Raw genomic sequence first — 50,528 nt, 5'->3', positions numbered from 1 at the left:
TCCGCGGTTTCGGGTTGGCGTGCCGGTGATGGGTGGCCCTGGATCGGCCCACCAGCGCACAAGCCATCACGATACCCACCAGTGCAGCCAGCAGATCCACGGTGTGGGCTTGCCAGGTGCGCCACTGGGCCCGGGTCACGGGGTCTGTTTCTTGGAGAGTGCTTCCAAAAACGACACACCTTTTCCCAAAACCTCTAGAGCGGCTTCACGGTCAGCGATGACCTGATCCTTCCGCGTGGATTCTGACTCTAACTTGGCAACTTGCTTCTCCAAGGCAGCGATCCGTTGCTGCTCAGCAGAGCGCTGCCGCGAACCAGATTTCTTTTTCATAGTTCCCAGTGTGCCCGCTTCAATCGCGGCACGCCACTCATTCACATGAGAATCATACAGCCGCTCCCGACGCAACACCGCTCCTTTGGTGCCCTTCGGGGCCGCATCATACTCTTCGACCACCGCGCGTTTAAACTCATTGGTAAAAGTCCTGCGGGCCGCCCGACCAGCACGAGGCGGAGTATCCTGTTCCACGCTCACAGGCAGCGAAGCAATCGGCGGTTGCTGGGCCGTATCGGATCGATCATTGGTCGTCGTTGTCAAGGTCATACTGGGTGCTCCTTTAGTCAGTGCCCCAGCCATCTAACCATCAGTCCGGGTGTCTCACCTCAGTCTGGCAGATAGGGCAGGGCCAAAATTTCCATTTGGGGCTGCAATGCCTAACTCATACTGCAAGGCAACCATAAGGGACTGTTGAACGGATCGGGAGTATATACCATCGCATGGCCCAATATCGAAAGCGGGGCGAGACCAGTAACCACCATTCAGCCAGCGCTGAATAGACCGGATTTTATCAGTGCCCCCGGATATGACTGTATAGGCGTCCATGTTCAATAAGCATTTGAACACTTCGGGAGGTAAAAGAATTGCATTAGGTCCAGAAATGCCATCTGGGAGCCCCATGTTGGTTCTTAAAGCCACAAGGCTTGATGTCGTCCCAGTGTCCCAGGTGCCATAAGTATTACCGCCCCAGTATCCTTTGCAGAATAAGGCGAACTGAATGATGCGGACTATATCTCCATTAGCATCCCACCCTGGATTGATCGCTCCAAGTGATCTAACGCGATCCTCTGTAGAAGGACCAAATGTGGGGACGATATTCGTTATACCAAGCTCTATCTGCAACCCGAGGATCAACGATCTCATAACGGGCCAACCGGTGCGTCCATTCTCAGGTGTCGGCTCATAGCCAGCAAAAGCTCCATAGGTTTGATTGACCCACACCTGGGCGTCAAGCACCTTTTGGTCACCAGAATTGACAACGGTCATGAAATCACCATAATTTCGGGGATAGCCTGCGTTCTCCTCATCATAAACTACCAATGAAATCTACCCGTAACCACCCTAAACAGGCTAACGATTGAAAAAATTTCATAAATATATCTGCGTACCGATTCATATATTCTGAACTACACTAAAACTGGCGTCCCCAAGTCCGTGGAAGCTATCACAATTACATCGCTCCTTGAAATATCGCAACCTAGACAACAGTGACCGGAACGCTGAAAGACGCTGTTTCTCCAAGGAGCGTCTGTTGAAGGTCCACCGTATTGTGATTACTGTGATGGGCGTAATCGCGGCGTTGTCAGTTGCAGGATGCACTGATGAAACATCACCCGACGAAGCCATCAGCATGGTACCCGTACAGGATATTCTTTGCCTTCACCCAGATACTGTTGAGGCAGCCATAAACACACTGGGGCTCGAAGACATCCCCGACCTCTAGGCCGCCTCTTTTGATCCTGAAAACCCGATATCTTCGCCACCATCCCATCGGCAGGTGAATAAATAGAAAAGCAGGAGGTGTTCGCATCTGCTCCACTTCTACCGGCGATGGATCGGGATAGATCGGTTAACGCCCTGCACCGTTTTCCTGAGCCTGATCGGGTCGAAGCGGGAGCGGAGAGAACAAGCAGGTGGCTTGGAGTTATCTCAATAAGAGCAGATCGAAACCACTGTGACACAGGGCGACCTCCTTGTGTTCTTATCCGATAGAGGTAAATATCTGACCGTGCGACTGCACTGATCACATCAGCTTCGGAATGCGTCTTGATGAGGCACTTACCATCGTTGTTGCAATTATTCTTCTAGGCTTGCTGAGAGGAGACCATTGGTCTCGTCGTGCCGAGATAGTGTCAGGTGCCACCATTCTTAGGGGATACCAATGGTAGCTTAGCTGTCTGCCGGACACGGTGAACCCATGGCTAACAATTCGCAGCAGATTTCCATCACCGATCTCCGGGCCAACCTCGGCACCGTCATGCGCCATGCACAGCAGACCGGCCAACGTACCGTGGTCACGCGAAACGGCCAGCCAGTCGCCGCGTTGATCAGGGTTGACGGTCTGACCTATGTTGAGATGCTTCCGCGAGGCCGTGTTGTGTCGGCTCATGTTGACATCGACGGCCCCGACCTCGACCGAATACGTGCTTCGATCCGACAATTCGCGTAGCATATGGACTCGAAACGGCACCAAGAATTTTAGTCTTTTCTCCGTTGTTTCAGCATGTGCTCAACCGCATAGGCATTCATGCGAAATGACCGGCCTCGGGTTGCCAGCGCTTCTTGATGTTGCTGGATGTTGTGATCGACATATTCCACAGCACTTCGCATACTTGCACCCTTGATCATTTCTCGTGGCTTCACGGTGCCGTTTTCTAGACCGCGACGATATCCCTGGTATTCCTCTAGCCGGTGCTCCAGTAATTCTTTGCCGTATCCGTTGACATGATTCAGATAGCCTTCGTCATCCCATAGTTGCGAGTCCCAGATTTCTTCAAACTTTGCCTCGGCAACAGGGTCGATGGGAACATCCTGCTGATACGCTCGTCCCCAGGAGTTCAGTCGAGCCGCATCCTGGGCTGTGCGCTGCCGCCTCGCGCTGGCCTTGGGGTCCTGGTCCACCATCTCATCGAGCCGCGCGCTGTAGGTTGCCATGTTGCCTTTTGTGCGTCGTTTCTCCCCCATGACCTCTCGCCAATTTGATGCGTAGAACGGAAGTTCGCGGTGAGCATCATCGTAACTGAGCCGAATGTCATCATCGGTCGGGGTGTCTCGAAGCTGGTCAAAGGTGGGCTTTTGGGCAGCTGATAGGCCGAGGCTTACATCGGCTTCGGAGTGGTTTTTGGTGGTGTACTTGCCATCGTTGGTGCGGTTGGACTGTTGAGCTTGCTGGGCTGAAGTCAGTGGTGTCGTCATGCACCGGTAGTGTCCGGTGGCCAGTATCCCAGGGGACACCAGTACAGCAGAATGCCCCCGAACCGATGACCGATCCGAGGGCGTGCATAGTGACGATTATTCTGCTGCCTCCTGGGCAATTCGCTGATCCCGTCGAGCTGCAAAGTCCTCAAACACTTGCGGGTGGATATGTATGACCCCGTCGTCTTCGATTTCCAGCCGACCGTGAGTGGTGTCTAGCTTGGGCATCTCTGCAACGAATGATCGTTCCAGCCGCCGGCCAATCACTCGGGTGTTCAGATTGCTGGTGGTGGACTCCAGGTCTTCGGCGTGACCCGCCGCTGCCAAATACGCCTCGGATGCCGGGTCGCGCTGTGAATGGTTGCTCCACGCCTCTAGGTCACCGGCATTATCTGCATAGACACTGTGCAACGCTGCACGAAGTTTCATTTCGTCATCGACGGCCAGATGCACTTTTTCATCGTGAGCACCTTCGTCGTCATAGGTCATCTGTGCGTCGTCGTACAAGGCCCGAATCGCATGGTCGGCAAACTGCTGTTGCTTCTGCTCATCAACCGTTTCGGGATTCGGTAGCTTCTTCAGGTCATGGGCTTGCAGCGCCTGGGCAATGTGATTATTCAAATCGTCGTCGGCGTGGTCGTTGTGTGGCTCGAACTCCTGGTCGATGATCTCGTATGCCTCGTCATCGGTGATTGGTTCATCGAGTGCTTTGACGATCTCGTATGTGACACTGGAACCTACTGCATCGAGCTGCTTAGCCTCGCCACCGTAATACTGGCCCATTGCCTCTTCAATGACATCCTGGCGGTCGCCAAGGTACTGCTGTATGTCTACGGGATCATGGCGGTAGAGTGCCGCATAGTCGGACGGGACGGTTGCCAGCATGTCGCGGCGAAAGGCGACTGATAGTTCGGGCTGCTCACCGTGGCCGTCCAAGTGCGCCGACCTCACACGGTCACCGTACTGTCTTACGTCGAGCCGCCTATTCAGACGCCTATTGTCGGTGGGACTCAGGGCTACCCCAGAGGCTTCCGAGTGATGTTGATGGCCGAACTTGCCGTCAATCTGTCGTGCGTTTTCCAGGCGTTGTGCCGCTGCTGAACTCATCTGCTGTGTCATGCACAGCAAGTGTCCGGGCAGATGGTGTGCGGCTACGCCGATCCGACGACATGTGGCACCAATACCAATGCCAGTGCTGCACCGATGATGGCCGCCATGATGATCGCCAAAACGATCAGCAGTCCTTTGACTCCAGGGGTCATCGAGGTGCCGTAGCTTGTTTCATCAGGTCGAGTGGCAGCAGAGATGGTTAGCGTCACGATCACCGACATGATCAGCGATCCGGCGAGGGCGATGAGAAACGTCATGCTGGACGACATAGTGTGCTCCTGGGGTTCTAGGTGCTGTCCTACCCACCGTGTCCGGCACACCTGTTCTCCAGAACATCCAGGGGACACCAGTTTCGCCCACGATACTTTTGGACAGCAAAACGCCCGATGACCATAATGGCCACCGGGCGGTGAATGCAGTTCGGACTATGCCGTGCGCTGCGTGTTCTCTTCTTCGTCACCGAGCAGTTGGTGGTATGCCTGGGATACGACCATGCCGGAAACCATCTGCAATTTCTCATCTGTACTGCGGTGCGAGTTATCAATCCGGAAGAATGTTTGGGAAGCCTCTGGGCTGACAATGCGTTCACGACGGCTCTTGGTGAGTTCATCAATAGCCATCGCAAGACGCTGTTCAACGGTCAATGTGTGATCGTGCTGAGCCAGGGAGTCCAGCATGTCATCAATCCAGTTCTCCTCGGTGAGTTCATCGGCGACTGCCCGTAGCTCAGTAATAGTGGCCGGTTCTTCGAGGCCGGTGAGTTCTACAACAGTGTCAGTGAGTTCTAACAGCTCCATGATCGTCTGAACTCTGGAGGCTCTGTAGCCGTAGTCGTCGTCGCCTTTGACCTTCACTGCCTCTTGCAAGTCCTCAACTTTTCGTGAGTACATGCCAAAACGCTCTAGCTCGCTGAGCATCACAATCTTTCGTGCGTACTTTTCTGGCAGCGTGGAGGTGGCTGTTTCGTTGAACTCACCGATCACGCTGTCCACATCGACCTCTGGTAGCCCGATACGCTTGACCGCAAGTTCTTTAGATGACTGTGGACTCATCTCGACAACAGCAATGCGCTGCTGTCCAAAGTGGTTTTGCAACAGTTCGCAGTTTTGCTCAAAGGTCAGGAACCGTGAAGTTGGCAGGTGCCGACCGTAGGCCACAACGTACATCGCATCGTAGTGTTCTGCGATGTCTGCTGGGCTGAGTTTCTGATCTCGCGTGTGATATGACCGCCGTTCATACAGGTTGTATGCCACATAGCGAACCGCGGTACTCTTGGCTGGTGGGATGTAGTTTTTTGGCTTGTATTTGCGGAGTTCTTCATCCTGCATCGTGGCAAAGCCGACAGCTTCGATTTTATCAAACAGGTCTTCGTCGGCAACCGTGATCACCATGTAATTGTGTGGCTTTTGATCCATGATCCATGTGCGAACTTTCGGGCTGCGGTGAATGTTTCCCTCTGGGGAGTACACAAACAGCATATGATCTGCGCCGATTTGCTCAGCTTGGATACCGCGGGTGATCGTCTCGCGAGAGATTCCGTAGTAACTTCTTCCGCGCGGTTGTTCACGCTGTTCGCCCGACCATGTGCTGCGGCCACCGTAGCTGTAGGTGACACCGACCAGGCCGTAGGTTTCCTTCACGTCGTCTAGGATTTCCTCAACAAGATCGATGTGTTCACGGATTTCTTTGGTGATGTAATCCACCGATAGCCCACCTTCGTCACCGATGCGCACGTTGCGGTAGGTCTGCCATGGGCTGGTGGACAAGTGCTGTGCGTTGATTGGCTCAGCGTAGTTTTCGGTGATGATTTCGCGTAGACGCTGTGCGTTGGCCGAGGTGTCTTTGATGTCCTCACGGCTCGGGGTGAATGTCAACGATTTGTTTGGTACCTCGATGACCATATTGCCAAGGCTGGCACGTGCCGGAAGAATAACATCGGAGACGACCGACAGTACGGTCTCTGGGACACGGAAGTTTGCACCAGCCATGACCACTCGGCTGGATTTCATCAGACTAGTTTCGTCATAACCCATCCGGTGCATCACGGCAGGATTGTCGCCTCGTGGGTCTACAACGACTTCACCATTGACTCTGACGCGAGAACCCATATATAGCAGTGCGCGTTGTGCTGCGGTCTCCCAGTCACGCTGTGGGTCTACCGGGATGGTGACGGTCGTGCCGTTCGGCTTTCCGGTCTCTTCGACATTCTCGCCGACAACTTGTGGGCCAACCCCTTCAAACCAGGTGTAGTTGAACGAGGTGGTGATACCGTTCTGGGTTGTTTCCAGCAGAATCATGGTGGAGGCAGCGAACCCAGATTTTGCACCAGCGCCGATGGCACCGATAAAGTCAGGGTCGTCATTTTTTGAGGAATTTCCATACGATGCCCAGCGCACTTTGGCCTGTTCAGGGCTCATGCCGGTACCGAAATCTTGGATGATTAGGTTGTGCTCAAAAGCGTCTGGCAGCGTGACCTCTACATGCGCATCGGAGCCAGACTGTTTGGTCGCATCAACGCCGTTGGCTGCATATTCGCGGATTACTGCTTCGTCGATGTGGCGGTAGAGGCCTGATAAGACTTCTGCGGTAACTGCGTGCAGTCCGTCAGCTACTGGCGGGGCTTCTGCTTGCAAAGTGGTCGTGTTGATGGTCTGATCTGCGATGCTCATAATGTTTTCCTTTTCGATCTTCACTCTGTGGGGTCTATCTTCACTGTGTCCGGCACCCATCGGGGATCGAATTTTTATGGCAAAAACGCCTATGGCACCGACGATGGGATCACCACCACCGATGCCATAGGTGCATTATGTGAGCGTTGGGTTATTCGGTTGTCTCGATGACTTTGAACGGTGCCACTGCCGTCCAACTAGCCCCTGCTAACGCTGTGATGCTGCCGGTAAACAGGCTAATCACATCAGCATGAGCACCTTGAAATGAGGCCACGATGCCGACGATTCCCATGAACAGCATCAGCAGCCCGACCATCGCCACCACGCCGATCAGCGCCTTATCCATCAGGTTCATCTTGGCTTTCGCAGCACCGCGCTTGGCACGCCGGGACGTAGCGAGACGTGTACCCGCGGCTGGCTCAACAGCGTTCTGAGATCGTGTGGCTGGCTGCGGTGATGGCTCTACACCGGGTGACTGTGCCCGACGTGACGTGGGCGGTGACAGTGGCTGTGCACGTTTTCCGCTACGACGTTGCGGTACTACATCGAGTTCGCCGGTTCGCACTGCTTTGACGTACTCAGCGTTGCGCTTTTCACGACGGGTGGTCAATGGCGGGAGCTTCGGCTGCACTGGGCGCTCGGTCGGGTTCATGATGCTCATCCGTACCACTGGCGAAATTCGCCATCCACGTTGTCGTAGTCATCTTCGTCAAAGAAATCGTCATCATCTTCGTCGTAAAAATAGTCTTCGTCATCATCAAGATCGAACGCGGTGTGAGCTTGCAGTGTGTGCTCTTTTTCCGCTTTGGCTGGCTCGATGTCGGTGATGTAATACTGGTGCACGCGCATCTTCTGGCCGTCACAGTCTTTTGGCACCATGACAACTGCCGATGGGTCTACCAGCACAGTGAGTAGGCGGCTAAGGTAGTTTTCAGCATAGGCTTTGGTACCAACGTGCAGACCAACGGAGCACCCGTTATTTGGGTCTGGGTCAATTTCAGCACGTGGGAACTCCACCCATGTACCTGGGGCGTTGGGTAGTCGGTCGTGCTCGATGAACTGGGTGTCGATCAGACCATCAGCGCCTTGGGAGTGAATAATACCCTTCCCGCTGTGCCCAGAAGTGCCCTCAACGGTAACGCCCTTGTAGCCAACGATCAGGCCATCCTGGGTGAGTGTGAGATGTCGGTCTGAAATCCAGCGGTACAGTGCACGACGGGAATCAGCAGACGGGTTGTTTGCCAGTTTGAGCATGAAGTGTGCAAGGGATCGCCAGTCGTTATCTCCGGATTTCAGACGATCCAACATCAGACGGGTGATAGTTTTGTCTACCACGTCGCCGTCAAAGCGCAGCCTGCCATTGAAGTAGGCAAACCGCGGGGAGACTTCGCGTAATGCGGTGTTAATGATTTTGGCTGGTGAGTGGACTTCATCGATGATGCCGATAGCTTCGTCTGCATCTGTCTCGCCGTTGACCCAATGCTTGATCGCATCGAGGGCTTGGGCTTGACCGGGATGGGCTGGTCCAAAAATAAGGTGCTGTCGTTTTGCGGTGACGACAAGGGTTTTCTGTCCTGCTGAGTTCTCAGTCTGGTTGTACTCGATCACTGACATGTGTGCTGTCCTATCGTTGTTTCAAGTTGATGGGTCTGCGTTGAAATGCAAGGTCGCGTTGCCCTGTATCTTCACTGTGTCCGGCATTGTTTTTGCCGAAATACGCCGGCAGAACCGCTCAAAAGGTTGCCTATACAGTCAGTGTCCGGCAGAGGGTATTCGAGGGGACACCAGTGTTTTGTGCAAGTAAATGCCCCGCTCAGCGTCGTCCCGGTTATGTGTTTGGGGTGAATAGTAAGCTGAGCGGGGTATGGGGTGGTGCACAGGTTTGCTGGCTTGCAGGTAACTCTCCACTGAGCGCTCGAAACTTATCAAAACAAGCGTTCAGCTTCATGGAGCCCTTACCGGGAGAATATACCGGCTTGACTCACCAGCTCACCGGCGTGCACCGATCCTCACCGAGTCGCGGAAACACAGGCTTCTCGGCAAGAAAACTATATGGAATTACAATGCGACCGCGCCGATGTCTCGGGCGATCTTTTCTTGTTGCTTTTCGACTTCGGATCGATAGTCTTCACGGATTTCGTCGGGCTGATCCTGCTGCCGGTTTTGTTTTTTCAGCAGCCGTTCAACGGGGCCTTGCAGGACACCTTCGGCTGCATCGAGGCGGTTCACGTCGATGACGGCTTGGACGGTGACGACCATGTATTCGGCTTGTTCGGCGTCATCGGTGGGGTCAAGCGTCGCGTCGTCGGTTGTGGCATACGAGTTGACCGTGACCGTGCGATAAGAGGGGTTGTCGTGAGCATACGGGCTGAAGGAGCCGTTGGATGCCAGGTCTAAGATCGCTCGGACTTCGTGATAGTCAACGTCGTGGACTGCGCCCTGATGGTGTGCCGGCAGAACGGTTGTGCTGGCACCTTTGATGCCGCGGCGCGACATTTCCATTTGAGCATCAAGTCGTGCCGACTGGGTGGCGCTGTGATCGCGGTAGTCGTGTGCTGCCATGAAGTCCTTCACTGTTGCGGCTTGTTCACATCATGTTGGCCGATGCGGTGGCAGGGTGCTCTCGGCGTGCACAAAGGCAATAGGTTGAAACCCTTGGCCGCGTCATGGAGTCCTTTCCGATTGAGAAACGGTTGACCACCGCATCAGCCTGACCCTGGCACCAGACGGTAACTGCACTATCTGGCGCCTGTACCGAACAGCGGGTGTGCCATCTACTGCTCGGACAATGTTGAACTTGTGTTCTGCTTAGACAGTGTCCGGCACGCTCACTCTTCCAATCCGAGGTCTTCGTCTAAAGCGTCGAGTTCGGCTTGGAGCTTGGCGCGACGGTCCAGTTTGGTCTGGCGCTGGCGTTCGGCATCTCGTTGGTCGGCCTTGGTGCCTATGATTTGGTAGACATCCTTGAAGATTTGCTCATGTTTTGCGCCAAGCATGTCTAAGTTGATAACCGCGGAGGCGGTGACCACCATGTAGTGGGCATTGTCTGGGTTTTCGGTGCCGTTGAGCACACCTTTGCGTTCACCGTAGAGGTTGACGGTGGTGGTGCGAATTGCGGGGCTTGGACTGGTTGTGTAATGGTCGTAGCTGATGTCGCCGAGCAACTGCATAACGGTCGTGTTGGCGATGTCCTTGACCTGACCGCTGCTATCGGGCTGCACCATGATTGGGGTGGAGTCATCATAGCCGTGGTACGCCTGTTCGATGATCTTGCCGATACCGTCAAAGCTGGTCCTGTATGGGGGATAAAATTCTTCTGCTTGCATCTGTTTGAACTCTCTATGCGGAGGTCGTTTTATGGTCTACTCAGGCTGTGTCCGGCACGACATAAACTTTGCTTATGAATCCGGTGTCCCAGGTTGGCGACGTTCTGGGCAGTGCTCACCGCGCTGGTGGGTTGGCATACCTCCGCTGCGCCAGTGACGGTATCGGCAATGTTCGGCAAAACACCAGGTGCCATCGTTGATCTCAGGGGTCCTCTTGGCCACATTCGTGCTCGATGATATGTCTGATGGTGGCAGCCATATCTCGCACATCTGCAGAATAGGCTGAGTTATCACCACTGTTGCGCTCCATATCGGCGACACTGGCTTTGATAGCTTGCAGTGCACTTGCCGCCCGATCACCATTAGTTATCGGCATCTTCTTAAACCTCCCAGAAATAGTGCTCACACGGTTCCCGGTCACCTTCCAGGCCGGGGGCGTCTTGTCCGTAGTGGGGGTGTCGGACGGTCTGGAGACGTTGATTGTCGCGGCCCCAGGTGGTTTCGACTCGTGGGTCGCCGTACACTCCGTATGCGTCGGTCAAAGTGGTTTCGATACACCATTGGGTGTGACCGCCAAGCAGTTCGTCGGCCTCGGGGCAGGGTATTTTTCTCATGCCTTCAATGTGTCCGGCATTGAGGCGTCTAGTGATTGGCGCCCCCTGGTTGATAGGGGTCTTCGATACCTGGATAGAGGAATCGTGGGTCGGTGGTAGGTTGCAGCCCCGTTGCTTCTGCGATGGCTGACCATGCCCAGTATTCTGCTCTGGCCGCAGATGCCACCTGCTCTACCTGTCGCTTTGCCTCGTTTTCGATAGCCTTTGCGATGCGTGTCGCGATCAAGGATTCTGGCACTTCGGTGGCAACTGTCATCGACAAGCCAGGCTGACCTGCTGCCAGTTCATTGGCGTGCTGCTTGATCAGTCGTGTGAGGTCGCCGATAAGTAGCCGTGCAATGTCTTCTACCTGCTGTTGCGCTGCTTCGTCGTGCAGCCATGATCGCAAAGCTTTGGGGTTGCGCCGTGCACGAAGTCGAGGTTCGGTTGTTGGTATCTCATAATCCATTTGTTGGAACTCTCTATGCGGGGGTCGTTGTGTGCTCTACCCAGACTGTGTCCGGCACGACCTATGGCTGGCGTTCCAAGTCTTCGTACAGGGCATCCATCTGCTGTTGGAGTTCGGCCATTTCGTTAAAAATCTCCTGGCGGCGGTAGTTTCTTTTGCCACGCCAGCGGTCGTATTGAACAACGATAAAGATGACCCCTAGGCGATAATCATCCTGCTTGGCGAAGTCTTCACTGACCTGTTGCTTAATTTGATCTATCGCCTGCGCCATGCTGAGAGTGGCTGGCTCTGACACGTTCCTGTGATCAAGGTGCACGAGAACATTCAGCGGCCATGCCTCGCCACGTTTTGGTGGGCGCCAGGGGGCAATGAATTCCAAAGAGTCCACTTTAACGTTTTCTGCATTTTCTGTGGCATCGACTTCGATGAACGAATCGTCAAGACCTGCGTAGACGACCATGAAGCCAAGCTCATCCCGAATCTCTCTACGAGTCAGTCCAGCGGTCACGCTGTAGTCCAGGGGCAGGGTGTCAGAGCCCCTTGCTACGATATTTTCGCCAATACGCATGGCCGCTTGGACGGAGAAGTGTGGTGATCCCATGTTGGCTCCCCTGTGGGTGGTGAGTTTTTGCGTTCTACTATCAGCGTGTCCGGCAGGGCTATGAGTTGTGTGCTTCCATGTTCAGCTCCCGCTGCTGTTCGATTTCCTCATCGAGTGCAGCACGTTGTTCTTCAAGCTTTTTTAGTCGAGGAAACGAAAGAATCTGGTCGATCAGGTCTTGGACTTCATCGGTGTGGTCGTCATTGTCGAGATCGACGACCAACTGCTGCGTGATGACCACATATCTGGCCTCATCGATGTCTTCTACGACGTCTTTTAGCGGTTCAAGCCCTTTGCGCCCCTCTGCGTAGAGGTGTGCTGTAGCGACTTGGTTGACGGTCTCCATAGCCATGTTGCTGGCGTCGATTTCATCGTGCAGTCGCATCACCGCAGGTTTTGGAACACCATCCATCTGACCACGGTCATCGACATGGAACAGTGGCACTTTGCCGATGCCCTCTGATCCCTTATCAGTTGCCTGATGCAAGAGGTCCTGGGCATCACGATCTTCAATGTGCATAATGAGCGATGGCATGAAACACTCCTAAAACGTGTTGACGATGTTCTGTTGCTACTGTGTCCGGCAGGGCTATGTACGTTGCGATTTACTTTCATTCCATGCGGCTACAATCTCTGCTCGGGTGGGGGCTCGGCCAATCTTCACGGCAAGTTCGCGTCGAATATCATCGAGTGCACTGCCTCGGGCGACTGGTGGGGGTGGTGTGTTGGCGGTGACGCTATGGGACTGGTTCGTATTTGAGCACTCCAACCGCACCTGTTCTAAAACTGCATGTTCAAATGAGCCGATGTATTCCGCTTTTTCAGGGTGATTCTGGCAATCTGTAACGATTTTGATGATCATTTTCCGGGTGATGTGATCAATCGTTTTGGCATCAACACTGCCGGGCTGCTCACTGATGGCTAAGCGTGCCTTGCGGCAGACGGCATTGATCCATGGTGAGAAGACTTCAAACCAGGTATCGGTAGCCTCGGGACGCAGTGCTGAGCGCAGGGCGATGATGTCACGGAGGCCGGCAAGTGGGTCAAAGTGATTGAACGTTGTGTTCTGCGATGTGCTGTCTGAATGTGTCATAGCCATGCAGTGTCCGGCAGACGTGTAGGCTCTGGACATGTATAAAAACTTGTGCATTTTTTACACGTTCAACTGATGTGTCAAAACAATATACATGTGCATGATGGCATCGGCCTGTTGAGGCTATTTTCGCATGATCGATACAAGTGGCATGAAAATAGCAGCTGAAACAATTGCAATGACAAATAGCGTGTTCCTTGCGGTCTCGTCGCCATAAGATTCCTGAATGCCACCGATGAGATGAGCCATGGCGCCAATCATCCCAACACAAAACAGCACAAGGCCAAAGATTATGAGCAGCCGACGATATAGAATCCTCCCCTGAGCTCTTCGGTCTGCATCTTCCCCATATTTTTCAATATCCTCTTCTGATACGCCGACTGGCTTTGCGACGTTGAGAAAAGTGATGCTAATACTGAGCACCAGCCCTAACCCAGCGATGATCAGAAACTTCGTTGTTGTCATGGCATGGATGTCCATGAATTCTGCAATATCCACCCTGAATGACTCCGTTTTCATGCAGTCCTGTGAGGGGCTTTAGCTCCACCCCACCCCAACTGATGTGCACTGTATATCACTACAGTGTCCGGCAGTGCAACACCTGGAGACTGGTGTCCCCAGGTGTTGCACTCTAGAAACAACAAAGCCACAGAGGACATCATGTGGCTGGATGTGTTTGGTGCTAATCCTAAATGCCCCGACCTTGAAAGACTTTGCTCAGACGCCCTCGCACCGCTGATTTGAAACGCATAGCCTTATCCCATGCCGATGGTTGATCTACCTGGTGCGGTGCCAACTGCTGGGGTTCCGCACTGCTCAAACTCAACCCCGTCGACTTCAGCGTCAGTCTTAGCGTGTTGCAGTGCGGCAATCAGCACCTCAATATCTTCGATATCAAATGGCATCGCCCCGTAGCCCGGGATGGTGAGCGTGACGGTGTTCGCACTATGGCTGACATGCAGCGTGTCGCCCTCACGGTCCTCGACAGCCCAGGGAATAGGTGGGTCCAGACGTTTGATGTCACCAACGACGTTTTCCGGGTAGACCTTGGTTCGGTTCGCAAGGATCAAATGGGTCTCGTGCACCTGATCAACCAGGCGGTTCTTCCAGTATCGACCTTTGACACCAGGTTGCTTGTGGAAATACCCGATGGTGTCACCGGGGCGGACTTGTTCAAATGCAATGATGGTCATAGCCGGTCAGTGTCCGGCATACACAAGCGCCAGGCAGATCATCGGTGCCTGCCTGGCGCTTGTGTCGTGCTTACCCTCGAAAACGGAGACCGCTATCCGCGTAGCTCCGCCACTAGATTAGCCGGCCTGTGGTGCTAATGCACCGTTGATGCCTTGGCGAATGTGTTTGGCCACGGCGATAGAGCGTCGCAAGTCAGAGACTGCACGGTGGTCAGAGGGCATGGTGTCATCTGGATTCAGACTTTCCAAGCTGGTGGATCGGGTGACGAACTGATCCAGGCTGGTGACGTCGATGCTGCGATAGTGCAGTGCTGCTAGCAGGGCTGGGGTGTGATGAGCCGTCCACACTCGGTCAAAAGTGATGGAGTTACCGGCCAGCATGGGTTTGAATTCGGTGCCGCAGTGACAGTGAATGTAGTTCACCGCATCGAATTCAACTTGGACCAGTGGAGCGCCTTCACCGTCATCAATGGCTGCAATAAGGCCATTGACAGTGTGCATATCGGTCACAAAATCGTTCATAACAGTCTTCCACTGGGCGGTGGCTGGTCGAACGATTTGGGAGAACGGTTCTGCGATTTCGTTGAGCTCGTTATCCGTGATGATGATAGCAATCTCTAGCAAGTGTCCGTTTGTTTCATCAAGGCCGGTGGTTTCGGTGTCAAGCCAGGCAATACGATCTGGGTGAGCTGACATAAGCGGATTCTCCTGACAGAAGTTAGTCGAGCACAGTGATGCGTGCGGATTTTGCTGGGTCGAATATGACGTTTTCAGCATGGGCGATTAACTGCGCGTAATTGTAAGCTTCTTGGGTTTGTGAGGCTTCAAAAACGGCAGCTGTGCCGGTGTAGTGCTGGGTTGTCCAGACCTCCACTGCAACTTCGTCATCAAATGAAGTGACGACATAATGCGGTGGACAGCCCACGTCGACAAGCTTGTGGGCATCTTCGTTTTTGGGCTTGACCAAGCGACCGCCATCACGGTAAATGTCGGTGGTCTCACCGAGTTCGGGTTCAATAATCCTGTATTTTGGCTTCATGGTCTTGGTCATACTCTGTCAGTGTCCGGCACCAGGCTAGCCGAAAGGGACACCAGAATCCTCGACGCCACGCAGCGATCAGTGCCGAGCCAGTGACGTTGGATCAGGGCTTTTCCCTTCATCATGTACCGGCTGTACTAGCTTCAGTTGGTCTTGCGCAAGGTCACCTCCACCTCTTGACTTCCTCCCCACGGATAAATCCGGGGGATTTCTCGGGGGTCTACCGGGTAATTGGGCGTCCTTTTTCTGCTGACGCTTCGACTTTGCTAGCACTTGTTCAGCGCGCTGCCGGAAGCGTTGCTCATCACCGCTTTGGTCGAGAATGGCTTGTCGCTCAGCAAAGGCTTGATCAACAGTCATCAAGCGGACGGATACTGGGGCTTGGTTTGTATAGGCCATGTATCAGCAGTGCCCGGCGCTACTTTGGCGGTCAGGTGACGCACGAATTCGTTGGCGAATGCCATCAGCGGGACTGCAAAGATGGCGCCCACAAAGCCACCCACAGCCACACCGGCGGCCACGGCGAGGAATACTGCCAGCGGATGCAGATTGACCGCCCTGCCCATCACCAGAGGCTGCATGACGTTGGATTCCACCTGTTGGACGACCAGGACGACTGCAAGCATAGCCAAGGCGATACCCCATCCGTTGGCCACCAAAGCCAGCAGCACGGCTATCGCCCCAGTGAGTACCGCGCCAACAATCGGGATGAATGACCCGAGAAAAACCAGTACACCTAATGGTAGTGCTAAAGGAACATCCAGAAGCCAGGCCCCCAGTCCGATGCCAACAGCATCGATGAACGCCACCAGGATTTGCACTCTGGTATACGCGCCGAGTGATCTCCACCCGGCGTGCCCCGCTCCGTACACAGGGCGACGATATCCCGATGGTACAAACCGCAAGAGGAATTGCCATATCTTTGGGCCGTCTTTCAAAAAGAAGATGGTGGCAAACAGTGTGGTGGCTACCCCGGCAATGATGTTGGCAGCTCCTGAACCAAAGCCGATAGCCCCTGTGACGATGGTTCCAGAGTGAGTCTGCATTGCAGCACCCAGACTTTGCATCAACTCTTCATGGGTGGCAGCTCCGGCTGGCATCCCCCACTCCACAAGCAAGCCCAGAAGGCGGTCCACGCCAGCCTCTATAGATGATCTCATGGAGGAAAAGCCAGAGGCCAACTGTTGGCCAGTCAGCACTGCCAGCCCGATGACACCGGCCACTAACGTCACAGTGACCAACAGCGCCGAGAGGATGGACGGTATTCTGAACTTGCTGTGTAGAAACTGGTGTCCCGGCGATAGCAGTGTAGACATCATGGCGGCGATGAACAAGGGGACCACCAGAATCCAGATGTAGGACAGCAGCCAGACCAACACCGCGGCGCAGCCTATGATAATCAGCAAACGCCACGACCACCCGGCAGCGGTCATGACACCCTGAGGAATGGCTGCTGTCCTGTTGTGCTCTGAGCGGTCATCGGGCCGTAGTAGCAGCGGCGTAGCGCCATCTGGAAGCGGGGCTGCGGTCACTGGTAAAACACCGAATTCCCCTCGGCGTCGTTTGAACGGTCAGTCATGAGTTCTTCTACGTGGTCCCGGAGACGGCGCGCTTGTTCAGGGTCAAAACCATCTGAGTTAAAAATATCTTCTTCATGAAAGTCACCCTCTGCATCTCGGATGCTGACCGAGTGCTGCACGTGAACTGATGCGCCATCACCGTGCTCGGTTTCTTCGACAACTTGTTCTACATAGATGTGATCGCTGTACTCATCGTTGCCGCCCTCAGTGAATTCAGCACAGCGGATGGTCTTTTCCACCGCATTACCGTGTTCGTCTTCGGTCAGCAGGGTGTTTTGATCAGTGGTAGTCAGATGTGCTGGCCAGTGCAGTTGGTCTTGCATGTCGCTGAAAAAGGCCGCGGACTGCTGCTGATCTGATGGGCGACCTAGGAATTGTTGTAGGTGGCTGCGTGCTTCGTGAAAGCTCAGCGGTGACGCATCGTTGCGCTTTGATACCAGGTTTGGTGTGCTATTGCGCTGATGCAGGATAACTCCCTGGCTGAACGCCGACATACTGTGCTCTGCTGCAAGGTCTTTGGCTAGCGTGAACTGGCGCACTACTGCCATGCCATCATCAGGGTCGTCACTGAGACGAAATTCTACAGAGCGAATCGCTGTCTCTGATGGTAATCCAGCATCCACGAGAAACGATGGGTCAGCTTGACGTTCGTGGGTGCGGATACGTTCTTGTGGCCACTGGAGGCGAGAGGGCAGGTCATCAAGGAATTGTTTGCCAGCCAGCTCGTGAGGCTCAAAATAGGGACGGCTCAAGTCAAGTCCGACGTCTGCTTCGGAATGGGTCTTAGTGGCATACTTGCCATCGTTGGTGCGGTTGTTCTGCTGTGCTTGCTGAGCTGAAGATAGTGGTTGAGTCATACAGAGCTAGTATCCGGAGCAAGACTCACAGGCCGCAACACTGTAGGCAAAGTGTCAGTTGCCAAGCGCCTCGATAAGTTGTTTTCCGGCGGATTTATGAGATTCTGGGCTCCGAAATTCAGCGCTATGGACATCAGCGTTTTTTGTCTAGAAAGACGCTCCTGTCGAATATCAAGCAGCTGATGCTGGGACCATGGAGTGGAACAGCTTATTCGTGAAAGAGCTGTATTTGGTGAGTATATTCGGGAATGGTTCGCCAAGGCCATGATCAGCGATCTAGTCTATGTTGGTGACCGTGAGCAATATTCAAGCCTATAGCTTCGGTATCAGAGGGAAGCTCAGGGGTGTGCTTTAATGCCGATAAGAGTCAGAACTGTTTCAACAGTTTGTTGAGCAAGTTTGTCGTTCAAAGGAGCACCAACTGGGATGAATGCCCTAGCAAGGACCGGACCGAGCAATAAATCACAAATGAAGTCAATATCAACGGCATCTGCATCGATCTCATTTCGCTCATCCGCTGCATTCATTATTCTTGCTATATTTTCTCTCCGAGGCCTGATGAACTGAGTCTCATAAAGCGAGCCGAGGCATGGGTCATTACGTATCGCTTCGAGTAGGCCAGGGAAGTTCTTACCCAGGATAGGGTCTGAAAACATTGCGATCTCCTCACGTTGCAAGGTAAGAAGATCTTGATAAAGTGAACCGGTATCTACTGGTGTCCCGATCCCAAATTTTTTTTTGATTATTTCTAACGCGAGGTGCGCCACGCTGGTGAAGCGGCGATAAAATGTAGGACGTGTAGTACCAACTTCGGTCACGAGACCATCTACTTTTAGTGCAGAGAATCCTTCATCCGCCATGATCCGTTCGCCAGCATGAATGATTGCTTCTGTAATGCCACCGCTTAATGGCCTTCCACTTCTGTTACTTACCACTCTGTAATTTTACCACAATCGGTTACTTTTCATACGAAAAGAAGTAGGCTGATATACCCGATAGTCTGTAATGTAATGCTGGGGAGGCTACTGTGGATGACTGTGACCAAATGACAGACAAACCACTTCAAATAAAAGAATTTCTCGGGCCAGCTGAAGACCGATATTTCGCGCAAGGTTACCAGTCTGTTCTCTACTCCCTGCATTCTGTTATAAAAGCGCACTCAGGTTTGGCAGAAGCAGTTTGCGAAGTTGTTTATCCACCTAGGTGGTCGGCTAGACATAGAGACGAAGAGTGCTCAGTGCCACACTTGAGTTCTGTTGATGCTGTGATTTTGTCCCTAAAGTTGTTAGAAAACATTTCATCAGTCGAAGAACTGAATGCACTCAGCCTTTATCGAGTGAGCTGTATCGACTTGACAGCTGGTTCGAGACCTTGGTTAAGATTAGAAGCTGTGCCGATTAGGCTGTCTTTCAAGTATGACAAGGGTTCATTAGTTTCTAAGGCCCAGGTAGGTAATATTCGTGTTGGGATTACTTTAGTAAAAGATAATTCAGGGTCGAGATTATGCAGCCTACCTAGAGGTCCTGAAACAGTTTACAGTCATCTTTTCCAGACCACCGAGGGTAACTCTCTTGTACAAAGTCTCAATTCAGAGCACGGCATACTTAGAAGCGAACATGACCTAAGAGCGAATAATGCTACGTTTTCCGCTCCCGGAATTGAGGCATTGCGATGGCCTTCTGTGACGGTTATCGACTACCTTGTAACGATGGGCCAGCTCACACAAGTTTTGGTTTACTCATATGCTGGTACGTCCCGCTCTGAGGCGGGTGCTCTCTGGATGCGTACGATGAAAATCCGTATAGACAAGCCCTCCGCTCCACTCCCCGTAAATTTTAAAGCTGAAACGAAAATTTTACGTGATCAAGTTTGGAAAATTGACGGCAAACGAATTCACGATGTCAAGGTTGAGTCTTCAGCTTCATCAGGAGCTTCAGCGCAAGCTACACTTGCTTATGAAGAGGCTTCAACGCGATGGTGAAAAGAAAACAAAGTATCAAACCCGACAACACTACTGTCGTGGCCAGCATTTCAAAGTATGCTCCTAAGTCAATTGACTGCGATTCTGATTTTACAGTCTTGCTGCGGGTCGCAGCCGCTCGGCTCGCCAAGGTACCCTACTCTTCGGTTAAGATTGCCGATGTCGCAAAAGATGCCAAGGTACCTGAGGAACTTATTTATAGACAGTTCCGTGACATGCACGAAATTGGTTCGTCGATACTGGAACACGAACGCTCAAGCATGAGCAATGTACAACAGCGAGTTTTAGGGATGAGGCTAAGTCCACTAGAGCAACTAGCTGAAGCCTTTCGAATGGTTGGTGAAAACCTTTCAAAAGACATCGTTGTTAGGGCCGGGGTGCGTATCGCATCCGAGTCCCGCAATTATTTTCCAGACCGTCGAATGGACCCTTTTCGAACATGGGAAGGGTTCGTTAGCTCACAGCTCAGCCGTGCACAAGATCTAGGCATGATTCGAGTCGACTTGGATCTCAATTCTATTACATGGGTTATAGTTGCTGCAGGAATCGGTATGAAGGATATTCTCTCAGTGTCCAACTCCTGGGACACTGCACCTGAACGATTTGAGAAGATTCTCCAAAGTATTAATGTACTCATCAGCTCTTGTAAGGCTGGAACCTCCGGAGTCACAGGGGAAGCTAAATGAGCATATCAAATAGACGAATTGCAGTAATCACAGGTGCTTCAGGAGGAATCGGCCGTGCTACAGCCATCAAACTCTGTGATGAAGGGTACGACATCATCGCTCACTATCACAGTGACCTACTTCGGTCTCAAGAACTCCAAGAGCAAATAGAACAAAAAGGCAGACTTTGCTGGCTCGTCACAGCTGACCTCGCAACAGAGGAGGGTATTAACTCACTCTTATGCGGTGTAGCCGACGTTCTTGACGTACTACCCAATTCATCACTAACGGCGCTGGTCAACAACGCAGCTCTTCTATTGGGTCCGTCGTTCGAAGAGGCTACGGTAAGCGAGTTCGACCGATACTTTGCTGTTAATTCAAGAGCACCATTATTCATTTCTCAAGGCATAGCTAAATTGATGGCGCCAGGGGGCAGTATAGTCAACATTTCGTCCGCGGCAGCACACTTTTCAAGCCCCGGAGATATAGTTTATGCGATGACTAAAGCTACTATTGAATCTTTTACGAAAAACGCGGCACAAGCTCTGGCAGGGAAAGGTATCCGAATCAACGCTGTTATGCCTGGGTTCACGGACAATGGTCATCAGGCATTCAAAAGTCCTACTATCCGAACCCATATGTCCAACTACTCGGTTCTAGGAGGGGTTTCATCACCGGAGACTGTCGCGGAGGCGATTTCATTTTTGCTGTCCGATCAAGCCGATAGAACTACAGGGGCTGTCCTAGACGTAAGTGGTGGAAGTGCACTTGGTGCTCGACAACGTGAAAAGAATTCGTTCTCACTACGAGACCTTAGGGATGAGCCCGACCAAGGATGAAAGCCTCTTATGAGACTCGTATTTGACCTCTGCTGTGAATAATCGTACAACCATGTTCAGATAGTCAACAATTTAGAAACTTGATATTTTACACTTACCACTCGAATTTTTTGGCGAATCATGAGACTCATTTATCGAACTCAGACCTGCATTAACCGAATCGGGCTTTTCTTCACTGACTTGGCACAACTATGAGGGTGCAATGTGGCTTGATGGTTCTGACATCATAAGAGCCTAATCTTTTTTAAATAATTGACGAGCAATACGTTGTACATTCCGTGCCGCGCGATCTCCAGAAGTACCCAGCGGGTTTTCTGGCACCATATAGGTCCAGGTAGCTGAAGGCCGACGAAGACCGAGTTGTTCGACAATGCCTGTAGGATCATCAACATCGTAACTTGCCACCATCTCGCAAACAACTTTATGCACACTCTCAAAAAAAACATCAAACTCACGCAGCGCAATAAGATGAAACTCTTGCACAGGGTCTTGCCCAGCGAGGACCCTCAAATTTATGCCTTCTCTCACGTCGTTGAGGAATGCAAGATGAGTGGTCCATGCCTCGTCTATGGCATGAAGTCCAACGGTTCGGACAAGCGCGTTGTACCCTCGCCACCCTAGCTTCGAGATCAAGTTCTCTGCCTGTCCAGGAATAGTTTGCAGCACCTGTTGGGCCATCTCTTCAGCGCCAAAAAGTATGTCTTTACGAGTGCCAATAACCGCTTGGCGTTGAATAGATATTGCTCTGGTGTACTGCCATGTTGAGCGATGCCTTTCCAAGCGAAGTGCTTCGGCAATCTTCTGGGAAGACACCACCATCTCGCTTAACTCCCGCCCAGAGACTTTTCTTCCTCGGTACTGGAGCTTCCTCTTCATGAAACCAGGAATATGAGCTTTTATTAGCTCATCTTCCAGGGAAATGAAGCGTATTGTAGTACCAGGGTCACCTTGTCGACCTGATCGTCCAAGTAATTGAGCATCTAGTCTGCGAGATGGATACATCGAGGTGGAAATTACTACAAGCCCACCTAGCTCTACTATCCGATTTCTATCACTTTCATCGGGTCCGCCAAGTTTAATATCAGTACCTCTGCCAGACATTTGCGTTGAAATGGTCACTGTACTGTATTGGCCAGCAAATGATATTATCTCTGCTTCTTCCGCGGAGTTGCGCGCGTTCAATACTTTGGCAGACACCCCTTCAGCATCTAACATGCTGGCTAAATGTTCCGACTCAGCGACGCTCTGGGTGCCAACCAGAACCGGTTGACCCTGTGAGTGTCTTTTTGTGATCTCTTGTAGGATGCCGGCTTCTTTTTTGGCATGAGTAGAGAACACTCTTATGGGTTCATCAATACGAATTTTGTTTTTATGTGGCTCAATACGTCCACTTTCAGCACTGTAGAACTCTTGAAGTTCGTCAGCTACCGCAAGCACAGTCCCGCTCATACCGGCCAGCAAACTGTATCGCAACAGAAGGTCTTGAATCGTTATAGAGTCCAACACTACACCTGGTTTCGTGACCTCTAATCGCTCCTTAGCCTCGATCGCCGCATGCAGTCCATCAGGCCATCGATGCATATGCGCTATCCGACCCCGGGAAGTGTTAATCAGTCGAATGGAGCCATGCTCTACCAGATAGTCGATATCGCGGTGGACAAGTGTGCGTGCATACAGTGCGAGATTGATTCGGGTGAGCATATCGATATTTTCAGTAACATATAGGTTGACACCACCCAACTGATCCTCAAGCAAATCAACGCCGGCTTCCGTGAGGGAAACCGCGCTGAGATCAGCATCCACCGTGTAATGCTCCTCTGGTGACAGTAGTTCTACAAGCGAAGTAGCGTTATAGAAATCATCACCTATGTGGTCCCCCTCGCCTGCAAGTACTAATGGAGAGACGGCTTCATCTATCATCACTGCGTCGGCTTCGTCGACAATGCCTACGTCGAAAGTAGGCCCAACCTGTTCAGATAAATCGTGCGCGAAGCCGTCTCTGAGCACATCATAACCAACCTCGCTTACCGGCGCGTAGACGACATCTGCCGTGTAAGCCTGCTTCCGGCCGTCCACAGACGTACGCTGTCCAACCCAAGCTACTTTGATTCCCAATAGTTCATAAATTGGACCCATCCAAGCGGCATCGCGTTCTGCTAGGTAATCATTTACTGACAAAACATGCACACGGCGCCCAGAAGCACCAAGAGCAGCAGCAGCTAATGCGCCGACAATTGTTTTGCCCTCACCTGTATCCATTTCAACAACATAGCCGTGAATCAAAGCACAAGCCCCAAGGACCTGCTCATCGTAGGGCTCTACCCCTAACCCACGTATACACGCCTCACGTGCAACCGCTAAAATTTTGGCTAAATTCTGTCGGCTAGCAATCGCACTGTTCTGACCCAATACGTTGGTCGCGAACCCATCAAGCTCATTGTCGGGGATGCCTGAGACCTCTGATTGTAGTGCTCGCGCAAGTTCAAGGATATCGTTGAATTGGCTTAAATGTGCTGTGCCAGGTGTGCCAAGAAAACGGTGGAGCCAACGGGGGAAGTGCTTCCTTATCACCAAAATCCTCCAAAAATTATCTTTTGTATATAGCAAGTCGACTGAGTATCTGCGTTAATTAGGTAACTCAACAGTATGAGGCTTTTTTAAAATTAGATGCTGAATCCCCACATTTACAATCAGACAACCAGTAGGAACAGAAGTTAAACGATTCACCAAATAGAGCTAAGCTTCTAATCTGTGCATTTCTCATATACTGATATATGCGATCTAGCAGTAACATCGACTTCCCCACCTTCCCAGTCTTTCATTCGAGCTACCAATTTAAAACCTGCTTGAGCAGCCAGGCCGTCAACATCTTGTGGTAAAGAGAATCGCGACACTTCGACAAAAGTAGACACATTTCCATGTCCGACAATTGAACGGAGTGCGACGAGGCGCTGCTCGATTGGATCAACCTCGATTTGGTCCAGAAGAACCAGGTCCCCTTTCCCTAAGGGTGTTGTTGTGAAGAGTGTGTTGTCGGCACGTAAGTAATGGTGAGCCGCGTAGTTCTCAATGATCAAATATCCTCCAGACTTCAGAAAACTCGAAGCAGAGTGTAATGTCTGTCCGCGCTCTTCCTCCTTCATGACCATAAAGAATGTGTTATTCATAATCATGCAGAGATCGAAACTCTCGTCACCGGTTGCTTCAACGAAACTTTTAACTTCGGTACGTACGCTTGACTCTGGGTCTTTGTCATGAAGAGTATCGATCATGCGCTGAGAAATATCGATACCAAGGACGTCGTTGCCGACGAGAGCTAAGGGGATCGCTGTACGACCGGTACCCACCCCAAAATCAACAATTTTACAGCCATTTGGGTGTATTTGTTGAACGTACTCAACAACTTGAGGCACGTCTATAGGCGGATAAAGCAGATCATAGAAACTAGATACGACATCTCCATACATTGGGATTTCATTCACTTGAACCTCCTTGCAAAACATCGTGCATTGCTGACGTAAACTTAGGGACAGCACCAGCTTGGTTGATCCCTAACCCACTACTTTCCAAAATCATAAACTGAATTTTTTCTGTATCAGAAGGAAGGGGCACTAGAGCGAGTACCACACTGAGAAGTGCAATATAGGAAGGAGACGCTATAATCATGCTGGTTGGAATATCGTTACGCAACATTGAATGTATATGAGCCGAACAGTCAAAAACAGTTTTTTCGAGTCGCCTGTTCCGATGCATTAAAAAGTGGAGGGGTCTCCTTGGTTCAAAAATTTGCAAATGCTTCCAGGGAGTCACATCACCGTTTTTATCGAAAGTGCGTGTCACAATTTCAGCATCTGTTGTTCCCGGGTATGGCCCGAAAAAGGTCCAAATTGGTATGAAATGCATGAAGGGGTCGATCCGGGCTGTCAATTTCTGACAAGCTGAGATCTGGTGTAATCCTGTCAGACCTAGCCATGTGCCCAACAGAAAACTCATAGCTATTTCTCTACTTCGGATTGTATTTCGTGCCATTTGGAGACCGTCCACTCAATTGCATTGTTGACCAGCTGAGAATGCTGTTCATTGAAAAGTATCGATTCGTGTGTTGCTTCTCGGTTTTCGAAAGAAGCACTTGATGCTGAGTTGGCTAGTATTTCCTGCACAAACCGGGACTGAATAGAGTTTGAAAACCCTAGAACATCAGTCGAGACCACAGATGTTATAAGTTTGGTTTGTTGTGGAGAGAGGCCAGATTCGACCCATAGTTTGGCCGCGGATTTTGATTCTCGATATGCGTCAATCCAAAACTTAGACTTTCTCATCTCTAAGGACATTGTATTACTGGATTCAGGCGGTAGCTGTTGTACTCCATCCAATTCTTCAGGCGGTAGCTTACCGCCAAAGAATGTTCGCACAATCCGCCGGAGAAGCGCTTGGTTTAGTCGTAAGTAGCTAAAATTCGTATCAGCACCAGGTGTGAATTGCGCCGGTGGTGAGGGGTCAACAAGAACGAGCCCTGCGACACGGGAACCAAAATAGTGTGCGTGTGCCCGTACTAGCAATGCACCAACCGAATGTCCGACCAGGATAACTGGTTCAGCCCTATCCTCGAATCCTATATTTGCTAATTGTCGTTCAAGAACCGCTGTATAGTTCTGTTTTCTGAAGCAGGCATCAAATGCTGATTCAGCAGCTCTTTGGACGAGGATTACCTCATATTTGGAAGGCTCCAACCTAGACGCCACCCAAGCCCAAGAAGAAGGTCCGGACATAAGTCCGTTTTCAAATATGATGATGAAACGCTGCTTCTTCATTTGAGTCTCCGGAATTTTGCCCAGGACTCTAGCATCGGTAGCGTAGACGGCTTATACAAAAATTGCCGGACAGTTTCATCTAATATGGGATGAAAAGAGGCAAAGGCCCACATGAACCTGTTTAAACCCATTACTATAGCTATAGATATGTGCATAGTAACCATTGAAATCTGCCATATTCTACGGATCGGTGTCGGCAAAAATACCATCACTGGTGCTGATACTTCTCCGATGATCACTGACCAAGCAATTGCCTTCCTAATTGCTGGGTAGCGGACCATCAAATTATTGAACTCAACACCGCCATAAGAGACAGTGCGGGTAATCCCAATCATTGCATCGCCCGACCGCCATACGGGAGAGATAAGTTTGACATATCCCGAAGTAAAGTAGGAGAGGATACATTGTCCGCTAATAAAAAGAGAAGCACTACGCTCCATCTTGCTCCCGGGTTTTGAAAACGATGCGACTAATTGTCCTGCTTGTTGCACTACCAAACCCTGGTCCGCCCCGTCTTGTCCAAGTCCTGCCGCCCTAGTATTTTGGTATATTTGTGTGGTTGCTTGCACAACTCTGGCGATTTTTGCCAAACGCTGTCGCGGCTTAGAGACGAGCAGAGTTATAGAAGCACCAAGTTTGACACCAGCAGTAATACGGTTAGCGGTGTGAGAAAATAGCGGCTGCACAAAACTGGAACGCATAAATCGCGGATATTGAATGCGTACAACACGCCAGGGCAAGTATTCAGAACGCTTGGCTTTATTGGAATCTAGAAGGTCCTCAATTGATTCAGCCACAAAACCAAATTGCGCAAAAATATCTGCTCGTCTAAAAGCGTTCAACACACTGCTGTGTGGTATTGTATCTCCGTGTTTATTTTGTTTTCTTGTTAGCATGAATTACCTGTTTCGAACGGTACTGAGTATTTAGCGGATTCTGGCTTCAGAGCGATTTCCGTCAGGCGCCTTTCGATGGCTGACACTAATGCGCCCGTTTTGCCTGAGAAATTTAAAGCATATGCGGCGTAAATCTTTGGGCCATCAAAACCACTCATTACCAGAGCGCCTGCGCGAAACCCTGGTATTTCACCTCTCTTGCCGCGGATTTTTGTTTTCTTATGTTTGTGCAGTACTGGCAAGAACAGCTCTGAGCGGAGATTATCGACTTTTAGCTCTGTCTCATCAAGCAGTCGAAGTGTTTTCGCAAGGTTTTTCGTGGTGTTCCGATACCAGGCGGAATCACCTGCGGTAAAGCTGAGTACTATTTGTTCGTCTATGAGCGGGGGCAGGGAGATAACCCCATGAAGTGGGGAGCCGACAAGGTGATTTCTAATTTCATTAGCTAGCACATCTGCTGCGGCGTTGGAGCTGTACCGCATCATATATACGATTGCTCGCGATAATCGTACTTTTTTACTTATTGAATTCAGGTCTAATCCATCAGCAAGCAGGCTTCTTTCATGAGCTCCGGCATCGGTGCCTGGCCGATAAAACTGGTTTAGCAATTTGATTTCAATCTCAGTATTCAAGATTTTGCTGTCGATGGCAGCTAAACGCATCAAACCATATAATGTAAAGATTTTTTGCGCGGAGGCCAGGACCATAGGGGCCCTAACCCCCGCGCTCCAAAACCGCTGGTCTTGCATACCAAAGAGACTAAACCGATCCATGTTTGCCTTTATCCAGTTATCTGCGCGCACACGGTTTGAATTTATATCCACGGTTTATTTCTCCAAATAGGCAAGGCCTTGTTTTACGATTCGTAGAGTCGAATGAGATCATGTATAGATGGAGTATCATCGCCTGTCTGTTGATCTAGAGATATTTCATTATCGATCGCTCCTCCAACAGCAGTTGTCCACTGAGTAATCGTGGCTGCCGTCAGCAAAGCCGTTGTTGTCAGAAACCCAGGCGTGCCCATTACTAGACCATGGTCTTCACCTAGCACCTGAAAACCATCACTCTTGAGGGCCACAGAGTTTGCAGCATTCTCCACGCTTCCACTGATATCTAGTGGTGCTTTTCCGGTTGTAATCATTTTATTTCACCCCTCTCTTTACGACAATATGGCCATTCCAGCGCCATGTGACATACTTTACAGTATGGTCTGTTACGTTTGAAGACCTCATTCAACAAACTTTTTCTGGAGCAGTCATAAAATCTTTCACTCGTAGCTTCGCAGAATGAGAGCAGTAGATAAACCTACTTAGAAGTCCCGCAAGAGTTTTAAGCAAATACAGGGCCGTTCCCTACCGCCATGGTCATGGATTTCTTATGATGACTTGATTACTTGATTTTTTAGCATGTACCTATTAGACCTCCGACCTCTAATGCTGAGTGGATGTTCATCTTGGGGTGCGTTGCCACTGCAACTTCGGTTTCACCGAATGCCACACTGTAGTGATCTTCATGGACAGCCACACCGTAATCGTCTTGTGGGCCTACGATGTGGAAGATGTGGGCTGCTTTGTACCGCGGTTGGCGCAATAGCAGTCCGATGACTACATCAAGTTGAGCCTGTTGTCCCCCTGCATCTTCGATACGTTCTGGGGTTCCTTCAAGGAAATAGCTCACTCCAGGGTGATGCACTTCTAGAGACTTGGCTAGTTCGATCAGCTGAGGGATGCCAGGGTCATCATGTTTTTGCATAACGGCATACAGCTGGTTGTAGAGGTCAATGATGGAGGGCATCGTCCCTTTGAGCGCTTTCAGTGCAGCCTCAAGACGGTCTTTGACTGGCAGATTCAGGATGATGGTGTTGCCCAATTCGGAAGCGTGATGTCCTGCATAGCTGTCGTAGATCAGTGACCACCGGTTCGCTATCAAGCGCATTTGATGAATATTTTCTGCGTTCTTGAATTCTTCTAAGAGACGTTTTGCCTCAGTTCTCAGTGAACCGGTCTCATGTAGGGCGTATTCTTCCAACATTTCATGAAACTGATCAGTGGTCAGCTCCAAAACATCTGGTTCGATGTGACGTGTCATGACTACGCCACCTGCCCGGTGTTCGGCGCGATCCACACACCGTCACTCCAGCGTGATTCGCCGTAAGCACTCTTCCGGTGATCCATGATCTTGTTCGTGATCAGCTCATCACCAAGCGTGGTGAAGTCCCATGATTGGTTGGCAAATTCGTAGAGTTCATCTGCGGCGTCCAGGTCGAATTCACCCATGATGGGGTCAATGAATTCGCGCAGTAAATTTTTTGCATCGGTTTTCTTGTGAGTATGAGGTGGCGCAATACGGCTGGCACTGTGCCGCTTGGCCAAAGGTGTTGTCATGACAGATCGGCTCCTAGGTCGGTGGATTACTTGTATCTCACCTGAACAGTGTCCGGCAGTGCAGTTCAGCACAGAACGGTTTCAGTTTTTGAGAAAATGCGAAACAAAAACAGCCGGCCAAGCACCATAAAAGGTACTCGGCCGGCTGCTATATAGACAGTAGATTTAGACTGCTACTGGTTCGCGCTGCTCTGTTTCTGCCGCGCCGGTGTCTGCTGCTGTTTGCTTTTGTCCAATAGTGGCCATGGCACCCAACACAAAGGCCCGGTGATCAGTGTCGGCCTCATAGCGTCCAGCCCCCACCAGACCGCCGTATTTCCCTGAGAACACAGCTTCAACCCCCACGGAGAGTACTTCGTGGGCGTTTTTTCGACCATATTCTTTGCCAATGTAAGACGTCACGAAGTTGTCTGGCCGCGCCACCTCTCGAACACCGTTGCCCGGGTAAAGGTCAATCAAATCTTCCCGTTGACCGTTTTCATGCGTGGTGCGGCGCTTTAAGAAGGCTTCTTCCATATCTCCGATGCCTGGTACGACCTTTTCAAACCGGTGTGACATCTCGTGTGCCGTGGTGGAGAACGCTACGCCATGTGAGCTATCGCCGCGCTGGGCTGGGTCGTTGCCAGAGTGGGTTGCTGGGTTGGTGGTGATTTCTGGTGCAACCTCAGCTTCCACGGTCTCCATGCGGTTTTGTGGACGGCGCCAGACGAGGTCACCGCGGCCATTGTCGGTGTAGTACATCTCCCAGTGATTGCCTTTTGGCCGGTTGCTGTGGCTGACATCGCCGCCGTGGCGCATCCGTTGGACCTGCCAGTGTTCTTCGACCATCACCGTCTGGAATGGTGCAGCACCGGCACCTTCGAGCTCTTCTTCGGTAGCTTCACGCCAAGTTCTCGTGCCGTCGTCGTAGCCACCCTTGCCAAATGAGCTGTTCTCAAAGTCTTCTTCGGAGTCAAACAATTTGACCTTCTGTGATCGGACTCGCTTCTTCTTTTCCAACAGCCTGCGGTCGGCATAGTGGGCGCGACGTTTCGAGATTCGAGCGTAGACATCTGGGCCGGCATTATGCTGATAAATCCACTCAGATGGGTAGATTTCTGCAACCTGTTGGAATGCAGCTGCCGACTTCTTCGTGGTGCGGTCACTCCAAGTGGTGTCCCCGCCCAGGTCACGCAGCTCAGATAGGGTTTCGACGTAGGCGTCGGAAAGCTTGGTCAGAGACTCTGATTGGTCTTCTTCGTAGAATCCTCGTGCAAGATCACGACGCAGTTCGCCCTGTTTTGATCGCAATTGGTTGGAACGAGTGTTGAGCGCAAGCATTTCATCGCTGTATTTAGCATCCGTCAGCTCCTTGCGCGCCTGATCTACCTGCTTTTGGGCCTGCTGAGCGTCGTAGGAATTCGCACCGTAGGTTTTCATCATGTGCTCACGGTTTTTGACCGCTCTGTTGAACACATCGTGAGCCGAGGCCTCCAGACCTCGCTGCTGCTCTACGATGTCTTCGAGTTCAGCCCCGAGTTCATCGAGTGCTTCGTTGGTTTGGATGCGGAAGAGCTCACCCTGGGCTGGCAGTCGGCCAACGGAGACCCCGGCACGTTGCTCCGCTTCGGTGGCCACTGTGTAGCCGACTTGGATGACCGCTGCTTCGGCGGCTTCGGTGACCGTGTCTTTGCCCATCTGATCTTTGAGACGTAATGCGGCATCGACGGCTGCTTTGCCATACATTTCTTCGTAGCGTTCACGGTTTTCTTCGGTCACATGGTTCAGCAGCTGGGCGTAGCTCTGGTTGTGATGACGGTGATCGGTCAGTAGCGAGATGTCTTGGGCTACCGCGTTGAGTTGGGCTGGCTCCCACACGTGATCTGCTGGGATTTCAAAGGTGCCACCCTCACCAATGACCGATGCACGAGCATCGTTGGCGGCACGTCGAGCTTTACGGTAGGCGGCGCGGTATGCGGGGTCTGATGAGGGGCAACGACGGCCACCATCGGCGATGGACCGGCACATTAGCTGCTCACCTCGCTGTCAGCGGTGATGTCTTCGAGTTCTTCATTGATGACATCTTCGCCTTCTTCGGTATTGACGTAGCCAAGATGAGGTTCGATCTGGATGGCTTCAGCAACCTCATCTGGAGCCTCGGTGACGATGCAGCGTCCCGGCCAGTACCCGGCCATAGCAGCCAATGCGCCCAACGGGTCTTCATAGGATGCTGTGATGACCTGGTTGAAGACATTGAGTTCGATTTCACCGGCGGCCATGTGCTCGGCAAATGTGACGATTTCTTCATCGCCTATGAAATGTCCGTCGTTCCATGCTGCGGTTTTATCGGCCACAGCGACCGCGATAGTTGGACCGGTTTCGTACCGGATACCTGTGCTGGTCATAATGACTCCTTGATAGTTGCGGGTGCATGATGGGAGTGTCCGGGGACACCTGTGCGCCGCCGTATAGGAATCAGAGCATGGCCACGCTCCAAGACTTGTAGAGCTCAGAACGGTCTTGCATCATCAGTGCCATGCAGATGGCAAAGCCTACGAATGCAACAAAGGTGGGTGCTGCATACCAGCTGTTGGTCTTCTTGTTGACCAGCGTGGTGGTCGTGAAGATCAGCGTTGAGACGGTGGCGATACTGAAAACCGCCATGAGGATATTGTTGACGACCCTGTGGTGATAGGCATCATTGATGAACTTCACCCAGTCGGGGTTCGTGTTGATGTACTCGATGAGAGCATCGATCACCCTACATCACCCCGGTGGCGTAGAAGACGGTGATCAAAGCGAATAGTGCCGCGGCTGAAGTCATGGTGAGCGAGAGCAGTCGGGCCTGGTGATCTGGCTCCGCATCGTTTTGCGAGTCTCGATATCGGCGGTGAAACACAATGACGCCAATGCTGAGCGTGGCGACAGCGCAGACCAAGGTGACAACGGTAAAAATGCTCACAGCTACCACCCGAGTACGGTGTGGGTAAACGCCCAGGCGCACGCTGCGATGATCGCAATGTAGCCGATGATCTGGATGTCGAGATGTTGTTCCATGGGGTCGTCAGAAGTTGTACCGGCAGCACGTAGCTTCACAGCTTTGACGAGGTAGTAGACGCAGACAGCAATAACCAATGGCATCACTATCCCTACCGCGGTCGGTGAGATGGGGTCTGCTGCATACAGGCTAGATAATTCGTTCATGCACCGACAGTGTCCGGCAGATCAGATTTCCCACTTAATGAAGCGCACCGCGGTGTCGTACTGGAGGCAGTTTACTTTTCGGCCACCAGGCAGGCGTTGGATCAGTTTGACGGCATTGGGTTGGGTCCACAGGGCTTGTGCAAGGTATTTCTCGCCCTTTTTCAGGCCATGCTCGGGATCATCACGTCGCATTAGGGCGACAAATCGTGAACCCTTACGCAGACGGGAGCGGAATGCTTTAGACCGAGCTGAGTGCGGCTGGGTGGTCTGGCCGCCAGATGGTCTGCTGGTGCATCTGGCCCCAGGTTTTGCCCCGCATGTTGGGCATGGAACGCTGTTGACCGTTGGGAGTCCTGACATGTTAAAAATCTCCTAATGCTGTTGAGTCGAAGTAATCCCGCGGGATGTAATGTCTCGGCCCCATGCCGTCATGAGCGAGACGGGTTGCGGGAATGCCATGAGTCGAATGCTCCATATCTACCAGGCGCATTCGGCCTTCATGCAGTGTCACGCCGTAGGCCCGGTGTGCGCCGGTGTGCGCTTTGACGAAGACTTCTGCCGGCGGCCCTGAAGGATCAGTGGCTCGCTGGACCCACATGTTCTTCAACTCGCGCTGGCTTGCTCCATGGCTGCCATCCGCGGGTACGACGTGTTGCATAGTTCGAAAGTCGTACCACTGACCTTCTGTTCCGTAGACAGACGCTCTATAATGATTCTGACGCATAAACCGCATGATTCTGCGGATCTTTGATAGTCTCAATGCAGCTAGCGACAGCTATCGGCAGGCTACAATGGCAGACGTAGAAGGGTAGGGCATGGCAGCGAAGAGATCACCGCACCGAGATAAAGGCTCAGGCGGCCTCCACAAGCGAAAATCAGACGGCATGTGGGTAGCGACTTTAGAACTACCACCAGGTCCAGATGGTAAGCGACGACGAAAACAAGCGGTCCGCAAGAGCAGGGGTGATGCACAAAAACGACTCCGCGAGATGCGATCCGAGCTAGACGACACCGGCGACATGTCCACCAAGTCCACTAGGCTCTGCGACTGGCTCGACACCTACATGCAAGACATCGCGCCGCTCAGGCTGACACCGCAAGTACTTTACGACCGAGAGTCAGTCATTAGACTTTTCATCAAGCCGTTGCTGGGCAAAAAATTTATTGATCGGATTACGACCGATGATGTCCGGCGTCTACATAATGCTGTCCTTTCTACACCGCGAGACCCCAAGATGCGTGGCAAAGATATTAAGGACATTCCGGCTGGCACACCAATGCTCTCTGCGTCGTATGCCAGAAATGCGCACAATGCCCTGTCTGCAGCCCTAAAGGCAGCACAGCGGGAGCAGAAGCTGCGCATCAACGTGTGTGACCTTGTAGATCGACCAGTGGCAGGCACAGCACTAGACAATGCTCTTACTCAAGATCAGTTCAAGCGACTCACGAAAATTCTTAGAGACCGATGACCACCGCGTCATGTGGGCAACATTCCTACTCACCGGGGCAAGACGTGGCGAAGTCGCAGGACTGGAAATAGACCGCATCCAAGACGGCCTATTTGACTTTTCATGGCAACTCAAATCAATCAGCAACATCGACCTGTCAAAAAATAATGACTACGAATACCGTCACATCGTCGGTAAGCGCTACCTAGTGCGCCCCAAAACAACGGGATCGATCAGAGTTACGCCAATACCGGCATCGCTTGATGATCTGCTCCAAGAGTACGTTGGGGACCGGGAAGGTTTTGTATTCGTCAATTCCAAGGGCGATCCCTACGATCCATCAACAATTGGCAGAATGTGGAAAAACTTATGGAAGCGGCAGGGCTGCCAAATCACATTACACTGCACGGCGCACGCCATACCTTTGTTGACATGATGTACAACTCCAAGCGCAAAGTACGGGAGGACGTAATCACCCAGCTTGTGGGACACTCTACTAGGGCCATGTCCCGGTCATACCGAGTAAATGCAGAGCTAGACCACGCTCGGGTCGCTGTCAATGAACTAGAGCAGCTAGCATCCGCTGGTGTTGGTGACGCAGAGATCATCGCGTGATTGCTTATAGGCGTGCTGGTATAAGCGGTTTTGGGTGTGAATCTTTCCCCGGTGTTGACATTCCTATGCACAGCGTGTATACTGGTGTTAACAGCAACGGAGAAAGAAGGAAAACAAAATGATGTACACCACCCAGACCCAAGCAGTCCAGCAGATCGAAGCCACTCTGAAAAACGCAGGCCTCGACCACAGCAACTACGATGTCCTCACCATCGCCGATGAATACCACCAAGAAAACAACAACTACGACAATATCGACCAGAACACCGAAATGGTCCTGACGATTGCAGAAGATCATGTCCTCTAATCAACAATTCATCGACAATGTGGTAGCCGCCTCCGAAGCCATAGAGCAGGCCCAGGAGGCGGTCACCGCAGCCATAGCAGACCGGGCAGACGCCATACGTGCAGCACTCGACGCAGGTGTCGGCGCGACCCCTATTGCCCATGCACTCGAGGTGTCGCGGCACCGGGTCTACCACATGCGCGACCAGGGCAAACAGTGAGCCTATCAATTGGTGACCAGGATGGGTATGGCCGGTACGGGATCCTGGACGCAGACAGTGATGGCGCGTTGTTGTGTCATAAGTGTGGCGAGTATTTCCAGCATCTAGCCACCCACGCCAGGATGACGCACGGACTATACGCGGCCGAGTACCGGTCCCAGCATGGGCTAGGCCGATCTGCCCGGCTGGTGGGCGAGCAGGCCAGACAGGCGATGCGGCAAGGCTACGAGCGGCGCAAAGACGAGGCCCTAGCCGATCTTGCAAAGCATCGAGACCCAGACAAAGCCCGGGCCAAAAGCGTGGGGGCGATTCGTGGTGAAGGGTGGCGGCCAGCCGTGGTAGCCAAACGCACCCAGATGAATCAGGCCCGTGCCGGACGCGACCTGACCACCGATGAGGTCTCCCATTTGGGTGATCCGGTGCACGTGCGCGCTTGGACTGGTGCCGCTATCTGGCTGATAGATGAGCGTGGTGTGACGATCCGGGCCATTGCTGAGGCGTCAGACATGCGTCCCGGTACAGCAGAGCAAAGGATACGACGCGGCCGAAAAGAAGACTGGGAGAAGCGAGGCATGTAGACAAAAATTGACCGCCCCGCGTAGGACATTGCACGGGACGGTCTCACTCACGCCCTTGATAGGCAATAACGAGTGTATTGCAGCTTGCTATGCCTGGGTAGGGGTGATGGGTCATTTTCGACATTTTGCCTAAGGCGGATTAAATCATGATGCTGGTATCATAAGGTTATACACAGTATTCTCCACAAGTTATCCACAGCCAGTATTTGACATTGAGGAAGGGGTGTTGATTGTGACGATTCCAGAAAGACTCCGAAACAAAACAGTAGGCCAATTACGTGAGCTAGCTCGCGCCGATGCCAGAGAATTTTTGACTCAGCAAGAGCGTTACGACTACCCATTTGATATGGTCCACCTGGCTCGCGATGCAGGCGCTGAGGTCATGATCTCCCAGTTGGGCGATGATGTTTTCGGCATGATCGAAGGCCATGCGGATGGTGCGACTATTTATGTCGATTCAGACCAACCTCTGAACAGACGCCGTTTCACTCTTGCACATGAGTTGGGGCATATGGTCTCGTATAAAGATGAAGCTGGGACACCAAACTACGTTGATGCCCGAAGCGATGCAGGCTCTGGCACAGCTTCCGAGATCTACGCTAATGAATTCGCTGGTGCAGTTCTTATGCCAGAAACCCTCATGAAACAGTTCATAGATGATGGCATGAATAACTGGGACATTGCTCGTGAACTCAAAGTTTCAACTGCCGCAGTTTCTTACCGGCGTCAGCTTTTAGGGATCTAGCCATTGGCACTGGATCCTGCACATCTGCCTGACGACGCCGTACCCGAAGAAGAAACTCCTAAACAGCGCCGTCGCCCCGCAACAGAAGACGCTAAAGAAGTCCAAGACGAGGCAGAGTTACTCAATCGACAGGTTAACGGGAATGGCATAGCAGGTGATGAGCCGACAGTAAAAATTGTAAATCTCTTTCGGTTCCACCCGTTCGTCAGCTTGTTCGTGCACATAGCAAATATTCGTTATGCTCGGCGAAAGTCGCAACGAAGCAGAGTAGACCAGCTAGTTACTGAATCACAGCGTTTCTATAAGTTTTGCATTGTCTCGGATTTCATTCTGACAGTTATCCTTACTCTTTTACTCGTCGCGGCGGTCGTGCTTGGAATTTACAAGACATTGTTCTCTCCAATAACATGGCCCCCTGCCTAGACGCAAAAAGTCCCGGCCCCACAAGTCGCAATGACTCATGGGGCCGGGGTGTTGATGTCTAGCCCTGGGCACTAAATGCGGTAATAGACGTGCTACAAGCTATTCTACCTCAGCAGAATGTGCGCCGGGACCGCGAGGATGCTCAGAAGCAGAGCGACAATGGCTACTGTTCGACCATCGAATCTGAGGTATGCATTGATCATGTCTACAAGGTGACGGGTCCCTGAGTTCATGATGAGCTCGCCCATCGGATAAATTCGACACAGTGAAAATACTGGTTGCATTCCGGCTCCCAGCCATCTAGGACGCGGCGTAACAGGGACACTTTTGCACCTGGGTCTAGCCAGTAGCGGATGGCCGCGTACTCTTCGCCAGCTTTCACACCGATGTGGTCATCATCGTGCAGCATCTTGACGATGAACTCGGTGCCATTGGACATTGCGGCACTGAGCTCGATGAATCGACGGCTGTGCGGTTGCGGTGCGATATCGCCTGAAGGTATGCGGGTGCAACGATTTCCTCGTTCGGCGTTGCACCAGCGGCATGAAACGTCGAGGACTGTAGGAAGTGCGGACATGGGGTAACCCCTTTCGATGAGATAACAGTTCTGCACTTACCGTGTCCGGCAGAGATTTCCAGAAACACAAAAGCCGCCCCGTAACGTGATACGAGGCGGCCTTTGTGCAGTGGGCTAAGTGGCGTTAGGCTTCTTCGACGTGGTTTCCACGACGCTTCTTGCCTAGGACTAGCCATGCGAACAACGTGATGATACCCGAGGCCAGCGCAATGGTGATACCGGTGATCCAGCCGGATGAGGCATTGACCTGCTCCGGTCCCCGATCTTGTGCTTCGCGGTCATCAGAGTCGTCCGATTCAGTGGTTGGGTCGTCCGTTGTGCTGAACACATCGAGTTCCGAGTCGTCGGTGTCGTCTTCGTCTTCATCGTCTGACTGGGACAGTCGCGACAGCAAGGAGTCCGATGATGCGGAGTCCAGCATGTCGGAGTCGGATGCATCGGTTGCTAGAGGCAATTCATCAGACTGACTTTCCAGCTGGCCAGATGAGCCCATGGCGGTCTGGAGGTCACCGAATGCATCGGTCTCAGTTCCTTCTGATGGGGATGGTTCTTCGTCAGCTTCTTCTTCGTCACCGGCGCTGGTTTCGCCGTCATCGCTGCCATTGCCGGTCGGGTCGGTGTCACCCACTAGGTTGCCGGTTTCCCCATCTTCGAGATCGGAGCCATCCCCTAGACCGTGGTCGTTGCCGTTTCCATCTTCACCGCCACCGGTCTGGTCTTCCCCGCCTTCTTGACCGCCGTCACCTGGGTCTTCAGTTTCTTCACCGTCGCCGGGTGTCTCTCCCCCACCGGTGCCTGGGCCAGTTTCTCCGTCTTCACCGTCGCCGGGTACTTCTGGTTCCGTTGGACTTGGGTCTTCACCGTCACCGGGTCCTGGTTCAGAGGGGTCGGGGTTTTCTGGGTCAACAGGTGGGTCGGTCGGGTCTACTGGGTCTTCGTCCTCACCGTCACCTGGTTCTTCTGGTTCCTCGGTGTCTTCTCCATCATTACCTCCACCTGTTTCTGGCGGCGTGTATCCGACGTTGACACTCTGCGAGCCATCACTGTTGTGAAGGCCGAGATTGTTTGTCAGACTGTAGTCGCCGGCGAAAGGTGCATCAGGGTTGAAGCCGGGAAGTTCGCTGAGATTGATTTCAGCAGTGCCACCCGCGCCACCGATGATCTCAATTGGCCTCCCATCCACCATCAGCTGGTATGTGATGCCTTCTGCGAGGTTGCTAAACGAGACCTTTTTGTTGTCGGGATCGACCTCAGCAACAGCCTCGCCCTTGATAACTTGGGCAGGGATTTCGCCATTGACACTGCCAACGATCATAGTTTGGTGACCGTCACTGGAATCTAATTCGATAAGGTAGGCACGATCTTCGTTGAAGTCACTTGCCGCTAAACGGTACGAGCCATCATCTTGCTCGACCAAGCTCCCGGTGACTTCATCGCCATTAGAGTCGCGGATAGTGATCTCAGACTCTGCGCCCCAGTCGGTTTCGCCGGAGATTTCCAGGTACCACTGGTCACCGTTTTCGGAATCTTCAGGCTGGGAGAAGCTGTTGCCGACAGTAACCTTTTCGCCGCCAGGCAAGGTGACCTCGGTGTTGGTCGGCTCGGGGTCTTCTTCAGGTTCTTCGTCGTCCTCGCCTCCAGTGTCTCCTTCATCCTCTACCGAGTCATCGTTCTCGCCGGGTCCTTTTCCGGGATTGTTTTCGTCGCCGTTGTCGTTACTCTCCTCAGTGGTGTCCCCTTCCGACTTGACCTCTGATGACTGAACAGACATCGTCATCGGCGTTGCAGCCGGTGCAGGCGCTTCTTCCACTGATTCTTCAGCTGGCTCTGAGGCCTCTTCGGCAGGCGCTTCTTCCACGACTGTTTCAGGCATCTCCTCGACTACTGGTACAGGATCAGGTGCTGGTGGCTCGACCGGCTCAGGCGCAGGAGCGTCAACTACTGGCTCAGGTGCAACCGGTGTCTGTTCTTCAACGACAGGCTCTTCGACCACCGGGGCAGGCTGTTCAACAGGCTGCTCGGCCACTGGTTCCGGTGCAGGCTCAGGCTCGGGCGGTGGCAGCGGCTCGGTGTCCTCTGCTGGCGCGACGAACTGCTCTTCGACCGGCTCCACGGCAGTCTCTTCGACGGCGGGTTCGGCGGGGACTTGGGTGCTGGTGCGTTCAGACTCCAGCGACGCAATGTCCTCGGATTGTGCGATCTCGGGGTGTTGGGCGGCTGCGGTCAGTGGGACATTGAAACCGGCGAGCACTGCTGCTGCAAGTACCCGCTTTTTAATGTTTGTGACAGGCATCTAAGCGAGTCCCCCTCCATGGGTTGTTGTAGTTTGGTCTGGCGACCCGGCGTGCGGATAGACGGATATGGACGAGTCGCCGTTCTCTATGACGACCACGGATTCTGTTACACCACGAAGCCGATTCGACTGACGTAGCGCCTGACCATCAACGATGATGACTCGGTTGCCCGACTCTTCAACAAATGGCACAGTATTGACGGCACCCGACAGTTCACGGTCTGCCTCGACTATGAAGTGTCCGGTGGAGATTTCTATTGCGTAGCGACCCATGGTTGCAAGGTCAACACCACGGCCAATGGACCACCCTTCAGCGACATCCACGGGCACCGTAGAGATGGGTTGACCATCCTCTAATGAGTGCGTGGTAGCCAGCCTCACATCTTCCAGGTCCCACAATGCAAGCGAGAGTCCGTGGCCAACCGACAGGTGCCGGATGAACGTCATCTGCTCTAGTGGCGGAGCAAGCTCTATGACTTCGCGTTCTTCGCCATCAAAGTCCACTAGTTCCACCCGAGGGGTGTTGGAAATGGGTTGCAGCAGATGATCCTGATCGGCGCCGGAGAGCATGAGGTTTTCGTCATAAGTGGCATCGACCAGCTTCTCTTCGCCGGGTACCACCGCTTTAGCCGTATAGGACTGGGCATCGACTAACAGCCCGATGTCACCGGATGCCACCAAAGTGAGTTCTTCATCAACATCCCAGGATTCAACGCCGGCACCAGAGATGACAGTGATCTGCGTACCGGTGCGGTAGCCGACTGCTGGATTGCCTTCGGCATCAACCGTTTCGTAGGTCGTCTCGATAGCCTCGTCGATCTCGGTTTCCTCGATAATGTCACCGGTATTGGTGTTTCGCAGCTTCACGGTGTCATCGTGGATTTGCAAGATGCCGGCACGATAGACGCTCATCAGTCTTGCTTCATCGGTATCAAGCTCCCAGACGGGCGCTCCGCTGGCCGAGAATTCGCCAGTTATCTCATTGGTGTCCACCTGTTGGGGTTCTGCAATGAAGCTGGTATCAATGTCATCGGAGACATCAGCAATGCCACGCTCGGCGTTGAATGTGATCAGCCAGTTGACACCAAAAGCGACACCAAAAGCCAAGGCAACCGCGGTCACAGCGCCAATGATTCGATTCTTACGCTTGCTAGACTGCTCGGCATCTTCGATGGTGCCTTCAATATCAATGGAGCCGACATCAAATTCTGTGTCATCGGCGAATTGGCCTTCAAAGGGTTGATCAAATCCTGGCAGGCCAGGGAACTGATCGTCATCCATTGAGTTGAACGGCTCGTCGTCAAAGGGCTGGCCGAACCCCGGCAGGTCATCAGGTTGACTGTGTTGCGCTGAGTCGAACGGAGGGTCCTCAAAAGCATTGTCAGCAGATTGACCGAATGATGGCAGTGCCGGATCATGTTCATCTACCGTGTCATCAAAGGTCTCATCGTCCTCTGTGCCAAAGAAGTCATCCAGCGATGAGTCAACACTAGGCTTGGCGACTGACTTCTCTAATGACACTAGGGCTGCGGTGTCATCGCTAACCGTATAGTCCTCAGTGTTCGGGTCCAACTTGGGCTTTTTACCGAAACGCTTCTTCCTGAGACCTGCATCTTCAAGGATGCTTTCATCGCGACGGAACTCGTCTTGCCAGTCGTCATCCTCTTCTTCGTAGCCAATTCTTTCAGGCTCGGAGGTATCAATGGTGTCCGAGGGGATGGCAAGCTTGGAGAACAGGTCGTCTCCTAGAGTTTCTTCCCGCGGATCATATGCCATCTGAGATTATCCTTACTGATCGGAGGCAGAAAGCTCTTGTGGCTCATCGGTCATTTCGTTGACAAGGTATTCAACGGATGGCTGGTTTGCGTCTTCGACGTAGGCGTAGAACTCACGCAGCACCATGGCAACACTGACGGCTGAGATACCTTCTTGGTCCAGCATGGGGCGCAGTACATGCATCACATCTTTAGCGTCCTGGTCTTCATACACCAGGCCGTCAAAGAGCACCGCGGACAATTTCAGCTGTGCTGCGATGGTTTTCTGGAGCTTGATTTCATCAGCGGTGTTCTCGTATTCGGTCACCGACTCATCGAGCATCTTGGTCAACCCGGTGGCGTTGACGTACCAGCTGGCGCGCAGCATATCTTCGATCTCTTCGATGGCGATGTCCGCGATCCAGTCTTCATCCTGATCATCTGGGCGGTTCAGGTAACCGGTGATGTCAAAAGAATCAAAGATTGGGTCCGAGGCCCCGGCTGACCACTGGTAGAGACGTTGCTGAGTCTCTGGATCGTCAACATCGAGACCCATCAGCTGCAAGACATCAGTGAAGCCATCCACCGGGTCATACATGTTGGCCATGGACAGCTCCCAGGTGATGCGCAGCGACATCGTATCGTTGCAGTAACCTTCTTCGTTGATGCGCCACTCTTGGGGCAGCCAGAACAACGGGTTAGCCCAGGAGGTGGCGTTCATGTGTGAGATTTCGCGGCGGTCTGTAAACCGTGGGATAGGAACCGTGGACAGTCGGGTGGACGACAGTTGATGTGGCTCAAGACCGGTGGCTTCGCAAAAGTCGTAGAAAATCTGTGTGTAGACGGTTACGTCGTCGCTTGGCAGCATCAAGTTATCGCCAGGCATAGTGCCGAGGTGCCGGCGGGGTGTGGCGCTGACCAGGTTGTCTGGTCCAGACTGCACGTTTGGTTCCATGGTTTGGGTGGACCTTTCGCATCATGTTCTTCGTAAGCTTCACCAAGTAACATGCAGGTCTTTTGATTTACAGTCTTCCCGTCCAGAACCAGCCCTAGATGCGGTTCAGATTCTTCGGCCAGGAACTTGGCGGTAACGGCCTTCCGGCGCGACGCCGGGTCAGCAGCATAGCTTCTTCGTGAATCTTGGTGGCATCAACACGACCAGCTGTGGTGAATTTGACTCGGGCAGCAGCGCGGTAGGCCGTTTTGATGAATTCCGGGGTGTACCCGTCGATCCGGTGTACAGCCAGCAGATGGTCAGCGATCTCATTTGTGGCATCGGAGGCTTTGACGGTGGCGGCATCAAAGTGCAGCAGCTTCTCCGATGTCGGCGTCAAGATCATGCCATCGTCGGTTTTGGAGAATTTGACCCGCCGGGTGACCGCCTTTCCGGGGCCGTCGTTGGCCACAATCGTGTGGATTGGCACAATATCGTCGGGCACGATAGCAATCTCGCCCCCGAACAGGATGATCTTGGAGTCACCATAGGGGTATTCACGCTGCGGGATGGGTTCTTTGCCAGCTACGCCGTAGACAGCCTTTTGCAATGCATCAGACCGGGCGAAGAATGGCTTTCCTTTGACCTCCAGCCAGATTTGGAGTTCTGGCAAGTAAAAGTCTGGTAGATACCAAATCTTCGGACTCAGCTGATAGTGGCATGGCTCGTAATCCCAGTTGATGCCCAGCAAGTCCAAGAGGATGGCCCATCGTGCCTCCAATCCAGAGGCAAAGACGCGCCCGGAATAGGAGACTTGCTTTCCTGTTGGTCGAGGTGCACCACGTCCACGCTTGACGCCCTCAGATCGCTTCGGGATGACGGTCACGATGCAGCCTGCAAAACACTGGTGTCCCTGGTGGTTCGTGCCTGTCTGAGGGCTTGGACGAAGACCTCGGGTGGAAAGCACCAGATGTCAGCTGATGAGGCGTGGGATAGGGTGCCGATGCGTTGGTGACGAGGGTGGACTTGGAAGCCTTTTGGCCCGGTGTCGTCGCGGAGCCAGGTCAGCAGATCGGTGACTCGTGCCCAGGAGACTACTGGCTCACCAACGTATGCCGGTAGCGTGTCGGGTAGGCAGCACATGATCCATTCGATGGTTCCCTTCCGGGCGCGCGGGACAGGTACCATACCGATGGCGTAGGGCTTGTCAGCGTAGTCGGCTTGCTCGATGACGGTGGTGGCAGCAGAGCGGATGGCTGCACCGAGGTCTGCCCATGCTTTGACTTGCACGGTGGTATCGGAGAGTAGGTTGAGGTCTCCCCCATCCTCGCGGCGTCCTTCGCCCAGGAGTCGTGCCGGGTTTTTGACATCAACGAGGTCAGCGAAGTGTTCGACGAAGAACTCTACTGCTGCACGTTCATTGCGCGCGCCTTTATTTTTCTGTGGGTTGGCCATTGTCACCCCAAAACAACGGAGTGCGACGTACCCAGACCAGTGTGATCCAAATGGTGCCAAACAAGATGACGACGAGGATGTAGAGCGGGAAGACGATGAGCACCAGGGCGGCAACGGTGAGTGGCTGGTAGAGGTGTATCAGTAGCTTTGGTTGTTTGGTGGTGAAGGCGGCAATAGCCAGAGGTACTGCGGTCAGAAGTATCAGTATCGTCGGCATGAGGGTCGCCATATTTTCAGCGGTATAGAGTCCGCTGAGCCAGCTGAAGACCAGCATGGTGACGAGCATTCCCCAGACGATCGATGCCATGACTGCAATAAGGCGGCGCGTGCCAAGGCTCATGGGTTTGCGTGGCTTTTTGACCTTTGGTGCCTTGGTCTGTTCGGCAGTTTCGTTCATGATGCGACCTCCTGGGGTGCATTATCTGTTGTGGTGAAGACATGGAATTCGTCTGACACCTGGTATTCGTGGATCATGGGTTCAGCCAGTGTGAACATCGTGCGATAAACCTGCATCGGGGTGGCGCCCAGACGGGTCTTTAGCGAGGCGGTGGCTTGGTTCAGTTCATGGAAGTGCTTGCGATACCGCTGCTGGTGTTCAGTGCGCTGAGCTAATGTTTTCTTATGCGCTGCCCCGGTGAGTTGATGTAGCGAAAATTCGGTCTCAATGAAGCCAGTGAGAGACTGACGGATGATGTCACGCTGCTGTTTACTGGTTTTGCCGGCGGCTTGCATCACTCGACCGGTGAAGGCTTTGATTTCCTTTTGTGAGGGGCGTAAGAAGTCAGCGCATCCTGGGATGGCGATCTGCGATGGGGCCAACATCTGAGTTGAGATCAGTCGATGGAGTTGGTCGGGCGTGTAGTCATCCCAAAGAGCCATCATGTCGTGGTCTAGGCGGTCTTTGGGCACAGGGCGACCTAGGACGATGTACAGCTGGTATCGGGCTGCCTGGTACGCGCTGATGGGGTCGTTGTTGAGCTTGGTGACGATGCGTTGACGGGTCCGCGGGTCGGGTCGGATGACATCTGGCAGGCCGTAAATGACGCGCAATGCAACAGCTGACCGTGCAGGGTTCAGTTTCTTGCGGGTGCTGGTGGCTTCTTCAAGCCAGGCATAGACCTCTCGGTGGATGGCTGATGAGGTAAGCGTCGTGGAGTCTGAACCGTAGATGTCTGTAGTGGACATGAAGTGTGGGTCGGTGGCATCTTCTCTGACCGTTCGGGTGGCGTTTGAGAAAATCCAGTTGGCTCCTGATTTCAGGAATCGTTCTGCCCACCCTGTCGCCGATGCGCTGGTGAATGTCAGTAGATCAACCCCGGTGCCGTCATCTGTTAGTACCTTGGATTTGAGTCGCCTTTCGCACTCTGATCGCACTGCGTCCAGCATGACTTCACCAGATGCAGGCATCCGTCGCCGACACAGATCAACCATGGCAGTGATGGCTTGCGACCCCATCAGGCACGAGAGGATTTGAGATCGACCATGGGACTCTGACTGTTCACCTATCAGGACGTTTCGCGCGACCTGGGACACAATGTCGTCCACAGTGGATGGAGTGGTGGGTTTTTGTCGGACAGAATTCTTGGAGATGACTGTCATAGGACACCACCTTTGTCAGCGCAGTAAGTTCTCATGCACTGACAGTGTCCGGCAGGCTTCTGCGCCGGCTCAGATAGTCACCGGTTTGGGTGATCTTTGGCGGAAGCATCCGACGGGTTGATGGCATACTGGTGGGCTGATAAGCCGACGATTGCGGCCAAGGCAAGCAACGCTGTGCCAACCGATGGAAGGTTGTTCATTGACTTCCTCTCCCGTCTGAAGACTGGGAGATTCCTGTTCCATTACGCAGTTTGGGGTGCGTGCTGGGAGGGGGTTACTGCTTCGTAGGGGCTGCCGTCACCGGGGTGCGGTCTTATGCATCCTCCACAGTCGTTTGCGATCTCCGACAGTCCAGCGGCGATCATAATGTTCTTAGCGGCGTTGATATCTCGGTCATGGACGGTGCCACATGCTGAGCAGGCCCAGGAGCGGATATGCAATGGCTTTTTGCCATCCTTATGCCCACAGGTGCTACAGAGCTGGGTGGATGGGTAAAACCGGTCGATGACATGCACCTGCCGTCCAGCTTCATTAGCTTTTTCACGGATCAGACGCTGCAACATGCCCCATCCGACATCGCTGATGGCTTTGGCCAACCGACGGTTTGTGATCAGTCCTGCAACATGGAGGTCTTCGACAGCTAGTGCTTGGGTTTCGTCTACCAGCTGGCGTGCGACCTTGTGATGATAATCCTTCCTGGCATGAGCAACCTTGCGGTGCTGTTTGGCGACTTTGACTCGTGCTTTGTTCCGGTTGGCTGAGCCCTTGGCACGACGCGACAGTGATCGTTGGAGTCTGCCGAGTTTGCGCTGGGCACGTTTCAACATACGCGGATTAGCGACTTTACGAGCATCTCCGGTATCGGTGGTGATGATGGCCAGGTCAGTAATGCCCAAATCGACCCCGGCAGCCTGATATGTCGGTGCCAGTGCAGGCTTGGGTGCAACCTCTACAACGAAGCTTGCCTCATAGGTGCCATCCGCCCACTGGGTGATCGTTACCGACGACGGTTCCGAGGGCAGCACTCTAGTCATCCGGGTTTTGATAGGTGGCATTTTGGGCAGCTTCAGCCACCCCCACTTCTGACCCGGCACATGCTCCAGCCGGAAATTCGCATTGCGAGTGAACCGGATTTTGTGGGTGGTCTGGCGTTTGGACTTCAACCGCGGTGGGCGCATCTTTGGACCTTTGCGCTTGCCCGATACCGAGGCAAAGAAATTGGCGAATCCCTGCTGGGCATCACGCACCGATTGTTGCAGCATCACCGCCGATACTTCGGCCAGATAGGTGCGATCCCCACCGGGCTGCTTTGCATCCACCAGCACTTTGCGAGCCGTGACATCCGAATCCTCTGCCAGGTTTTCACCGGCCTCAAACAGTGCATTGCGACGAGCCACATAATCGTTATACACCGCTCGGGCGCACCCAAAAGACCGCGCCAGCACCTGCTGCTGATCAACGGTCGGATACACCCGATAGGCAAAACGTTTCTTCTTCATCACTATGACAGTGTCCGGCGCGTCAGCAACACTAGGCCGACAGGCAATTCACCACCCCACTAAAGTGAGGAGCACTCTCGCCGGGGTCCGGTAGGATGGCGAGCACCGTGGTATCAGCGGTTTTCTCGCGCAAGAAGAAGCTAGCGATCAGCACAATAATCCCGCCTGACAGTGCGAAGGTTGTAGCAGTGCGGGGATTGCCTTGGACACCATCGGCAAAGATCAGCATCGACATGCCCAGCGAATTAAAGAACGCCAAGAGTGCCGCGAAGATGGGGTGGTTCAGCGATATTGCGATCAGCAGTAAGGTCGCGGACAGACTGCCGATCAGCAACCATCGTCCATAGTTGCGCATGGTTTTCCACAAATCTTCTTCTAGGCTCATATCTGCACAGTGTCCGGTCGGTGCACCTTACCGGTCTTTGATGTCGCCTAGATGGTTGTATCGTTCGGGAACGTTGCCGAATTTGTGGGGTCGAGAAGTGGAGTTTCTGGTGGCATGGTCCCAGTCTTCGGCCTGCTGCAAGATCAGTTCCATGCGGTGGTTCGGGTCCATATTGCGGTTGGAGTTGATCGTGTCGATCACGAAGAGTTTACTGTTCGAGTTCGAGGTCACCTTTGCCGGGTCTAGACCGCCAAGGATACGATATTCGTCGCCGGTGTCCAACAGTTTTTCAACCTGGTCTTCCAGGTCTTTCCGAGATATACCACCTGGGTCTTTGGTGGTGTCGATGGTGACGTTACCGCCGTACTCGTAGCTGATGTCTGCCCCGGCAAGAGCGTTGAATGAGAGGTCGGCATCCATGACATCGTCGATGACAACGTCCTCTTCGGAACTGGTGGGCTGGTATCCACCTAAAAACTCTGGTTCGGAGGTCACGTAGAAGCTGCCCGGTGCGTCGTAGTCGTGCTCGAATGCCTCGGCGACCTCGACCTGTTTCACCCCTTTTGCACGGAGCTCGTCGTGGAGGTCGTGGACTTCCAGTAGCTCCAGCACCCGTTCCTTGCTTTGCAGACCTTGACGTTCGACGGCGAGATTCTTTGCTAAGGCTCTCCGCTGCTTATCGGCGTACTTCTGTTGCATGTTGGGACCGAGGTTTACATCGGACTCTGAATGGGTTTTGGTTGTGTACTTGCCGTCATTGGTGCGATTGGACTGCTGGGCTTGCTGCGCGGAGGTCAGTGGTGTCGTCATGCACTGTTGGTGTCCGGTGCGTTATGGGCAGCAAAATACCGCCCGAGGACACTATTCCCGGGGCGATAGAGTGGTTGGTGGCGCCTATCAGCTGTTCGTTGCCGACAAGGTGCGCCGCCTAGTCATCAGAGCGCTGCACACGACGGTGCTTTTCCAACAGGTCGGCAATATCATGCGTGAGTTCATTGAGGCGGTAGTCATCGTCCTCGGTGTCGGCAACCCAGCCCATTTCAGACAACGACGCGGCGATCTTGTCGTTGAGCGCAGTGAGCTGCTCGGGGTCCATGTTGTGTGCTGGACCGTCCTGGTGGGCGTTGATGGCTCGGGCTTGGTCTTCTAGCTCTGCTCGACTGATGCCGCCGGGATCGCTTGTGACATCGAGGACGACGTAGCCCATCAGAGCTTGGCCTGAAGTGTCTGCTCGACGTAGGGCCTGCCATGGGATGCCGGATTCGATCACTGCGCCTTCCATCAGCAGCAGGTCTGGGTCCTCATGGTCGGTATCAATATGTCGAATTTCGTAGTGTGGTCCGTCGTCGCGGGTCAACTCCACTTTATGAACGCCTCGGTCGCGGAGCTTGTCGTAGAGATCATGGACTTCCAGCAGGTCTGCCACGTGTTGAGAGGCGTCTAATGATTCGCGGCCTTTTGATATGTGCTCGTTGAGTCGGTAGCGCTGCTGGGAGACGGCCTGGCGGTCGCTCAGCATGTCATCTCGGAGCACATCGAGTGTATCTGCAACGGTTGCACGGAAGGCGTCTTGGCTGTGTTTGTCGTCGTCAAATCCTCCAAAGAGTCGTGGTTCCTCGCTGTGCTGGTGTAGCGCTGTTGCCGAGGTAAGTCGGGCATCTTTGGCTTCGGCGCCGTACCGCTCGTGATAGTGACGGTTCCAGACCATAACCTTATTCTCGTCATCACCCGGTTTGGTTCTGAAGGTGGTTTGGGTAATCAACGATCCATCATCCTCATTGATGGAGACGGTGTCGGTCAGCGCAGCCGGCCAGTTAGCGTTTTCCACAATGGACTGGTGGTATCTTCCAACCTCAGAGACCCACTGAGAGATTCCCGGTGTGCCTTCTGGCAACAGTGCCCCCTGGGCTTCGGAGTGCTGCTTGTGATCGTATTGCCCCGATGTTCGTCGGTTACGCTGTTGGGCCTGTTGTGCGGAGGTCAGTGGCTGTGTCATGAAGAGTTAGTGTCCGGTGGCTCATTGCAGTATCGCAACGGGGTCGATAAGTTCACCGCGGTGTAGCTGTGCTTCGGAGTTTATGATGTAGTCGCCCACTGGGTAACTGGGGTTCTCAGATGCAACGATGATGGTCGCGAACGACCCTTCGCCCCGATTTTCCTTGACGGTGACGATCATAGGTTGTTGACCTACCGGCAATGCGATGATCATGCCGCGCTGGACGAAGGGGATGGTCACTGGAAGTTTGGACAGTTCGTGGTTCATCGACCCCTCTGACGCTGAAGCTAAGTATGCCTGCTCTTCATCTTTGGATACGATGCCGGGGAGGTCAAGTTTTGCGAAGTCCATAGTTGATCCAATCCGTTGTCTATTCTGCCTTTACATTTACTGTGTCCGGCACAGGGGCGTGCCAAAGCCCCCGAAAGAGCATGTCTTCCGGGGGCTATCTCACCTCAGAGGTTAGGAGTTCTGAGTGTTGTTGCGGCGCTGGTTTGCATAGACCGCACCTGCACCGGCTAGTGCCAGCAACATGCCGGCAGCGAGCATGGCGGTGTTGTCTGCACCGGTGTCAGCTAATGCTGAAGCATCTTCCTGGGCAGCTGTCTCATCATCGGTGTTCTCATCTTCGGTGACAATGCTGTCATCGCTGAGGTCTTCTTCTGCAACGAAGCCGTCATCCTGATTGTCCTCGAAGAATGCTTCGTAGGAGCTTGTGACATCGTCGGTCATATTCGCATCGAAAATATCTTCTTCTACGGCGTCTTCATCAGTTTCCTTGCCGGTCTCGATGGTGTCGAGTCCGAATCCGACCATTTGCAGCGTTGGGGTGACGCCTTCGACGGTGTCTTCGGTTCCATCGGTGAGGTCGATTACAACATCAATGGTGTTGTCCTCTTCGATCTCATCGGCTGGCTCTTCTTCGACCTCTGGGGTTTCAGTTTCGCCGGACTCTTCGGATTCGTCTTCGCCGTTGTTACCATCGCCGGGTTTTTCGGTATCTTCACCGTCACCAGGAGTTTCTGGTTCTTCTGGCTGCTCGGGTTCGGTGACCTCTGGATCGGTGGTCTCGTCTTCGCCGTCGTTACCATCGCCGGGTTTTTCGGTATCTTCACCGTCACCAGGAGTTTCTGGTTCTTCTGGCTGCTCGGGTTCGGTGACCTCTGGATCGGTGGTCTCGTCT

At 53.0% G+C, this 50,528-nt stretch carries 66 protein-coding genes; 12 read left to right on the top strand and 54 right to left on the bottom strand.

Translation table 11 applies throughout. The features are described from left to right. Positions 1-135: 135 nt before the first annotated feature. Together ACYVJT_RS08195 and ACYVJT_RS08190 are read right to left on the bottom strand one after the other, a co-directional pair. On the bottom strand, positions 136-600 hold the full coding sequence (locus tag ACYVJT_RS08195; protein WP_499418290.1) for a transposase: 465 nt from the start codon (positions 598-600) through the stop codon (positions 136-138). Between the two features lie 54 nt (positions 601-654). Then, on the bottom strand, positions 655-1,320 hold the full coding sequence (locus tag ACYVJT_RS08190) for a peptidoglycan-binding domain-containing protein (RefSeq protein ID WP_343956378.1): 666 nt from the start codon (positions 1,318-1,320) through the stop codon (positions 655-657). A gap of 265 nt (positions 1,321-1,585) precedes the next feature. Here ACYVJT_RS08190 and ACYVJT_RS08185 point away from each other — a divergent pair, with 265 nt between their 5' ends. Continuing rightward, positions 1,586-1,777, top strand: a complete 192-nt coding sequence (locus tag ACYVJT_RS08185; RefSeq protein ID WP_343956379.1) for a hypothetical protein — start codon at positions 1,586-1,588, stop codon at positions 1,775-1,777. Positions 1,778-2,251: 474 nt separating this feature from the next. Further along, positions 2,252-2,503: a type II toxin-antitoxin system Phd/YefM family antitoxin gene (locus ACYVJT_RS08180; RefSeq protein ID WP_343956380.1), complete on the top strand. Its 252-nt coding sequence runs from the start codon at positions 2,252-2,254 to the stop codon at positions 2,501-2,503. 29 nt (positions 2,504-2,532) lie between these two features. Here the strand turns inward: ACYVJT_RS08180 and ACYVJT_RS08175 are convergent, their stop codons facing one another. The 21 genes from ACYVJT_RS08175 to ACYVJT_RS08075 all read right to left on the bottom strand — a co-directional run bounded on the left by ACYVJT_RS08175 (position 2,533) and on the right by ACYVJT_RS08075 (position 18,714). Further along, positions 2,533-3,249: a hypothetical protein gene (locus tag ACYVJT_RS08175; protein ID WP_343956381.1), complete on the bottom strand. Its 717-nt coding sequence runs from the start codon at positions 3,247-3,249 to the stop codon at positions 2,533-2,535. A gap of 96 nt (positions 3,250-3,345) precedes the next feature. After that, a complete protein-coding gene (locus ACYVJT_RS08170; protein ID WP_343956382.1) occupies positions 3,346-4,368 on the bottom strand; it encodes a hypothetical protein in 1,023 nt (340 codons plus the stop codon). A 32-nt stretch (positions 4,369-4,400) separates the two neighbouring features. After that, positions 4,401-4,628 carry a hypothetical protein gene (locus ACYVJT_RS08165; RefSeq protein WP_343956383.1) on the bottom strand — a complete coding sequence of 76 codons (228 nt, stop codon included), beginning with the start codon at positions 4,626-4,628 and terminating at the stop codon, positions 4,401-4,403. Positions 4,629-4,784: 156 nt separating this feature from the next. Next, complete coding sequence (locus tag ACYVJT_RS08160; RefSeq protein WP_343956384.1) at positions 4,785-7,028, bottom strand: ATP-binding protein; 2,244 nt, start codon at positions 7,026-7,028, stop codon at positions 4,785-4,787. A 151-nt stretch (positions 7,029-7,179) separates the two neighbouring features. Next, the gene (locus tag ACYVJT_RS08155; RefSeq protein ID WP_343956385.1) at positions 7,180-7,680 is read right to left on the bottom strand and encodes a hypothetical protein; all 501 of its coding nucleotides are present in this window, start codon (positions 7,678-7,680) and stop codon (positions 7,180-7,182) included. A gap of 5 nt (positions 7,681-7,685) precedes the next feature. Next, complete coding sequence (locus tag ACYVJT_RS08150) at positions 7,686-8,642, bottom strand: hypothetical protein (protein WP_343956386.1); 957 nt, start codon at positions 8,640-8,642, stop codon at positions 7,686-7,688. Between the two features lie 444 nt (positions 8,643-9,086). After that, positions 9,087-9,590 carry a hypothetical protein gene (locus ACYVJT_RS08145; protein ID WP_343956387.1) on the bottom strand — a complete coding sequence of 168 codons (504 nt, stop codon included), beginning with the start codon at positions 9,588-9,590 and terminating at the stop codon, positions 9,087-9,089. 266 nt (positions 9,591-9,856) lie between these two features. After that, entirely contained in the window at positions 9,857-10,354 is a 498-nt protein-coding gene (locus tag ACYVJT_RS08140; protein WP_343956388.1) for a hypothetical protein, read from the bottom strand. A gap of 202 nt (positions 10,355-10,556) precedes the next feature. After that, a complete protein-coding gene (locus tag ACYVJT_RS08135) occupies positions 10,557-10,730 on the bottom strand; it encodes a hypothetical protein (protein WP_343956389.1) in 174 nt (57 codons plus the stop codon). A 4-nt stretch (positions 10,731-10,734) separates the two neighbouring features. Continuing rightward, positions 10,735-10,968 carry a hypothetical protein gene (locus tag ACYVJT_RS08130; RefSeq protein ID WP_343956390.1) on the bottom strand — a complete coding sequence of 78 codons (234 nt, stop codon included), beginning with the start codon at positions 10,966-10,968 and terminating at the stop codon, positions 10,735-10,737. A gap of 28 nt (positions 10,969-10,996) precedes the next feature. Continuing rightward, entirely contained in the window at positions 10,997-11,416 is a 420-nt protein-coding gene (locus ACYVJT_RS08125; protein ID WP_343956391.1) for a hypothetical protein, read from the bottom strand. A 61-nt stretch (positions 11,417-11,477) separates the two neighbouring features. Next, positions 11,478-12,017 (bottom strand): hypothetical protein, encoded by a 540-nt coding sequence (locus ACYVJT_RS08120; protein WP_343956392.1) that lies wholly within the window; start codon positions 12,015-12,017, stop codon positions 11,478-11,480. 58 nt (positions 12,018-12,075) lie between these two features. Further along, positions 12,076-12,552 carry a hypothetical protein gene (locus ACYVJT_RS08115; RefSeq protein WP_343956393.1) on the bottom strand — a complete coding sequence of 159 codons (477 nt, stop codon included), beginning with the start codon at positions 12,550-12,552 and terminating at the stop codon, positions 12,076-12,078. Positions 12,553-12,606: 54 nt separating this feature from the next. Continuing rightward, positions 12,607-13,110, bottom strand: coding sequence for a hypothetical protein (locus tag ACYVJT_RS08110; protein WP_343956394.1), 504 nt, complete (start codon positions 13,108-13,110; stop codon positions 12,607-12,609). Positions 13,111-13,233: 123 nt separating this feature from the next. After that, positions 13,234-13,608, bottom strand: coding sequence for a hypothetical protein (locus ACYVJT_RS08105; protein ID WP_343956395.1), 375 nt, complete (start codon positions 13,606-13,608; stop codon positions 13,234-13,236). Positions 13,609-13,865: 257 nt separating this feature from the next. Then, positions 13,866-14,303, bottom strand: coding sequence for a hypothetical protein (locus ACYVJT_RS08100; RefSeq protein ID WP_343956396.1), 438 nt, complete (start codon positions 14,301-14,303; stop codon positions 13,866-13,868). Between the two features lie 117 nt (positions 14,304-14,420). Next, positions 14,421-14,999 (bottom strand): oligoribonuclease, encoded by a 579-nt coding sequence (gene orn, locus ACYVJT_RS08095; RefSeq protein ID WP_343956397.1) that lies wholly within the window; start codon positions 14,997-14,999, stop codon positions 14,421-14,423. A 22-nt stretch (positions 15,000-15,021) separates the two neighbouring features. Beyond that, a complete protein-coding gene (locus tag ACYVJT_RS08090) occupies positions 15,022-15,354 on the bottom strand; it encodes a hypothetical protein (protein WP_343956398.1) in 333 nt (110 codons plus the stop codon). 347 nt (positions 15,355-15,701) lie between these two features. Then, positions 15,702-16,874 (bottom strand): AI-2E family transporter, encoded by a 1,173-nt coding sequence (locus tag ACYVJT_RS08085; RefSeq protein WP_343956399.1) that lies wholly within the window; start codon positions 16,872-16,874, stop codon positions 15,702-15,704. Next, complete coding sequence (locus ACYVJT_RS08080; RefSeq protein WP_343956400.1) at positions 16,871-17,779, bottom strand: hypothetical protein; 909 nt, start codon at positions 17,777-17,779, stop codon at positions 16,871-16,873. Before ACYVJT_RS08080 ends, ACYVJT_RS08085 begins: the two co-directional genes overlap by 4 nt. A 338-nt stretch (positions 17,780-18,117) precedes the next feature. Beyond that, positions 18,118-18,714: a TetR/AcrR family transcriptional regulator gene (locus ACYVJT_RS08075; protein WP_343956401.1), complete on the bottom strand. Its 597-nt coding sequence runs from the start codon at positions 18,712-18,714 to the stop codon at positions 18,118-18,120. Between the two features lie 110 nt (positions 18,715-18,824). Between ACYVJT_RS08075 and ACYVJT_RS08070 the strand changes: the two genes are divergently transcribed. Genes ACYVJT_RS08070 through ACYVJT_RS08060 form a run of 3 tightly spaced genes read left to right on the top strand, consistent with a single transcriptional unit; the run spans position 18,825 to position 21,264 of the window. Continuing rightward, on the top strand, positions 18,825-19,760 hold the full coding sequence (locus ACYVJT_RS08070) for an AvrD family protein (protein ID WP_343956402.1): 936 nt from the start codon (positions 18,825-18,827) through the stop codon (positions 19,758-19,760). Further along, positions 19,754-20,446 carry a TetR/AcrR family transcriptional regulator gene (locus ACYVJT_RS08065; protein ID WP_343956403.1) on the top strand — a complete coding sequence of 231 codons (693 nt, stop codon included), beginning with the start codon at positions 19,754-19,756 and terminating at the stop codon, positions 20,444-20,446. The genes ACYVJT_RS08070 and ACYVJT_RS08065 overlap by 7 nt, the downstream gene beginning before the upstream one ends. Beyond that, a complete protein-coding gene (locus ACYVJT_RS08060) occupies positions 20,443-21,264 on the top strand; it encodes an SDR family NAD(P)-dependent oxidoreductase (RefSeq protein WP_343956404.1) in 822 nt (273 codons plus the stop codon). The genes ACYVJT_RS08065 and ACYVJT_RS08060 overlap by 4 nt, the downstream gene beginning before the upstream one ends. Positions 21,265-21,498: 234 nt before the next feature. Here ACYVJT_RS08060 and secA2 read toward each other — a convergent pair whose 3' ends face one another. The 16 genes from secA2 to ACYVJT_RS07980 all read right to left on the bottom strand — a co-directional run bounded on the left by secA2 (position 21,499) and on the right by ACYVJT_RS07980 (position 33,196). Beyond that, entirely contained in the window at positions 21,499-23,871 is a 2,373-nt protein-coding gene (secA2, locus tag ACYVJT_RS08055) for an accessory Sec system translocase SecA2 (protein WP_343956405.1), read from the bottom strand. A 137-nt stretch (positions 23,872-24,008) separates the two neighbouring features. After that, positions 24,009-24,746, bottom strand: coding sequence for a class I SAM-dependent methyltransferase (locus ACYVJT_RS08050; RefSeq protein WP_343956406.1), 738 nt, complete (start codon positions 24,744-24,746; stop codon positions 24,009-24,011). Beyond that, entirely contained in the window at positions 24,739-25,257 is a 519-nt protein-coding gene (locus ACYVJT_RS08045) for a hypothetical protein (RefSeq protein ID WP_343956408.1), read from the bottom strand. The genes ACYVJT_RS08050 and ACYVJT_RS08045 overlap by 8 nt, the downstream gene beginning before the upstream one ends. A gap of 2 nt (positions 25,258-25,259) precedes the next feature. After that, entirely contained in the window at positions 25,260-26,075 is an 816-nt protein-coding gene (locus ACYVJT_RS08040) for an alpha/beta fold hydrolase (RefSeq protein ID WP_343956410.1), read from the bottom strand. Beyond that, positions 26,072-26,971 (bottom strand): HTTM domain-containing protein, encoded by a 900-nt coding sequence (locus ACYVJT_RS08035; RefSeq protein WP_343956411.1) that lies wholly within the window; start codon positions 26,969-26,971, stop codon positions 26,072-26,074. Before ACYVJT_RS08035 ends, ACYVJT_RS08040 begins: the two co-directional genes overlap by 4 nt. Beyond that, on the bottom strand, positions 26,965-27,774 hold the full coding sequence (locus ACYVJT_RS08030; RefSeq protein ID WP_499418283.1) for a hypothetical protein: 810 nt from the start codon (positions 27,772-27,774) through the stop codon (positions 26,965-26,967). The genes ACYVJT_RS08035 and ACYVJT_RS08030 overlap by 7 nt, the downstream gene beginning before the upstream one ends. 53 nt (positions 27,775-27,827) lie before the next feature. Next, positions 27,828-28,112: a hypothetical protein gene (locus ACYVJT_RS08025; protein ID WP_343956413.1), complete on the bottom strand. Its 285-nt coding sequence runs from the start codon at positions 28,110-28,112 to the stop codon at positions 27,828-27,830. A gap of 260 nt (positions 28,113-28,372) precedes the next feature. Further along, entirely contained in the window at positions 28,373-29,059 is a 687-nt protein-coding gene (locus tag ACYVJT_RS08020) for a hypothetical protein (RefSeq protein WP_343956414.1), read from the bottom strand. A gap of 2 nt (positions 29,060-29,061) precedes the next feature. Further along, complete coding sequence (locus ACYVJT_RS08015; RefSeq protein ID WP_343956415.1) at positions 29,062-29,355, bottom strand: hypothetical protein; 294 nt, start codon at positions 29,353-29,355, stop codon at positions 29,062-29,064. A gap of 165 nt (positions 29,356-29,520) precedes the next feature. Then, a complete protein-coding gene (locus tag ACYVJT_RS08010) occupies positions 29,521-31,362 on the bottom strand; it encodes a hypothetical protein (protein ID WP_343956416.1) in 1,842 nt (613 codons plus the stop codon). Beyond that, the gene (locus ACYVJT_RS08005; protein ID WP_343956417.1) at positions 31,362-31,739 is read right to left on the bottom strand and encodes a hypothetical protein; all 378 of its coding nucleotides are present in this window, start codon (positions 31,737-31,739) and stop codon (positions 31,362-31,364) included. Before ACYVJT_RS08005 ends, ACYVJT_RS08010 begins: the two co-directional genes overlap by 1 nt. 70 nt (positions 31,740-31,809) lie before the next feature. Beyond that, positions 31,810-32,094 carry a hypothetical protein gene (locus ACYVJT_RS08000; protein ID WP_343956418.1) on the bottom strand — a complete coding sequence of 95 codons (285 nt, stop codon included), beginning with the start codon at positions 32,092-32,094 and terminating at the stop codon, positions 31,810-31,812. A gap of 1 nt (position 32,095) precedes the next feature. Then, a complete protein-coding gene (locus ACYVJT_RS07995) occupies positions 32,096-32,296 on the bottom strand; it encodes a hypothetical protein (protein ID WP_343956419.1) in 201 nt (66 codons plus the stop codon). Between the two features lie 2 nt (positions 32,297-32,298). Continuing rightward, positions 32,299-32,538 carry a hypothetical protein gene (locus tag ACYVJT_RS07990; RefSeq protein WP_343956420.1) on the bottom strand — a complete coding sequence of 80 codons (240 nt, stop codon included), beginning with the start codon at positions 32,536-32,538 and terminating at the stop codon, positions 32,299-32,301. 21 nt (positions 32,539-32,559) lie between these two features. Next, positions 32,560-32,898: a zinc finger domain-containing protein gene (locus ACYVJT_RS07985; RefSeq protein WP_499418281.1), complete on the bottom strand. Its 339-nt coding sequence runs from the start codon at positions 32,896-32,898 to the stop codon at positions 32,560-32,562. A 1-nt stretch (position 32,899) separates the two neighbouring features. Beyond that, positions 32,900-33,196: a hypothetical protein gene (locus ACYVJT_RS07980; RefSeq protein ID WP_343956422.1), complete on the bottom strand. Its 297-nt coding sequence runs from the start codon at positions 33,194-33,196 to the stop codon at positions 32,900-32,902. 331 nt (positions 33,197-33,527) lie between these two features. Between ACYVJT_RS07980 and ACYVJT_RS07975 the strand changes: the two genes are divergently transcribed. The 7 genes from ACYVJT_RS07975 to ACYVJT_RS07945 all read left to right on the top strand — a co-directional run bounded on the left by ACYVJT_RS07975 (position 33,528) and on the right by ACYVJT_RS07945 (position 36,430). Further along, complete coding sequence (locus ACYVJT_RS07975) at positions 33,528-34,007, top strand: tyrosine-type recombinase/integrase (protein WP_343956423.1); 480 nt, start codon at positions 33,528-33,530, stop codon at positions 34,005-34,007. Between the two features lie 10 nt (positions 34,008-34,017). Beyond that, on the top strand, positions 34,018-34,422 hold the full coding sequence (locus ACYVJT_RS07970) for a site-specific integrase (protein WP_343956424.1): 405 nt from the start codon (positions 34,018-34,020) through the stop codon (positions 34,420-34,422). Then, positions 34,344-34,601, top strand: a complete 258-nt coding sequence (locus ACYVJT_RS07965; RefSeq protein WP_425579851.1) for a hypothetical protein — start codon at positions 34,344-34,346, stop codon at positions 34,599-34,601. Before ACYVJT_RS07970 ends, ACYVJT_RS07965 begins: the two co-directional genes overlap by 79 nt. A gap of 118 nt (positions 34,602-34,719) precedes the next feature. After that, positions 34,720-34,908: a hypothetical protein gene (locus ACYVJT_RS07960; protein WP_343956425.1), complete on the top strand. Its 189-nt coding sequence runs from the start codon at positions 34,720-34,722 to the stop codon at positions 34,906-34,908. Further along, entirely contained in the window at positions 34,898-35,107 is a 210-nt protein-coding gene (locus ACYVJT_RS07955; RefSeq protein ID WP_343956426.1) for a hypothetical protein, read from the top strand. Before ACYVJT_RS07960 ends, ACYVJT_RS07955 begins: the two co-directional genes overlap by 11 nt. A gap of 122 nt (positions 35,108-35,229) precedes the next feature. After that, positions 35,230-35,685: a hypothetical protein gene (locus ACYVJT_RS07950; protein ID WP_343956427.1), complete on the top strand. Its 456-nt coding sequence runs from the start codon at positions 35,230-35,232 to the stop codon at positions 35,683-35,685. A 232-nt stretch (positions 35,686-35,917) separates the two neighbouring features. Next, on the top strand, positions 35,918-36,430 hold the full coding sequence (locus ACYVJT_RS07945) for an ImmA/IrrE family metallo-endopeptidase (protein WP_343956428.1): 513 nt from the start codon (positions 35,918-35,920) through the stop codon (positions 36,428-36,430). Between the two features lie 652 nt (positions 36,431-37,082). Here ACYVJT_RS07945 and ACYVJT_RS07940 read toward each other — a convergent pair. The 15 genes from ACYVJT_RS07940 to ACYVJT_RS07870 all read right to left on the bottom strand — a co-directional run. Beyond that, complete coding sequence (locus ACYVJT_RS07940) at positions 37,083-37,430, bottom strand: zinc finger domain-containing protein (protein WP_343956429.1); 348 nt, start codon at positions 37,428-37,430, stop codon at positions 37,083-37,085. 124 nt (positions 37,431-37,554) lie between these two features. After that, on the bottom strand, positions 37,555-39,723 hold the full coding sequence (locus tag ACYVJT_RS07935; RefSeq protein ID WP_343956430.1) for an MSCRAMM family adhesin: 2,169 nt from the start codon (positions 39,721-39,723) through the stop codon (positions 37,555-37,557). After that, positions 39,724-41,499 (bottom strand): hypothetical protein, encoded by a 1,776-nt coding sequence (locus ACYVJT_RS07930; protein WP_343956431.1) that lies wholly within the window; start codon positions 41,497-41,499, stop codon positions 39,724-39,726. Between the two features lie 12 nt (positions 41,500-41,511). After that, positions 41,512-42,432, bottom strand: coding sequence for a hypothetical protein (locus ACYVJT_RS07925; RefSeq protein WP_343956432.1), 921 nt, complete (start codon positions 42,430-42,432; stop codon positions 41,512-41,514). A gap of 94 nt (positions 42,433-42,526) precedes the next feature. Further along, positions 42,527-43,297 carry a PDDEXK family nuclease gene (locus ACYVJT_RS07920; protein ID WP_343956434.1) on the bottom strand — a complete coding sequence of 257 codons (771 nt, stop codon included), beginning with the start codon at positions 43,295-43,297 and terminating at the stop codon, positions 42,527-42,529. Continuing rightward, positions 43,294-43,866 (bottom strand): hypothetical protein, encoded by a 573-nt coding sequence (locus ACYVJT_RS07915; RefSeq protein ID WP_343956435.1) that lies wholly within the window; start codon positions 43,864-43,866, stop codon positions 43,294-43,296. The genes ACYVJT_RS07920 and ACYVJT_RS07915 overlap by 4 nt, the downstream gene beginning before the upstream one ends. After that, on the bottom strand, positions 43,844-44,263 hold the full coding sequence (locus ACYVJT_RS07910) for a hypothetical protein (protein WP_343956436.1): 420 nt from the start codon (positions 44,261-44,263) through the stop codon (positions 43,844-43,846). Before ACYVJT_RS07910 ends, ACYVJT_RS07915 begins: the two co-directional genes overlap by 23 nt. Beyond that, positions 44,260-45,465, bottom strand: coding sequence for a hypothetical protein (locus tag ACYVJT_RS07905; protein ID WP_343956437.1), 1,206 nt, complete (start codon positions 45,463-45,465; stop codon positions 44,260-44,262). Before ACYVJT_RS07905 ends, ACYVJT_RS07910 begins: the two co-directional genes overlap by 4 nt. 77 nt (positions 45,466-45,542) lie before the next feature. Next, on the bottom strand, positions 45,543-45,665 hold the full coding sequence (locus ACYVJT_RS07900) for a hypothetical protein (RefSeq protein WP_343956438.1): 123 nt from the start codon (positions 45,663-45,665) through the stop codon (positions 45,543-45,545). 42 nt (positions 45,666-45,707) lie between these two features. Next, complete coding sequence (locus ACYVJT_RS07895) at positions 45,708-46,964, bottom strand: RNA-guided endonuclease InsQ/TnpB family protein (protein ID WP_343956470.1); 1,257 nt, start codon at positions 46,962-46,964, stop codon at positions 45,708-45,710. A 31-nt stretch (positions 46,965-46,995) separates the two neighbouring features. After that, positions 46,996-47,349 carry a hypothetical protein gene (locus ACYVJT_RS07890; RefSeq protein ID WP_343956439.1) on the bottom strand — a complete coding sequence of 118 codons (354 nt, stop codon included), beginning with the start codon at positions 47,347-47,349 and terminating at the stop codon, positions 46,996-46,998. Between the two features lie 27 nt (positions 47,350-47,376). Then, positions 47,377-48,159 (bottom strand): hypothetical protein, encoded by a 783-nt coding sequence (locus ACYVJT_RS07885; RefSeq protein WP_343956440.1) that lies wholly within the window; start codon positions 48,157-48,159, stop codon positions 47,377-47,379. A gap of 118 nt (positions 48,160-48,277) precedes the next feature. After that, positions 48,278-49,345, bottom strand: coding sequence for a hypothetical protein (locus ACYVJT_RS07880; RefSeq protein ID WP_343956441.1), 1,068 nt, complete (start codon positions 49,343-49,345; stop codon positions 48,278-48,280). A 21-nt stretch (positions 49,346-49,366) separates the two neighbouring features. Further along, complete coding sequence (locus tag ACYVJT_RS07875) at positions 49,367-49,696, bottom strand: hypothetical protein (protein ID WP_343956442.1); 330 nt, start codon at positions 49,694-49,696, stop codon at positions 49,367-49,369. A gap of 111 nt (positions 49,697-49,807) precedes the next feature. Further along, on the bottom strand, positions 49,808-50,528 hold a 721-nt coding region (locus ACYVJT_RS07870), incomplete at its 5' end, for an LPXTG cell wall anchor domain-containing protein (protein ID WP_499418278.1).

It is taken from the genome of Yaniella soli, assembly GCF_054782375.1.
Note: the sequence above shows the minus strand (reverse complement) of the source record. Positions and strands in the feature narration are given on the sequence as shown.

Coding starts and splice junctions, on each gene's coding strand:
- ACYVJT_RS08160 (WP_343956384.1), bottom strand. CDS start 7,028: ATGAGCATCGCAGATCAGACCATCAACACGACCACTTTGCAAGCAGAA.
- ACYVJT_RS07960 (WP_343956425.1), top strand. CDS start 34,720: ATGATGTACACCACCCAGACCCAAGCAGTCCAGCAGATCGAAGCCACT.
- ACYVJT_RS07910 (WP_343956436.1), bottom strand. CDS start 44,263: ATGAACGAAACTGCCGAACAGACCAAGGCACCAAAGGTCAAAAAGCCA.
- ACYVJT_RS07905 (WP_343956437.1), bottom strand. CDS start 45,465: ATGACAGTCATCTCCAAGAATTCTGTCCGACAAAAACCCACCACTCCA.
- ACYVJT_RS08035 (WP_343956411.1), bottom strand. CDS start 26,971: ATGCTAACAAGAAAACAAAATAAACACGGAGATACAATACCACACAGC.
- ACYVJT_RS07890 (WP_343956439.1), bottom strand. CDS start 47,349: ATGAGCCTAGAAGAAGATTTGTGGAAAACCATGCGCAACTATGGACGA.
- ACYVJT_RS07970 (WP_343956424.1), top strand. CDS start 34,018: ATGTGGGCAACATTCCTACTCACCGGGGCAAGACGTGGCGAAGTCGCA.
- ACYVJT_RS07885 (WP_343956440.1), bottom strand. CDS start 48,159: ATGACGACACCACTGACCTCCGCGCAGCAAGCCCAGCAGTCCAATCGC.
- ACYVJT_RS08180 (WP_343956380.1), top strand. CDS start 2,252: ATGGCTAACAATTCGCAGCAGATTTCCATCACCGATCTCCGGGCCAAC.
- ACYVJT_RS08155 (WP_343956385.1), bottom strand. CDS start 7,680: ATGAACCCGACCGAGCGCCCAGTGCAGCCGAAGCTCCCGCCATTGACC.
- ACYVJT_RS08120 (WP_343956392.1), bottom strand. CDS start 12,017: ATGGGATCACCACACTTCTCCGTCCAAGCGGCCATGCGTATTGGCGAA.
- ACYVJT_RS08060 (WP_343956404.1), top strand. CDS start 20,443: ATGAGCATATCAAATAGACGAATTGCAGTAATCACAGGTGCTTCAGGA.
- ACYVJT_RS08040 (WP_343956410.1), bottom strand. CDS start 26,075: ATGAAGAAGCAGCGTTTCATCATCATATTTGAAAACGGACTTATGTCC.
- ACYVJT_RS07985 (WP_499418281.1), bottom strand. CDS start 32,898: ATGTCAGGACTCCCAACGGTCAACAGCGTTCCATGCCCAACATGCGGG.
- ACYVJT_RS08175 (WP_343956381.1), bottom strand. CDS start 3,249: ATGACGACACCACTGACTTCAGCCCAGCAAGCTCAACAGTCCAACCGC.
- ACYVJT_RS08130 (WP_343956390.1), bottom strand. CDS start 10,968: ATGAGAAAAATACCCTGCCCCGAGGCCGACGAACTGCTTGGCGGTCAC.
- ACYVJT_RS07925 (WP_343956432.1), bottom strand. CDS start 42,432: ATGGAACCAAACGTGCAGTCTGGACCAGACAACCTGGTCAGCGCCACA.
- ACYVJT_RS08010 (WP_343956416.1), bottom strand. CDS start 31,362: ATGTGCCGGTCCATCGCCGATGGTGGCCGTCGTTGCCCCTCATCAGAC.
- ACYVJT_RS08070 (WP_343956402.1), top strand. CDS start 18,825: ATGACAGACAAACCACTTCAAATAAAAGAATTTCTCGGGCCAGCTGAA.
- ACYVJT_RS08140 (WP_343956388.1), bottom strand. CDS start 10,354: ATGCAAGCAGAAGAATTTTATCCCCCATACAGGACCAGCTTTGACGGT.
- ACYVJT_RS07980 (WP_343956422.1), bottom strand. CDS start 33,196: ATGCAACACGTCGTACCCGCGGATGGCAGCCATGGAGCAAGCCAGCGC.
- ACYVJT_RS07930 (WP_343956431.1), bottom strand. CDS start 41,499: ATGGCATATGATCCGCGGGAAGAAACTCTAGGAGACGACCTGTTCTCC.
- ACYVJT_RS08170 (WP_343956382.1), bottom strand. CDS start 4,368: ATGACACAGCAGATGAGTTCAGCAGCGGCACAACGCCTGGAAAACGCA.
- ACYVJT_RS08045 (WP_343956408.1), bottom strand. CDS start 25,257: ATGAGTTTTCTGTTGGGCACATGGCTAGGTCTGACAGGATTACACCAG.
- ACYVJT_RS08145 (WP_343956387.1), bottom strand. CDS start 9,590: ATGGCAGCACACGACTACCGCGATCACAGCGCCACCCAGTCGGCACGA.
- ACYVJT_RS07990 (WP_343956420.1), bottom strand. CDS start 32,538: ATGAACGAATTATCTAGCCTGTATGCAGCAGACCCCATCTCACCGACC.
- ACYVJT_RS08110 (WP_343956394.1), bottom strand. CDS start 13,110: ATGACACATTCAGACAGCACATCGCAGAACACAACGTTCAATCACTTT.
- ACYVJT_RS07950 (WP_343956427.1), top strand. CDS start 35,230: ATGACGCACGGACTATACGCGGCCGAGTACCGGTCCCAGCATGGGCTA.
- ACYVJT_RS08135 (WP_343956389.1), bottom strand. CDS start 10,730: ATGCCGATAACTAATGGTGATCGGGCGGCAAGTGCACTGCAAGCTATC.
- ACYVJT_RS07940 (WP_343956429.1), bottom strand. CDS start 37,430: ATGTCCGCACTTCCTACAGTCCTCGACGTTTCATGCCGCTGGTGCAAC.
- ACYVJT_RS07955 (WP_343956426.1), top strand. CDS start 34,898: ATGTCCTCTAATCAACAATTCATCGACAATGTGGTAGCCGCCTCCGAA.
- ACYVJT_RS07915 (WP_343956435.1), bottom strand. CDS start 43,866: ATGGCCAACCCACAGAAAAATAAAGGCGCGCGCAATGAACGTGCAGCA.
- ACYVJT_RS07975 (WP_343956423.1), top strand. CDS start 33,528: ATGCGATCCGAGCTAGACGACACCGGCGACATGTCCACCAAGTCCACT.
- ACYVJT_RS08100 (WP_343956396.1), bottom strand. CDS start 14,303: ATGACCATCATTGCATTTGAACAAGTCCGCCCCGGTGACACCATCGGG.
- ACYVJT_RS07875 (WP_343956442.1), bottom strand. CDS start 49,696: ATGGACTTCGCAAAACTTGACCTCCCCGGCATCGTATCCAAAGATGAA.
- ACYVJT_RS08150 (WP_343956386.1), bottom strand. CDS start 8,642: ATGTCAGTGATCGAGTACAACCAGACTGAGAACTCAGCAGGACAGAAA.
- ACYVJT_RS08080 (WP_343956400.1), bottom strand. CDS start 17,779: ATGACTCAACCACTATCTTCAGCTCAGCAAGCACAGCAGAACAACCGC.
- ACYVJT_RS07880 (WP_343956441.1), bottom strand. CDS start 49,345: ATGACACAGCCACTGACCTCCGCACAACAGGCCCAACAGCGTAACCGA.
- ACYVJT_RS08005 (WP_343956417.1), bottom strand. CDS start 31,739: ATGACCAGCACAGGTATCCGGTACGAAACCGGTCCAACTATCGCGGTC.
- ACYVJT_RS08190 (WP_343956378.1), bottom strand. CDS start 1,320: ATGACCGTTGTCAATTCTGGTGACCAAAAGGTGCTTGACGCCCAGGTG.
- ACYVJT_RS08020 (WP_343956414.1), bottom strand. CDS start 29,059: ATGACACGTCACATCGAACCAGATGTTTTGGAGCTGACCACTGATCAG.
- ACYVJT_RS07895 (WP_343956470.1), bottom strand. CDS start 46,964: ATGAAGAAGAAACGTTTTGCCTATCGGGTGTATCCGACCGTTGATCAG.
- ACYVJT_RS08125 (WP_343956391.1), bottom strand. CDS start 11,416: ATGGATTATGAGATACCAACAACCGAACCTCGACTTCGTGCACGGCGC.
- ACYVJT_RS08015 (WP_343956415.1), bottom strand. CDS start 29,355: ATGACAACACCTTTGGCCAAGCGGCACAGTGCCAGCCGTATTGCGCCA.
- orn (WP_343956397.1), bottom strand. CDS start 14,999: ATGTCAGCTCACCCAGATCGTATTGCCTGGCTTGACACCGAAACCACC.
- ACYVJT_RS08090 (WP_343956398.1), bottom strand. CDS start 15,354: ATGACCAAGACCATGAAGCCAAAATACAGGATTATTGAACCCGAACTC.
- ACYVJT_RS08165 (WP_343956383.1), bottom strand. CDS start 4,628: ATGTCGTCCAGCATGACGTTTCTCATCGCCCTCGCCGGATCGCTGATC.
- ACYVJT_RS08025 (WP_343956413.1), bottom strand. CDS start 28,112: ATGATTACAACCGGAAAAGCACCACTAGATATCAGTGGAAGCGTGGAG.
- ACYVJT_RS08195 (WP_499418290.1), bottom strand. CDS start 600: ATGACCTTGACAACGACGACCAATGATCGATCCGATACGGCCCAGCAA.
- ACYVJT_RS08065 (WP_343956403.1), top strand. CDS start 19,754: ATGGTGAAAAGAAAACAAAGTATCAAACCCGACAACACTACTGTCGTG.
- ACYVJT_RS07935 (WP_343956430.1), bottom strand. CDS start 39,723: ATGCCTGTCACAAACATTAAAAAGCGGGTACTTGCAGCAGCAGTGCTC.
- ACYVJT_RS08115 (WP_343956393.1), bottom strand. CDS start 12,552: ATGCCATCGCTCATTATGCACATTGAAGATCGTGATGCCCAGGACCTC.
- ACYVJT_RS07900 (WP_343956438.1), bottom strand. CDS start 45,665: ATGAACAACCTTCCATCGGTTGGCACAGCGTTGCTTGCCTTGGCCGCA.